Raw genomic sequence first — 57,671 nt, 5'->3', positions numbered from 1 at the left:
GTAGCAGGACACATCGGCGAAGAGGTGCTCGACGGGCACCTCCTGCTGATAGCCCGTGCCCAGCACGGAGGTCTCCTGGGTGCCGGTGATGGCGAGGACGGGGACATGGTCGAGCTTGGCGTCGTAGAGGCCGTTGAGGAGGTGGATCGCGCCGGGGCCCGAGGTGGCGAGGCAGACCCCGAGCTTCCCGGTCGCCTTGGCGTAGCCGGTGGCCATGAACGCCGCCGACTCCTCGTGACGGACCAGGACGAACCTGATCCGCTCGCGGTGCCGGCGCAGCGCCTCCATGACGCCGTTGATGCCGTCCCCCGGGAGACCGAACACGGTGTCGACACCCCAGTCGATGAGGCGTTCCACCAGGGCTTCCGATGCGATGCGGTGTGCCATGGGAACACCCGATCCCACATGGGGCACGGGGCGAAACCGCTCTTACGCCGACCGGCCCAAGTACCGCCCGGCGGGCGGCCGGGGACGGATTGTCAGTGGGGGATGTCACGCTGGGTGACATGGAGATCGAGGAGTGGCGGTCGTTCCTGACACGGTGGAGCGGCGAGTGGGCGGACGCGGTCGAGGCCGTGGACCGGGAGCGCGGCGGGCGGCCCGGCGACGCGGAGGCGCGCGAGCGGCGCTGGCTGGGCTTCCCCGCGGCGTCCGACGAGCGGACAGCGGCGCTGGAGGCGCGGCTCGGCGGGGTGCGGCTGCCACCGTCGTACCGGTCGTTCCTCGCGGTCACCGACGGCTGGCGGCACGCGGGCGGCTTCGTGCGGCTGCTCGGCGTGAGCGACCGGGTGGACTGGCACGGCGACCCCCATGGCCGCGGCGCCACATGGGGAGACGACGCGGGGTTCCCCGCCGACCTGTGGGCGCGGTCGCTCCAGCTGGCGATCGAGTCCGACCTGACCGATGTGCTGCTCGACCCGGCCGACGTGGGCGCGGACGGCGAGTGGGCCGCGTATGTGTACGCGGGCTGGGCGGCGAGCCCGCCGGAGCGGTTCGCGTCGTTCGCCGAGGCGATGCGCGACCTGTACCGGCGGTGGCACGCGCTGCGCGCGGACGAGCCCGGCTTCGTCAACGGGACGACGCGCGCTCTGGACGCGGCGGTCGACGAGGCGGCGCGGGCGAGCCTCGCGGGGGAGGTGGCGGAGCCGCTCTCGGTGCTGCGGACGGCGGCCGGGTTCGGGCGGCGGCGGGCCAGGGCGCTGCTCGGCGAGGCCGAGGCGCTGCTGTCGCGCGGCGGCGGCGGGTCGTGGCGGGGTCGGCGCCTCGGGCGGGGGCGTGGCGCGTCGTTCCGCGCCCCTGCGGTCCCCGAGGTCTATCGGCCGCCGGGCCCCTTCGGCGACGCGGTCGCGGCGGCGCGTGAGCTGGCGCGGTGGGGGGACACCGACGGCGCGTGGCGGGTGGTGGCCGAGGCGCTGCCCGCGTGGCGGCCGCGCGAGGGCGCGGAGTTGCTCGCGCCCGTGGGGCTGCTGGCCGATCCGGTGCTCGGGCCCGTCATCACCCCGGAGCGCGGGCGGTCGATCCTGGCCACGCCGCGCGGCGGGGCGGCCGCGCCCGTGCCGTCGACGCCGCCGCCCGCGGCGGAGCCCGACGGGCTGGCGTGGCTGGTGGACGGGGGACGGCGCGCGCCGTACCGGCTCGTGCTCGTCGAGGGCGTTCCGCCGGGGGAGTTGGCCGCGCGGGTCGGGGAGGGGCCGCTGCTCGACCCGGTCGACGAGCGGGAGCTGTTCCGGCTGCGGCACGGCGTGAGCGGCTGGAGCTCGGGGCCGCGGCCCGGGCTGGCCCGCGTCGGGACGTGCGGGGGCGGCTGGAGCTTCGCCTACGAGTCGCGTCCCGAGCCGTGTCACCCGGGACGGCGGGTGGCCGGGCCCGGGTCCTCGGCCTCCCGGGGGACGCGGGCGGTCATGGTCTGGTCCGACGCGCCCGGCCTCTTCCATGTCGCCCTCGCGGAGGATGGGCGCGAGACCGGCCGGTTCACGCTGGATGACTGGGACGCCGAGCCGTCGCGGGCCGGGACGATACCCGAGGGCCTGGATCCCGGCCCGTTCTTCCCGGCCGGTGGTCGGCGTCGCGAGGCGGATTATCTGGCGTCCCTGGCCGAGGAGTCGGGTGTCTCGCTGCCGCGCCTCGCCCTCACCGCAGGGCGCCTGCCCGCGGTGCGGGTGCCCACCTGGCTCGCGCCTCTGCCGCCGGACGCCCCGCGGATCTCGATCGGCTTCCTGGGCGCCGATCCGGCCCCGCGGCCGCGTTCTCGAGGGTGGCCGGGTGGGGGGTGAGGCGTATGGCTGACGCGGCCGAGCGGGGGGCCCTCTGCTTGGAGGGGGCGCCCCGTCCGCCGATGCTCCGCGGAGATGCGGAAGGTGGTGCGCGCCTCGGCGGGCGCGCCCAGCGGGCGGACGAACGGGACGGTCCCGGTGAGGTCGACATTCGGGAAGCAGTCCGATCCGGTGGTAGTGCCGCACGGTGCGGGTGGTGACTCGGGCCGGCGCGGCGAGTTCTCCGATACGCATACGGACAGTGAAGACGTTGACGCCGCGACAAGGTCAAGCGGCGCATGCGCCGGGCGACCCCGGATCCGGCGGGCGGCCCCGGGCGTCGAAGGGACATGAGGGCCTTGAAACGGGCGGCGAAACACGCGGCGAGACGGGCGGCGGCCCCGGTGAGCCTCGTGGCGCTGTGCCTCGCGCTGGCGGGCTGCGGGGACGACGGCGGCGACGAGGGCAGCGGCGGCGGGGAAGGCAGCGGCGGCGCGCAGGTCGGCGCCCCGGGCTGGACCGAGCCGGACGCCTACCGGTACACCCTGGAATCCATGTGCGGCGAGCGGAGCTTGATGGGCGTCTTCGACATCTCCGTCGAGGGCGGCGAGGTCGTCGAGGTCGCGGCGTTGGACGTCTCGGCCGAGGCGTACCTCGGCCACAGCGACGACGTGCCCACCATCGCCGGTCTGCTCGACCTCGCCGAACAGGCCAGGGACGACGGCGCTGACGAGGTCACCACCGACTACCCGAAGGGCGCGCCCGAGGGCGAGGGCCCGCCGTCCGGCATCACGATCGACCGCGACCGGGACGCGATCGACGACGAGGAGTGCTACACGATCAGCGACTACACCCCCGCCGCCTGAGGCGCTTTCGCGCGCGGCCGTTCGCCTCACGCGCCGCCTCCTGGGCGGTGTCCTCGGCCGGGGCGAAGTGCCCGAATCGGCGCACCAGGGCGCCGAGGACCTGCGGCGCGTGGCGGCGCGGCAGATCCTCGAGGCCGGGCCCATGCGTCATACGCCCGCGCCGGGGGCGTCGGGGATGGGCCGGATGACGACCGGCAGGGACGGTGACCCGGCGGGCTCCGGGCAGCGCGCGACGCGGGCGGCGATCTCGGTGACCCGCTCCAGGCTCTCGCACTCCAGCACCCAGTACCCGGCGAGCAGCTCCTTGGCCTCGCTGTACGGGCCGTCGGTGATCAACGGCTGGCCGCCGTCGGCGACGCTGACCCAGCGGGCCTGGGCGGGCTCGCTCAGGCCGTTGGCGTCGATCAACTCCCCGGACTCGGCGAGGTCGTTGTTGATCGCGGCCATGTGGTCGAGCATCGCCTGGATCTCCTCGGGGGCCCAGGCGGGGTTCCCCTCGGACGCCTTCCCGCGCAGCGCCTCGTAGCCAGCCTGCGAGCCGAGCACCATGAGCATGTACTTCACGACGATCCCTTTCCGTTGGGGCGCCGCCCCTGGCGGGGCGGCTCTCACAGGAGACACAGGAGACACAGGAGACATCGGAGCCGCCGATGGGTTGTCGACACCTCCGAGGGCATGCGTTCATGATGACTTTCCGTCACCGGCCGCCCGCGTCACATCCCCCCACCGGCTGAACGCGCCCGTGCGGGGAATGCTCCCAGGGAGGGGCCGCCCGCCCGGGCGGGCGTCGAGGGAAGGGGCGGGGATGGCGTACCGGGGGCTGATCCTGGACTTCGGGGGAGTGCTGACCGAGGGCGTGCGCGAGTCCGTCGCCGCGTGGGCCGCGGCGGAGGGGCTGCCCGCGGACGCGTGGGCCACGACGTTGGGCGAGCACCCCGAAGGGCGGGCGCTCTACCGGGAGTTGGAGCGCGGGGCGCTCTCGCAGCAGGAGTGGAACGCCGCGACCGCGCGCCTCATCGGCGTCGCCCCCGAGAACCTGATGGGCCGCGCCTGGGCGGGGGTCAGGCCCGCCGCGGGGATGGTCGCGCTCGCGCGGGAGGCGCGGGAGGCCGGGCTCACGGTGGCGATGCTGTCGAACAGCTTCGGCCTCGACCCGTATGACCCGTACGGGCATGTGGGCGTCTGGGACCTGTTCGACGTGGCGGTCATCTCCGAGCGCGAGGGCATCGCGAAGCCCGACCCCGTGATCTATCAACGCGTCCTCGAACGCATGGGGTTGACGGGCGCCGAATGCGTGTTCGTGGACGATGCCCCGGTCAATCTGCCGCCCGCGCGCGCGTGTGACATCACCACCGTGCATGCCGACCCGCACGGCGACCCGACCGCCACCGTGGCGCGGGTGGCGACGCTCCTCGGGCTCCCTGGGCGGGTGGCCGCCCAGCCGGGTTGAGCCCGGGCCCCAGTCCAGGTCTCAGTCCAGGTCTCAGCCCGGGCCTCAGTCCAGGCGGCGCCAGGTGGCGTGGATGCGGCGGGCCTCGTTCATGCGGCGCTCGTACGTCGCGCCCAGGCACAGCAGGAGCAGGCCCGCGCAGGCGGGAGGCGTCCAGCGGGGGAGGAGGCCGAGCGCCGTGGTGAGGTACGGGCCCCATTCATGCGCGGCGACGAGCGCCACCGTCGCACCGCCGAGCGCGAGCAGGGCGCGCAGGCGGTGCCGCGCGCCCACGATGGTCACGGCGAGCGCCCCGGCGCCGAGCAGCAGGGCGCGCGCCCCGTCGGGCCCCGAGAACACCACCACCAGGCTCGGCAGGAACAGCGCCACAAGACCCGCCCCATAGCCCCGCCACGACGAGACCGAGGCGTCCCCGCGCCGCCGCACCGCGCCCAACACCAGGGCGGCGACGGCCAGATGGAGGGTGTACGCCTCGGGCACCGCGACCTCGGACGCGGCCAGCCGCACCCACAGCGCCGCGCTCAGCAGCGCCGTCGCGGCCACCCCGGCGGGGATCCGGCGCTCGGGGCGCAGCGCCACCGCCGTCGCCACCGTGCCGCAGACGCCGAGCGCGAGCGACGCCGTCGCGGCACCGCCCGAGGCCAGCACGAGCGCCCACCCCGCGACCGCGTACCCCGCGCCCTCGAGGGTGGTCGAGCGGGCGCGCGCCGTTCCGACCCCGGCCGCCACCGCGGCCACCGCCACGCCGAGCACCGCGAACGCCGCCCACTCCGAGGGGACTTCGAACGCGGCGGGCACCGCGCGGGCCAGCCCCGCGAGGCACAGGACAGCCGCCGCCTCGGCCACGCGCCGGTGCGTGGCGTTCACCGCGCGCCCGCGCGCCACCACCAACGCCGCCGCGAGCGCCCCCAACACGGCGAAGGTGGCCGCCTGTTCGGCCAGCGCCCAGCCGGTCGCCGTCGCCGCGAGCGCGAGGCCGGTCGCGCCCGCCACCGCGTGCCGCGCCATCAGCAGACCCGCGGCCGCCGCCACGAGCGCGGCCAGCGTCGGCGCATAGCCGACTCCGGCCGCCAGCAGGGCCGTTGCCCCGGTGGCGGCGGCGAGCGGCAGCGCCACCCGCGCCGCCCACAGCCGCAACACGGCGTTCTCGCCCAGGCGTCGCACCGCCACCGCCAGGGCGGCCAGGACCCCGAGCGCCAGCGGCGTCACCGCGCCGCCCGACCAGGCGAGTTCGGGCCCGAGCGCATCGCGCGCGGGCCCGCCGGGCACCCCGTCCCATGCCGCGCCCGCCCACGCGAACGGCCCCCACGCCGCCTCCGCCACCGCGGGCAGCGCCCACAGCAGCGCCGCGCCCTGCGCGAACGCGGCCGCCAGGCCGAGCCCCGCGCCCATGGACGCCCGGCCCCGACCGCCGAGCCCGCGCCGTTCGAGCCACCACGCCACCGCCAACAGCCCGACGGACGGCAGCAGATACGCCGGAACGGCCCACCGCCCCAGGCCACCGGCCGCGCCGAGCAGCGCGAGACCCGCCCCCGCCGCGAGCAACGCCCGCTCCCCCGGCCGCCGGTGGGCCGCCCACAGCAGCGGCGGCGCGACGGCGGCCAGCAGCAACGCCCCGCTCACCGACGGGGCAGGGGAGCCCGCGGCCATGCCGCCGAGCGGCAGCGCCTCGGCCAGCAGGAGCGCGAGGCCCCCGGTGACCAGCGCGCCCACCCACGCCGTGGCCCGCGCCCCGGCCGAAGGACCGCGCCGCGCGACCGCGAGGGCGACATCGGCCCAGGCGGTGGCCAGGAGCGCCCATGCGACGTCCCCTGGCCCGCCGTTCAGAGCCAACGCGGCCAGCGGCAGGGCGAGTTGGGCGACCACCACGGCCGTGGGCAGCACAAGCCGCAGCCCCGGCTCGGGCAGCAGGCGGCCGTACCAGGCCCAGAGCGCGGCGATCGCCGCCGCGCACGCCGCGGCATAGCCGAGGCCGTCCGCCTCGGGGAACGCCGTGCGATGCAGCCCGAAGGCGTCGAGGAGCAGCAGGACGAGGCCGAGCGTGGCCACCACCTCGGCGGTGGCGTTCAGGCCCCGCCGCAGCAGCGTCACCGGGGCCGCGAGGGCGGCCGCGGTGAGCGTGAGCAGCACGAGTGTGCGGCCGCCGAGGCCAATGCCGCGCCAGCTCAGCAGCATGAACGTCAGCGCGGCCAGGGTCAGCAGCCCGCCGCCGAGGATCAGCAGGGTGTCGCGCGCCGTGCCGGGCGCGGCGTCGGCGGGCGTCGGCGCGGGTGGGGGTGCGGGCGCGCCTCCTGCTGGGGGAACGCCCGCCGGACCGTTCGCCCGAACGCCCGCCCGCAGCCCGCCGAGCAGCGCCTCCCGCCGCACGAGCAGCCCCGAACGCAGCGCGTCGAGGCGACGCAACTCGCCGTCGATCGCCCGCAGTTCGATGGGCCCCGGCCCCTGCAACGGCAGCCCGCACGCGGGGCAGGGCGCCTGAAGCGGCGTGGTCACGGTCACCGTCGCGAGGCAGGCGGGGCAGTATGTCACCGGCGCGCTGGTCTCCATGCGCGCCAGCGTCCCGCGTCCCGCGCCCTCGCCACATCCGCTCGACTACTCAGATCCGACCCCATGGTGAGCGGACCGTTCACCCCGCCGCGCCCGACTCGGGCCGTCTGCCGAGCAGTTCGGCCAGGCCGCGGCGCGTCGTCGCGAGCACCACCCGGTCCTCGGGCCTGAGCACATAGCCGCGGTGGAGATTCCACAGCAGATCGCCGGGCCTGGCGCGTTCCTCATCGGTGCGCGCCGCCGCCAGGTCGGGCCGCCGGTCGGCGGGCGCCGTCGTGTCGAGCGCCAGCACCCGCCACGCGCCCGGCCGCGACGCCTCGGCCACCGTCCGCCCCGCGAACGCCGGAACGGCCGCCACCTCCACCGCCACGAACAGCAGCACCTTGCGCTCCACCGGGATCGCCCCCAGGATCTGCCGCCCCATCATGGCGCTGGCGAACGCCGGCGCGGCCAGCGTCGTCACGCTCCTGCTGCGCGTCACCGCGCCGGGGTGCGCGGCGCGCAGCGACCGGTAGACGGCCGTCGCGAAGTCGTCGTCGTAGATCCGCAGCGCCACCCGCAGATCCGGCTTGACGCTCCTGCCGTACAGCGCCGCCTCGAGGTTGGTGGTGTCCGCGCTGGTCAGCGCGAGCAGGGCGTGTGCCCGGTGCACCTTCGCGGCCTCCAGCACCCCCTCCTCCGTCACATCGCCGAGCACCACCGGCACCCCGAGACGGCGCGCGAGCGGGATGCCGCGCGCCTCCGGATCCTCCTCGACGCACACGACCGGGATGCCCAGCTCCCGCAGCCGGGACAGCACGCGGCTGCCGATCTTGCCGAGCCCGAGCAGCACCACATGCCCGGACAGGCCGCGCGGCGGGCGGCGCAGCGCGGTGGCGCCGCGCACCGCCCCCAGCGCCTCGAGCGCGCCCGCCACCAGGACCGGGAGCAGCGCCAACCCGATGAGCCCCGCGAACAGTTGGAGCGCCTGCCGCACGGTGGGCTCGTCCACGGCCGGGTCGTTGATGGAGAAGAGGTCGAGCAGCACCAGGTGGATGGCGTGCACCGGGTCGTCGCCCGTGGTCAGCACCGCCGTCGCGGTGAGCGCGAGGACCGCGGCGAGCCCGCCCGCGAGCGAACGGCGCAGGCGGCGCGAGAAGATCTCCGACAACGGCGCGCCCCGGCGCGCGAGCCGGCGCGGGGAGAGCGGGGGGCCGGTGTGCCGAACGGTCTGGAGCACGACCGTGCCGCGTCCGGTCGCGGCGGCCACCGCCTCGTCGTCCGGGAGGAGTTGGGGCCCGCTCGCGCCGCTGCGGTCCGAGCCCTCCTCGCCCGCCGGGTCGCTCGCGGTCGAGGACAGCAGCGCCAACGTGCACAGGCCCGGGTCCGCGAGCCCGCCGTCGCGGGGCGGCGTGCGTTCGACGGCCTGGAGCAGCAGCCCGTCCGCCTGCACGACCTTGCGCGTGTCGGCCACGGCGGTGGCGGCGAGCGCGGGCGCGGCGGTGTCGGCGTCGGACAGCACGGTCGTGGACGCGGGCGGCGCCGAGCCGCCGGTGGCCAGGGCGGCGGCCTGGTCGAGGACATCGGTCAGATGGCGGCCGAGCGTCCGGTTGTAGGAGCGGATGACCACCCGCAGCCCGGGGTTGAGGCGCCGGGCGGCCAGGGCGGCGCGGATGTTGATCTCGTCGTCGTCATGGACGAGCGCCAACGCCGTGGCCCGCTCGACGCCCGCCTGCCGCAGCACGTCATCGGTCGGCTCCTCGGCCGCCAACTCCGTGACGCGCGGCACCGGTTCGCCGTCGGATCGGCCCATCGCCGCGGACAGCCGCCCGAGCAGCGCGGCCCGCCGCTCCCCGCGCCCCGTGCCACGGGTGGACGGCACGACGAGCGTGACGCGTTCGCGATACACCTCGTGCAGCTCACCGGCCAGCCGGGTGGCCAGCGCGTCGTCACCGCACACGATCATGTGGCCCGTCGGGGCGGGGGGAGGAGTGGACACGGCCCAAGCCTCCTATGCCATAGGGCAGTTCGGAACCCCGCGATCTTGGAGTCGGCCACCCCCGAACGCCACCGAGGGCAGTCGCGGGGTGCGACTGCCCTCGGGTGGCTGGGGACGGGGAGCGGGGGGTGATGACCGGTTCAGGCGGCCACCGCCACCGACTCGATGGCCGGGACGCGCAGCGCGCGCCGCGCGGTGACCAGGCTGGTCACCAGCGTCGCCGCCGCGGCGATGCCCACGATGCCGAGCCAGATCCCGAGCCCCTCGTCGGGCAGCGTCTGGTCCGTCCTGGCCACCGTGAAGGGCACGATCCCCGCGAGCCCGGCCAGCGTTCCGAAGAACACCCCCATGCCCGCGAGCACCAGGGCCTCGACCACGACCATCTTCTGCACCTGCGCCGGGGTCGCCCCGATCAGCCGCTGGCGGCCGAACTCCGCCCGGCGGTAGGAGACCGCCGCGTAGAGGGAGTTGATCAGCATGATGCAGGAGAAGATCACGATGATGCCGACCACGACCATGTTGACGGTCTCGACGTTCTTGTCGTCGACCGACCTGGTCAGGCCCGAGGCGTCGAGCGCCGAGCTCTCCACCGCCTGGATGTACAGCGTGGCGATGCCGATCCCGGTGAAGCAGATGAGCGGCATCAGTACACCGGCCAGCTGGTCGGCCCTGCGGCGGATGTTGGTGACCGCCAGGTAGCCGCCCGCGCCGCCGATCAGCGAGACCGGCCGCCCGAAGACGGTGAGCAGCATCCGCAGCAGCCCCGGCGAGAGGGCCGCGAAGCCGATCGACAGCAGGATCGCGCCATAGGCCGCGGGGGCCATCAGCGCCGGGTCGTCCGACGGCATCGCGAACGTCGTCGACGCGCCGCCCGCGCCCGCGACCAGCGCGAGCAGCCCACCGATGGTGCGCGCGCGGCCGCGCGGCGCGCGCCCCCCGTCCGCCGCCCTGGTCGCCCTGCGCACCGCGAGGAAGGCGGCGCCCATGGAGGCGATCAGCGTGATGCCGAACCCGGAGCCGAGCGCGATCGGGCCGAACGCGTAGTCCACGCCGCCCGCCACCTGGTCGGTGTCCTTGAACATCTCGAGCAGCAGCCGCCCGCCCAGCATCGCGGGGAGGACGGCGAGCAGGGCGCCGACCACCGCGACCGCGAGGGCCTCGACCATCACCATCCGCTTGATCTGTGCCGGGGTCGCCCCCGAGCAGCGCAGCAGGTGCAACTCCTCCTGCCGCTGGCGGACGTTGATCGTCAGCGTGGAGGCGATCGCGAAGAACACCAGCAGCGAGCCGTAGCCGCCGACCACGCCGCCGGTGAGCGTCAACGTCTCGGAGCTCGCGTCGTCCACGCCCACCGCCCCGGCCGTGTCGTGCAGCGAGTTGAACATCATGGTGATCGCCGCGCCGAGCGTCGCGGCCATCAGGGTGCCGACGAACCGTCCCGGCCGCTGCCGGACCGATCGCATCGCGAGTGACAGCATCATGGGTCAGTCCCCCGTCCGGACGTTGATGGTGTGGGCGTCGAGGTGGTGGGCGTCGGCGTGGTGCGTGTGGTGGCCGTTGGCGCCCTGGGCCACCGTGTCGCCGAGGTGCGCCAGGCGCTCGGCAACGGCGTCCACGGTCGGCGCGTACATGTCGCCGGCGAGTCGGCCGTCCGCCAGGAACAGCACCCAGTCGGCATACGAGGCCGCCACCGGGTCGTGGGTCACCATGACCACCGTCCTGCCGTGCTCCTGCACGCTCTCCCGCAGCAGTCGCAGCACGTCCCGCGCGCTGCGCATGTCGAGCGCGCCGGTCGGCTCGTCCGCGAAGATCACGCTGGGCTCGGTGACCAGCGCCCGCGCGATGGCGACGCGCTGCCGCTGACCGCCGGAGAGCTGGTCGGGCAGGTGGTCGAGGCGCTCCCCGAGGCCCACGTGCGTGAGCACCTCGCGGGTGCGCGCCCGGTTGATCCGGCGCCGGGCCAGCTTGAGCGGGAGCGTGGTGTTCTGCTCCACCGTGAGGGTGGGCATCAGGTTGTACTGCTGGAAGATGAATCCGATCCGGCGCCGGCGGAACTTCGCGAGCCCGGACTCCCCGTGCCCGGTCATCTTCGCTCCGTCGACCGTCACGGTCCCCGAGTCGGGGCGGTCGAGTCCGGCCGCGCACTGGAGGAGCGTCGACTTCCCCGAGCCCGAGGGGCCCATCACCGCGGTGAAGGTCCCGGCGGGCAGGCTCAGCGACACGTTGTCGAGCGCGGCCACGGCGTTGTCGGCGGAGCCGTAGACCTTGCTGACGCCATCGAGACGCAGGGCCTCCGCGCTCCTGGCAGGCCCGGCCCCGCGGTTCCGACGAAACATTGGTCATCCCTTTCCCGTCCGGCGCCCTGTGCGCCACGTCTACAAAGTTACGGACGGTCGCGGACGCGGACACTGGGTCCACGGCCCGAACGTGGGGTGGTGCTGAGTACACCCGAGAGGTGTACTCAGGGGCGGAACGCCGCTGCTGGGGGGACGGGTGGGGCTGCGGATCAGGGTGTGCGGGCCGGGACGGGGCCGGGGCTGTCCCGCGGGGTGACGCGGGGGGTCCCGCGGGGCCCTCGGCGATCGGGGGTGGTCGGCGTCCAGAGCGTCGCCAGGGTGCTGACCGACCCGTGCCACGAGTCGAGCGGCGCCGCGCCGCACGAGACGCTCGGCATCGGCAGGACGAACGTCGTGGCCCCGCAGGACGGCGTGGCGGACGTGGGCAACACCCCGACGTCGAAGGGTGTCGTGATCCGCCTGGAACGTCGAACCGTCCGAGTCCCCGCTTTCACTCGTTCCGGTGAACCCTCCGTCGCTTCGGCCCCTGCCTGCCCGCCCGCTTGGTTCCATCGTGCCGACGGTCAGGTGAAGTTGGGCGAAGGGGAGGCTTGATGAAGGCGGAAGCTGTCAGCCGGGTCAGTGTGGTGTTCGCGCTGTTCGACGCCAATGGGAACGGGGAGTTGGAGGCCGATGACTTCGACCTGATGGCGCACCGTGTCGTCCAGGCGGTGCCAGGGGCGGACGAGGCGGCCAAGGGGGCCGCGGTGGAGGCGTTCCGCGGGTACTGGACCGCGCTGGTCGGGGAGTTGGACACCGACCTCGACAACAAGGTGAGCTTCGAGGAGTTCAAGGCCATCGTGCTCGCCCCCGAGCGGTTCGACGCGGCGCTCGGCGCGTTCGCCGACGCGCTCGCCCACCTGGGCGACGTGGACGGCAGCGGCACCGTCGAACGGCCCGTGTTCGTCGCGCTGATGACCGCCATCGGCTTCGAACTCCCCAACATCCACAAGCTGTTCGACGCCTTCGGCCCCGACGATGACGACCGGGTCACGGTCGACACGTGGGCCGCGGGGATCCGCGAGTACTACGCCCCCGACGCCTCCGGCATCGCCGGCGACCACCTGGTCCCCGCCGCCGTGGCCTGACCCCCCTTCCGGAGCCCCGGCCGCCCGCCCGGCGCCCGGGGCTCCGCCGTGTCCGCCCACGCCGGGCGCACGGCGGAGTCGACCCCGGCATCGGCCTTTCGGCCCTCGGCCGCCGATGGGTAGCCTCGGAGCACCGAGGACATCGGGGGACAGCCGGGGGGAACATGCGTGTCGTCATCACCGTGCGCGGGGACGGGGATCAGGGCGGGGCCGAGGGGGCGTCCGCCGCGCGGGAGCTGCGCCAATGGCTCGTCGGCGAGCGGGAGTTGCGGGGGCGTGTCCACCCCGAGGGGCCCGCGGATCCCGAGGCCGGGACGATGGGCCCGGCGGCCGACGCCCTCGTCGCCCTGCTCGAACCCGGCGGCGTCGCGGCCGTCTTCGCGGGGGCGCTCATCGCCTGGGTCCAGACGCGCCGCGGCAGCTACACCGTCACCGTGACCAGGGCCGACGGCACCGAGGTCACCGTCTCGAGCCGCCATGTCCGAGGCCTGAGCCCGGATGAGATCGCCGCGCTTGCCGAGCGCCTGGCCAGGCCGTCGGGCGAGGGCGAGGGTGAGGGCGGGAACCCGGGCCGTGCGCGGTGACCTGGCCGTTCCGGGCGCCCGCGCGGTACTGATCGGCACGGGCCGCCACGACCCGGGCTCGGACCTGCCCGAGCTGCCCACCGTGGACGCCACGCTCGACGGCCTGGAGCACGCGCTCCACGACGTCTGCGGCATGGCGGCCGAGCGCGTCACCCGGGTGCCGGGCGCGGCGGGCCCCGACGAGGTGGTGGCCGCCGTCGAGGAGGCGGTCCTGGCCGCCACGGGACCCGTGCTGCTCTCCTACGTCGGCCATGGACTCCTGGGCCCGCGCGACGAGTTGTACCTCGCGACCCACGCGAGCCGATCCGCGGGGCACATCGCGGGCGCCGTCCCCTACCGCACCCTGCGCGACCTGCTCGGCGAGGCGTCGCACGGCAGCCTCGTCGTCCTCGACTGCTGCTTCTCCGGGCGCGCCAGGACCCCCGGAACGGGCGGCGGCGCGCGGCAGCCGTTCGCCTCCGCCCGCCCCAGGGGCAGCCTCCTGCTGGCCTCGGCCTCCCACTACCAGCTGTCGTTCGCGCCCCCTGGCGAGCCGCACACCCTCTTCGGCGGTCGCCTGCTGCGGCTCCTCACCGAGGGTGACCCGACGGGCCCGCCCTGGCTGACGGCGGACCGCGTGTTCGCCGTGCTGGACCGGGAGTTCGCCGACGGTCGCGTGCGCCCGTCCCGGCAGAGCGAGGGAACGCTGGGGGAGTTGGTCATCGCCCGCAACCGCGCCGCCCCCGAGCCGGGCCCCGACGAAGAAGGGGCGCGCGCCGAGCCGCCCGCCGATGTGCCGTGCCCCTACCCGGGGTTGGAGCCGTTCAGGGCCGAGGAGAGCCGTCACTTCTTCGGCCGTGACGAGCTCAACGAGCGGCTCCTCGACGCCGTCACGGGCCCCGGCGATGGGCCCGTGGTCCTGGTCGGCGCGTCGGGCGCGGGCAAGTCCTCACTGCTGCGCGCCGGGCTGCTCGCCGGGCTCGAACGCCGCCACCTCGAACGCCGCCATGCCGAGGGCGATCCCGAAGTCCCGTGGCCCGCCGTGCTGTTGCCCGCCCCCGGCGAACGCCCGCTGGACGCGCTCGCCGAGGTGTGGGCCGGGGCCACAGGCCGTGCGCGCGACGACGTGCGGGACGCGCTCGACGAAGGCCGCCTCCCCCCGGCGCTCCCGGGCCGCCCGGCGTGCGGGCTGCTGGTCGTCGACCAGTTCGAGGAGGTGTTCGCCCACCGTGTGGACCCGCATGAACGGGGCTCGTTCATCGCCGCGCTCGCGGGCGGCGGCGGCACCGGGGCGCGCCCTCGCGTGGTGCTAGGGCTGCGCGCCGACCACTACGGCAGCTGCCTGGCCCACCCCGACCTCGAACGCGCCCTCGAACGCGGCCAGTTGACCGTTGCCCCGATGCGGGAACGCGAGCTGCGCACCGCCGTCGACGGCCCCGCGGCCGTGGCCGGTCTGCGCCTGGAGCGCGGGCTCACCGAACGGCTGCTGCACGACCTGCGCGAGGGCCGCCCAGGCGACGACACGGCGGGCGCGCTGCCGTTCCTCGCCCATGTGCTGCGCGAGACCTGGCAGCGGCGCAGCGGCACCAGGCTCACCCTCGCCGGATATGAGGCGGTCGGCGGCATTTGGCGCTCGGTCGCCACCACGACCGAGGACCTGTACGAGGAGCTCGACGACGAACAGCGCGCCACACTACGGAAGTTGCTGCCCCGCATGGTGCACCTGGCCCCGGATGGCACCGGCATCCGCTCGGCGGTCCGCGACCGCGTGCCGCTCGCCACCCTGCTCGACGGCCTCCCGCCGAACGCGAGGGACCTGTGCGACCGGCTGGCCGAGCGGCGGCTGATCACCGTGGACCGGGACTCGGCGCAGATCGCACACGAGGCGCTGCTGCGGGAGTGGCCGCAGCTGCGCCGCTGGATCGAGCAGGACGCCGCCACCCTGCTGCTGCGCCAGGAGCTGCGCGCGGTCGCCGACGTGTGGCACGCGGCCGAGCGTGACCCGGCGTACCTCTACCGGGGCAGCAGGCTCCAGGAGGTGCTGGAGCTCGGCGAACTCCCCGAGCGCGAACGGGTGTTCGTGGCCGCGAGCGAGGAGACCGAGGAGCGTGAACGCCACCGCGAGGCCCGCGGGGTCACCGCGCTGCGCCGCTCGCTCGGCGCGGTGGCCGTGGCGCTGTGCCTGGCCCTGATCGCCACCGCGGTCGCGTGGGTCCAGCTGGGGAACGCGAACGAGCAGCGGCGCAACGCCGAGCAGCAGGGCGAACTCGCCACCCACCGTGCCCTGTTGGCCCAGGCCGAGAGCGCCCGCGCGACCGACCCGCGCGAGTCGCTGCGCCTGGCCATGGCCGCCCACGCGCTGCGCCCCACGGCCGAGGCGCGCGAGGCGCTGTACACCACGCTGGCCACCCAACCGTTCCGCGGCGCGGACCAGTTGGAGACGGCGGACGACGCGTCCGCCTTCCCCGGCGTCACCGTGCTCGGCGCCGACGGGCGGACGCTGGCCGGTCTTTCGGACGAGGAGGACCTGGCGTTGTGGGACGTGGGCCCCGGCTCCGACCGGCGTGCCCCGCTGGCGCACCTGCCCTGCCGGACCGACTCCTACTCCGGCGAACCCCTCGCGCTCGGCGGCCCCGACAGCGCGACGCTGGCCACGCTGTGCGGCGACGGCGCGGTCTCGCTGTGGGACATCGCGGGGTTCGCCGAGGGCGCCGAGCCCGAACGCCTCGCGTCGTTGGGGATCGAGGGGGCGTCGGGGGAGCCGACGGCGGTCGGACTGAGCCCGGACGGCGGGACGTTGGCCGCCATCGGATGGGAGCACGAGAGCGGCGAGACGCTTGTCCTGTGGGACATCTCCGACCCCCGAAGCCCTCGGCGGCTCTCGGTCACCGAGGAGGAGGACCACGCGTCGGCCGTGACGTTCGGGCCCGACGGCCGGACCCTCGCCGTCCAGGGGTTCGAGGGCGTGCGCGTGTGGGATGTGAGTGACCCCGCGCGACCCCGCGCGGGCGGCTGGGTGGACGAGGCCTTCCGCGCGGCGGTCGTGTTCAGCGCCGATGGCGGCCTGCTGGCCGTGGGGGAGGATCGCGCGATTCGGCTCTTCGACGTCAACTCACCCGGTGATCCGGAGGAGTTGGCCGAGTGGACGGCCCACACCGAGACGATCGGGACGCTCGCCTTCTCACCCGACGGGCGCCGACTCGCCAGCGCCGGATTCGACCCGAACATCGCGCTGTGGGACGTGCGCGACCCGAGGGAGCCGGTCGAGGAGACCCGCCTGATGGGGCATGGCTACATCGTCGAGGCGTTGGCGTTCGACCCCGAGGGCCGCTCGCTGCTCTCGGTGGACGGCATCGCGTTCGAGACCATCCGCTGGGACCTGGCGGACCTCCGGGGGATCGACATCGTTCCCGAGCCGATCCTGGGCACGGCGCGCGCTTGGCCGACGGGGGGCGGTGGCACCACGCTGGCCGTCGGCCAAGGGCCCGAGGTCCGGCTGCTCGACATGACCGACCCGGCCGCGCCCGGCGTTGTCGCCACTCTGCGGGGACGCCCCGAGAGCGGCGTCATCGACGTCGCGTTCAGCGCGGACGGCGGGCTGCTGGCCGCGCTGCACGGCGACGGCGAGCTGGCGCTGTGGAACGTCACCGACCCGGCCGAGCCGCGTCAGCTGGGCCAACTCGACGTCGAGGAAGGGGTGGTGGACTCCCTCGCCCTCTCCCCCGACGGCTCGCTGCTGGCGCACAGGGGCGACAACGTCCTGGTCTGGGATGTCAGCGATCCCGCGCGCCCTTCCGAGGTCGCGTCGTTCGAGTCGACCGCCTCGGTGGGTGACCTCGCGTTCCTCCCCGACAACCGTCGCCTCCTCATACCCGAGAGCACCGGCGTCAGCCTGTGGGACGTCTCGACCGGGGACGCCGTCGAGCTCGACCGGGCGCAGCGGCCCGGCGATCCCGCCGTCCTCGCCCCCGATGGCGCGACCGTGGTGACCGAGGGGTGGCTCGGAAGCATCGAGAGCAACAACCTGTTGCTGTGGGACGTCGAAGGGCCGGGCGCCCCCGAGGTGGTGGGCAGCACCGAGCCGGGAGGCGATGTGATGTCGCACCTGGCGTTCCACCCGGGCGGCGATCTGGTGCTGGGGGCCGCCAACGACGGAACGGTCCGCGTGTGGGCCGTGGGCGAACGCGCCGAGCCGCACGTGGCGTTCAGGCTCCCGACGCATGAGGACGCCGTGCTGGACGCGGTGTTCTCCCCCGATGGGCGGTATCTGGTGACGGCGAGCGGCGGTGGCTCGTTCGTGTACGACCTGGGCGATCACCCGGCCATCGCGGCGGACACGGTCGGCATGGCCTGCCGCGTCGCGGGCGGCGGCCTCCACGCGTGGGAGTGGGCCGAGCTCGCCCCCGACATCCCGTTCCGCGAGAGCTGCCCCGCGGGCTGAGCCGTTCCGCCGGAGATGTCCCGCAGGGGGTGGCGGCGTTCGCCACGACGTACTACGGCGGCGCGTTCATCCGCTCGGTGAACGGATCGGCTCGGTGAACGGATCGGGCGAGCCGGGACCCTGGCTGACCCCGTCGAGCGTGACGAGCCCGGTGAGGGCGATCCTCAGCGCGGGGCCGCGCCCTCGGCGAGCGCGGCCAGCTGGCCGACGACCGAGCCCACGCCGTCCGCGAAGCCGAGCCGCTCGTGCTGGGCGCGGGCCTCGGGGTCGCCGTGCCGGACGACCATCCGGTAGTCCGTGCCGTCGGGGTGATCGTCGAGCGTGACCGTGGTGGTCATCGCGACGGGGTCGGGGTGCGCGGGGCGCCATTCGCTGTCGATCGCGTTCGTGAACACGATCCGTCTGAGCTCGTCGACGGCGAGGAAGCAGGCGTCCAGGTGCGGGACGAACTCGGCCCCTTCGTCGCTCAGCCACGTCACGAACGCCCCGCCAGGGCGCAGCTCCAGGCGGTCCACCCGGCAGCGGGTCGGGGCGGGGACCCACCATCGCGCGAGCCGGGTCGGGTCGGTCCACGCGCGCCACACGGTCGCGACCGGGGCGCGGATGATCCGCCGCAAGGCGAGGTCGAGGTCGGGATTCACTGTCTGTTCTCCTCGGGGTCGGTGACGAACCGCTCCAGGCGGTCGGTGCGCTCCTCCCAGACGCGGCGCTGCTCCGCGAGCCAGTCGTCGACGAGGGCGAGCCGCTCGCGGTTGAGCACGCAGGTGCGCACCCGGCCCGACTTGACCGTGCGGATGAGCCCGTTCGACTCGAGCGTCCGCACGTGCTTCATGAACGAGGGCAGGGTCATCGGGAACGCGCGGGCGAGGTCGCCGACGCTCGTGGGCCCGTGGCCGAGGCGCCGGACCACGGCGCGCCGGGTCGGGTCGGCGAGGGCGACGAACACACCGTCCAGGTGCGCCGAATACTGTGCCATGGAGCTAAGTGTTGCGGATGAAAATGGTTTACGCAAGGGCTAAGTGTTGGGGGTCGCGCGGCGCGCGACCCCCCGCGCCGCGCCGCGGCCAAACCATTGGCCAGTGCATCTCACCCTTTTCGGTGAACAATTCCCGGCTCCTCGCCCCCACCCGCCCCCTCGAACGGATAGTGGAGGGCGTTCCGAGCCATCGGGGATGTCGTCGGGAAGCCGTCGGGAAGCCGTCGGGGAGAGATGGGGTTCAGCATGGGTGGAGCACCGTGAAGTCGGCCGTCGGGCTCGCCGTCGGGCGGGGGACGGGGCCGGAGTTGGCGGCGGTCTTCGAGCGGGTCGTGGGGGAGGTCGCCAGGGCGTACGGGCGCGAGGTCGACCTCGTGCGCTCGCCGAGGGCGTACCACTCCTATGTGTCGCTCAAGGCCGAGGGCGGGATCGAGCGCGTCCGCGAGCTGACCCGCGCGGACGCCGAGCACTACGAGCGCTTCTGCCGCTCCCTGGCCGCCGCCGGGGTCACGGCCGTCTTCCGCACGGCGATCAACGCCCAGTCGCTCTACCTCGTGCGGCAGCGCCTGCGGGCGGTGAAGGTGGACCCCATCGGCTCGGGCGACGCGTCGATGCTGCTCGTCCGCGACCAGGCCCAGGGCTTCTACACCGGCGAGAACGAGCACGCGCCCGGCACCGTCACCCGCACCCAGACGTTCAGCCACGCGGTCACCGACGAGGTCGTCGCGCTCGCGCTGCGGCGGGCGCGGCGGCAGTGGCCCGGCCGGGAGGTGGGGCGCGTGGTCATGGCGTACAAGTTCCACCTGCTCGACGGCGCCCTGGACGCCTGGGTGACCGAGATCGCCCACCGGCGGGGCGTGCGCATCGAGTTGTGCCAGCCCGACACGGTGAACCGCGACCTGGTCGAGCAAGGGCCCGCGCCGCGCACCGTGATCGTCGCCGGTAACGAATGGGGCGACATCATGCATGTCATCCTGCTCGACCGCTTCGGCTCCGAGCGCCAGGAGAGCCGCTGCACGGAGAACGTCCACCTCGACCCCGACGTGGCCGGGCTCGTCGAGTACCAGACCGTGCACGGCTCCGCCGACGACCTGGCGGGCCGCGACACGGTCAACCCCCTGGCCACCGTGCGCGCCGCGGCGGCCATCGCCGAGCGGCACGTCGGCTGCCCGGGCGCGGTGGACGCGGCGGAGCGCGCCCTGCTGGCCATGCGCGAGCGGGGCGTGGGGACCCCGGACGCCGGGGGGCGGCACACGACGACGGCGGTGGTGGACGCGTTCCTCGACGCGTTCGCCGACGTGTTCGCCGACGTTGTCGCGACCGCGGGGCCGACGCCGGTGGCCGGGTCATGACCGCCGGGGGCGGCACGGCGCTGATCGCCGTCGACCTCCAGAGCGACTTCAGCGCCGGATTCCCCGGCGATCCCACGGCGTTGGACCGGGTGACCACGAACGCCGCCCGCGCCGTCGACGCCGCGCGGCACGGCGGCACCGAGGTCGTCTTCGTCCGCTTCGTCGGCGACGTCGAGCACCAACGGCCCAGCTGGCGGCGCAGGGACGAGCTGCTGGGCAAGCGGCCCAAGTGCCGCGAGGGCTCGAGCGGGGCGGAGTTCCACAAGGTGGCCCCGGCCCCCGGTGAGCGGGTCTTCACGAAACGGGCGTGCTTCGACGCGTTCCTCAGCGACGGGTTCGAGCGGCACCTGAGCGAGCGCGGCGTGGGGCACCTGGTGTTTGTCGGCCTGTTCACGGACGTCTGCGTGGACTCGACGGCGCGGACGGCGTTCCAGAAGGGGTTCCATGTGACGGTCCTGACGGACTGCACCGCGAGCCTGCACCTGCCGGACGCGGAGATCCTGCGCTTCATGCGCCTGGTCTACGGCGCCCGCACCACCACACTCACCCCCGAGGAGGCGGCCGCGTGGGCGACGTCGACAGCGATACCGTTCCCGGCAGCGTCCCCGGCAGCGCCCCCGACCCCGGCGCGGGGGTCGGCGCGGGCATCGAGGGCGGCGTCGGCCTGACCGCGCTGATGGTCGCCGCCGCGCGGGCGATCGAGACGCACCGCGTCGACGCCCTGGCCAGGGACGCGCACGCCGAGCACTTCGTGCGCGCCGCGCGGGCCTCCGCGGGCTGGCCGACGCGCCCGCGGCAGGTCCCGGACGGCGACGCGAACCCCCTGTGGGGGCGCCTGGGCCGCTACTTCGGCCTGCGCACCAGGGTCATCGACGACTTCGCGCTGCGCTCGGCCCACGCGGGAGCCCGTCAAGTCGTCATCCTGGGCGCGGGGTTGGACGCGCGGGCGTTCCGCCTCGACTGGCCGCCGGGCTGCGCGGTCTTCGAGATCGACAGGGCGGAGGTGCTGGCGTTCAAGCGCGGGGTGCTCGACGGGCGCCGCGCCACGCCCCGCGCGGCGCGCGTCCCCGTCGCCGCCGACCTGCGCGACGACTGGGCGGGCGCGCTGACCGCCGCGGGCTTCGAGCGGGACGTCCCCACCACCTGGCTGGCCGAGGGCCTGCTGCTCTACCTCCCCCACGCCGCCGAGCGCCACCTCGTCGCCACCGTGGACCGGCTGAGCGCGCCGGGCAGCGCGTTCGGCTACGAGGCCAAGCTCGACATCGGGGCGCCGATGGCCAGGGACAGCCCCGTCTACCGCGCGACAAGGCGGCAGATCGGCGTGGACCTGCTCGCGCTCTTCGACGGCGACCCGCGCCCCGACTCGGCCGCCGACCTGCGGACCCGGGGCTGGTCCACGGCCGTTCACACGCCGTTCGACTTCACCCGCCACCACGGCCGGGGCCCCCTCCCCGAGCCGAACGACCCCCTGGCCCCCAACCGCTGGATCTTCGCCCGCCGTCCCTGACCGGGCGTCCCTGATCGGGCGCCCCGGGGTGACGCGCCCGGCTCAGACCTTCGGCTGGCTGAAGCGGATGTGGTTGCCGAACGGGTCGCGCAGGCCGCAGTCGATGCCGTAGGGCTGTTCGACCGGGCCCTGGGTGAACTCGACGCCGCGCGCCAGCAGCGTCTCGTATGTCTTCCGGCAGTCGTCCGTGCGGAAGAAGAGGTGGCCGCCGAGCGCGCCCTTGGCCATCAGTTCGCGGACCCGCGCCGCCGTCTCCTCGGACATCGCGGGCGGGCCAGGGCGTTCCAGCAGGATCTCGCGGTCGGGCTGCCCAGGGACGTTCACGGTCAGCCAGCGCATGAAGCCCAGGTCGGTGTCGGTGGTGACCTCGAGGCCGAGCGTGCCCACGTAGAAGTCGAGGGCCTGGTCCTGGTCGAGGACATAGAGCTGTGAGTGGGTAAGGGCGTTGAACATGCGCGTTACGTTAGCGGGCAGAACCGGACAAGAACTTATCCAGAACTGCTCAATCTCCATGGGCCGACGGTCGCGTCCACGCCATCGTGAAGCACGTCGGAACGCCCGTGGCCACCGCCTCGCGCCGGTACGCCCTCGGCGAGCGCCCGACGATGGCGTGGAACGTCCGGCTGAACGTGCCCGGGCTGCCGAAGCCCACCTCGAAGCAGATGTCCGTCACCGCGCGGTCCGTCGCCCGCAGCAGGAACATCGCCCGCTCGACGCGGCGGCGTTGCAGATAGCGGTGCGGCGTCTCGCCGAACGTGGCCCTGAACGTCCGCGCGAAGTGCGCGGGGGACACCTGCGCGATCCGCGCGAGCGCCGCGACGTCGAGCGGCTGCGCGTAGGCGCGATCCATCGCGTCCCGCGCCCGCAGCATGCGGCGATTGCTGTCCTCGACACCCTGCCCCACGCGCCCATCACACCACGGCCCGAGTCCCCCGGCGAGCCACCGGGCGACGGCTCGGCGGACGATGGGCGGCCGGGCGGCGAACTCTTCGGATTCCGGGCGGACTTCGCGGGCTCCTGCTCTAGCATCTGCCCTCGTGAACCCCCTCGGACCCTCCCGCCGCGCCGTCGTCACGACCGCCGCCGTCGCCGCCGCCCTGCCGCTCGCCGTCGCGGGCGAGGCCGGTGCGGGCGAGGCCGGTGCCGGGGAAGCCGGTGCCGGGGACGCGCCCGGGTTCCTCCATGGCGTCGCCTCGGGCGACCCGCTGCCCGACGGCGTGCTGCTGTGGACGCGGGTCACGCCCGTGCCGGGCGCGGTGCCGGGGTCGGGGGCCGGGCCCGAGGTCGAGGTGGAGTGGGAGATCGCCACCGACGCGGACTTCGCCGCCGTCGTGGCGCGCGGCCGGGTCGTCGCGAGCGCCGCGGCCGACCACACCGTCAAGGCCGATGTGCGCGGCCTGCTGCCCGACACCGCGTACCACTTCAGGTTCGCGGCGGGCGGCGTCCGTTCGCCCGCGGGCCGCACCCGCACCGCGCCCGCGGACGGCGCGGATCCCGCGAGCCTGCGGTTCGGCGTCGTCTCCTGCTCCAACTACGAGGCGGGCCACTTCGCCGCCTACCGCCACCTCGCCGCCCGGGCCGACCTGCACGCGGTGCTGCACCTGGGCGACTACGTCTACGAGTACGGCACGGGCGAGTACCCGGCCGAGCCCGTGCGGCGCCATGAGCCGGCGCACGAGGTGCTGACGCTGGCCGACTACCGCGTCCGGCACGGCCATCAGCGCACCGACCCCGACCTCGCCGCGCTGCACGCCGCCCACCCCGTGATCGCGATCTGGGACGACCACGAGACCGCGAACAACAGCTGGCGGGACGGCGCCGAGAACCACACCGAGGGCGCGGAGGGCGCGTGGTCGGCGCGCCGGGAGGCCGCCGTCCAGGCGTACTTCGAGTGGATGCCGGTGCGGCCCGCGATCGAGGGGACGACCTACCGGCGGCTGCGGTTCGGCGGCCTGGCCGATCTGCACCTCCTCGACCTGCGCTCGTTCCGCGACCAGCAGGTCGGCATCGGCGAAGGGGCGGTCGACTCCCCCGACCGCACGATCGCCGGGCGCGCCCAACTGGAGTGGCTCACCTCGGGGTTGTCCGCCTCCGACGCCCGCTGGCACCTGGTCGGCAACTCCGTGATGATCTCGCCCGTGGCGTTCGGCTCGGTCCCCGCCCACCTCCTCGGGCCGATCGCCGAGTGCCTCGGCATCCCCGCGGGCGGCCTTGCCGTCGGCACCGACCAGTGGGACGGCTACACGCACGACCGCGAGCGGCTGCTCGGCCACCTGCACGGCCAGGGCATCGCCAACACCGTGTTCCTGACCGGCGACATCCACATGCACTGGGCGAACGACGTGCCGTTGAACGCCGCGCTGTATCCGCTGTCGCCGTCCGTGGCCACGGAGTTCGTGGTCACGTCCGTCACCTCGGACAACCTCGACGACATCCTGGGCGTGCCGCCCCACACCCTCTCGGGCGTCGCCGAGGCGGCCGTCCGCGCGGCCAACCGGCATGTCCGCTGGGTGGACATGGACTCGCACGGCTACGCGGTCCTCGACATCACCGCCGAGCGGGCGCGGATGGACTACTTCGCGCTCTCCGACCGCGCGGACCCGGCGGCCACGAGCGCGTTGGCGCGTTCGTACCTCACCCGCTCGGGGACGCAGCGGGTGACGCGCGCCGACGAGCCGATCGCCTGAGGGGCGCGGGCCGGCGGTTACGCGCGTAGTTTCCGCCAGGCGTATGGCAGGTACATAACAGGAGACCCCGGCACACACCGAAAGGCCCCCCACATGTACCGGACCCTGCTCACCGGCGCCCTGGCGGCGGCGCTCTCCGCGCCGCTGCCGCTCGCCGTGGCCGCCGAAGCCGACACCGGCGCCGACGCGGGCACCAGCGCCGAAGCCGACCTCGGAGCCGCCGACCACACCTACTACGCCGACGCCGAGGGCGAGACGGGCGAGGCGTTGAAGACGGCGTTGCACGAGATCATCAGCGCCGATGTCACCCGGCTCAGCTACTCCCAGGTCTGGGACGCGCTGAAGGAGACCGACCAGGACCCGTCCGACCCCGGCAGCGTCATCCTGCTCTACAGCGGCGAGTCGCGCGGCGCCGACCAGAACGGCGGCAACGTCGGCGACTGGAACCGCGAGCACGTCTGGGCCCAGTCGCACGGCGACTTCGGCACCTCGGCGGGCCCCGGCACCGACATCCACCACCTCAGGCCCACCGACGTGCAGGTCAACAGCACGCGAGGCAACAAGGACTTCGACAACGGCGGCTCCCCCGTCGCGAGCGCCCCCGGCAACTTCACGGACGCCGACTCCTGGGAGGCGCGCGACGAGGACAAGGGCGACATAGCCCGGATGCTCTTCTACATGGCCGTCCGCTACGAGGGCGACGACGGCTTCGCCGACCTGGAGCTCGACGACGACACGAGCAACGGCGGCACGCCGTTCCACGGCAGGCTCTCGACGTTGCTCGAGTGGCACGCGCAGGACCCGCCGAGCGCCTCGGAGGAGCGCCGCAACGAGATCATCTTCACCGACTACCAGGGCAACAGGAACCCGTTCATCGACCACCCCGAGTGGGCCGAGTCCATCTGGGGCTGAGCCGCCCCGGGGCGGCCCCCGAGTCGGCCTCCACAGCCGAGGCCCCGACCGTGGTCAGGGGTCGGGGCCTCGTGGCGTGGTCGTCGGCGCCGCGGCCGAGAGGCGGGCTCGCCGCCCTGGACATCCCCCGTGGATCCAGGACGGTGTCCGCCTGACGCACATGTCCCGAAGTCACCCCGGGAGTCGTCCGCGCCTTGACTGTGGACACACACGACGCTACTAACGAAAGCCACCGGTCGGCTACTCGCCGAACGCGGCTCTCGGCCGGAAAGCGCGGAGGCCGGAAAGCGCGGAAGGGGGAGAACGTCCTGCTGAGCATGCTGCCGACACTCGTGGACAGCGGCGACCTCGAGGAGACCCGCGAGATCATCAGCAACGCGTACAGCCCGTACCAGCTCGACTGCCTGGGCGATCCGCGGGAGTTCTCGGCGTGGTACGCCGAGGACGGCTTCCCCGGGATCACGCTCTCCGGGCTGCGTTACGGGTCCCCGCACCTCGCGGCCGAGACCCTGATCAAGCCCGCGCCGCTGGGCACCTATCTGCTGGTGTGCGAGGTCACCCACGGCCGGGTGACGGTCAGCTCGCCGGGGCGGGAGGAGTACGGCGTCGGCCCGGGCGGAACGTATGTCCTCGACCCGTACCGCGGCTTCCAGGTGCACTGGTCGCCCGGCGCGCGGATGGCGACCGTGCGCCTGGCGCGCGAGGACGTGGAGCGCGCCGCGGCCGACGCGCTCGGCGTGGAAGGGCCGGTGCGCGCCCGTTTCGCGCTGGGCGGCGCGGTCTCGCCGCAGGCCGCGAGGAGCTGGGCAGGCATCTCGGAGGCCGTGCGCCGCGAGGTCGTCGGCGGCGGCGTCGCCCGCACCAACCCCCTTGTCGCCACGCACCTGACACAGACGGCGGCGGCGCTGCTCGTCGGGACGCAGCGGCTGATCACCACGGGCGTGGACGCGCGGCGCACCGGGGCCGTCTCGCACGCGGCGGTGCGCCGCGCGATGGCCCTGGTCGAGGAGCGGCCCGAGCGCCCTTACACCCTCGCCGACCTGGCGGCGGCGGCCCGGGTCAGCCCGCGCGCCCTCCAGGAGGCGTTCCGCAGGCACCTGGACACCACGCCGCTCGGCCACCTCCGCGACATCCGCCTCGAACGCGCCCGCGATGACCTGCTGATCGCGGGCCGCGACGGCTCGGCCACCGTCTCCGACATCGCCTACCGCTGGGGCTTCGGCAACCTCGGCCGCTTCGCCGCCGCCTACCGCGCGCGGTACGGCGAGCCGCCATCGACGACCCTGAACTCGGCGGGGAGTTGACCCCGGGATCGGCCGGGAGCCCAGGTCCCGAACGCCACGGCCTGCCCCCACCCGAGCGACGCTCCCTTCAACGCCGCTCAAGGCCCCTTCACCCCCACCGCACGGAGGGTCGGTTGGACACCGCAGACACCCCACGCTCGTCCGGCTCCGCGATCTCCAGGCGGCGGTTTCTCGGGACCACGACCGCGGTCGCCACGACCGCGGTCGGGGCCGCCGCCCTCGCCGCCGCCGAGCTGCCCGCCGCGGCGGCCCCCCGCTCCGCGGGTCGCACGTCCCTGTCCCTGACCGCCGCCACCAACGGCTCCGCGACCCTCGCCCCCTCGGGCGACGCGCTGGTCGCCGAGATCCAGAACGTCCTGTGGTCCATCCCCCGCGAGGGCGGCGAGGCGACCGCGCTCACGCCGCCCGACCTGGAGCCCAACCGGCCGCAGTTCTCGCCCGACGGAAGCCTCCTGGTCGTGTGCGCCTACCGCGGCGGAGGGTTCCACCTGTGGACGCTGCGCCCCGACGGCTCGGGGCTGCGGCAGCTCACGGACGGGCCGTGGGACGACCGCGGGCCCGCGTGGTCGCCGGACGGCCGACGGATCGCGTTCGCGTCGGAACGCGGCGGCGACCCCGTCACCGGCGGCCCCTACCGCATCTGGACCCTGGACGTCGAGACGGGCGAGCTGGCGCGCGTCACCGGGCTGCCGGGTCAGGAGGGGCCCGCGGCGGACGGCGCGTTCGAGGACTTCGACCCGGCGTGGTCGCCGGACGGGCGGCGCCTGTTCTTCGTGCGCGCCTCCGTGGGCGCCGAGGGCGCGCTTGAGGCGCGCACCATCGCCTCCGCTCCCGCCGATGGCTCGGGGCCGGTCCGCGAGGAACTCACCGAGACCGGCGAGGCGTTCCAGCTCATGACGCCCGCGCTCTCCCCCGAAGGGCGCCTCGCGCACCTGCGCACGACGCCCGCGCCCGCCGCGTCCTGCGCGCTGGTCGTGGACGGCGCGACCGTGGACGTGGAAGGTGACGTGCTGCCCGTCCCGGTGCGGTGGGTCGCGCGCGACGCGCTGCTGTTGACCGTGGACGGGCAGTTCCGGGTGGTGCGCCCCGCGGCGCCCGGCGAGGCGGAGGAGATCCGTTTTCACGCCACGCTCCCCGTGGACAGGCCGCGCCACCGCCGCAGGTCGTTCGCCGCGGGCGGGGCGGTGACGCGGCAGGTCAGGGGCGTTCACCTGCCCGCACTCTCGCCCGGGGGGCGCGAGGTGGCGTTCGCGGCCCTCAACGCCCTGTGGATCGCGCCGGTCGAGGGCGGAGGCCGCCCGCGCAAGGTGCTCCAGGCCGAGCCGACGCGTTACCCGCTCGCCCCCACCTGGACGCCGGACGGGCGCGGCCTCGTGTACGCGGACGACCGCGACGGGCTGTTCGCGGTGCGCCGCAGGGACCTGGACTCGGGCGACGAGACCGTGCTCGCCACCGGAGGCCGGGTCTTTCCCGCGCTGTCGCCCGACGGGCGGCGCCTGGCCTGCCTCGACATGGCGGGCAGCCTCGTGGTGCGCGACCTGGACACCGGGGCCGAGCGCACCCTCGCCGAGCCCCTGGGCGGCGGGGGCCTGCCGGGCAGGCCCAGCTGGTCGCCCGACGGGCGGCGCGTCGCGCTGTGCGACCGTAACCGCGTCAACCAGCGCTTCCGCGAGGGCTACAACCTCATCAGGGTCGTCGACGCCGACACCGGCGCCTCGGCGCTGCACGCCGTCGCCCCGCACACCTCGATCTCCGACCGCTACGACTCGGGGCCCGTGTGGTCACCCGACGGCCGGTGGATGGCGGTGATCGTCGAATCCGCCCTGTGGCTGCTGCCGGTGCGGCCCGACGGGGCGCCCGAAGGGGAGCCGCGCCTCCTGACCTCCGAGGCCGCCGACCACCCCTCCTGGTCCGGCGACTCCCGCACGCTGCTGTACCTGTCGGCGGGCGCGCTGCGGCTGATCGGCGCGGACGGCGGCGGGGCCAGGACCGTTGACGTGCCGCTCACCCGCCGAAGGGCCGCCCCCGCGGACGTCGTCGTGCGCGCGGGGCGGCTCTGGGACGGCACGGGCGAGACCGTGCGCGAGGACATGGACGTGATCGTCCGCGAAGGGCGCGTCGACGCCGTTCGGCCGCACCGCGCGGGGCGGCGCGCCGACCGGTACGTCGACGCGTCCGAACGCACCGTCATCCCCGGGCTCTGGGACTCCCACACCCACCCGTGGCAGAGCACGTACGGCGGGCGGCAGGCCGCGCTGCAACTCGCCTACGGCATCACCACGGCCGTCTCGCTCGGCGGCTTCGCCTACGAACAGGCCCGCGTCCGCGAGGCCGTCGACGCGGGCGACATGGCGGGCCCGCGCCTGCTGGCCACCGGCGAGCTGCTCGACGGCGCCCGCGTCGCCTACAGCATGGGCAGGGCACACGCGACGAGGGAGGGCCTGCGCCGCACGCTGGCGCGGGCCGCGGGCCTCGAGTGGGACTTCGTCAAGACCTATGTGCGCGCCCCGGGTTGGGTGATGCGCGAGGCCGCGGCGTTCGCGCACGACCGGCTCGGCGTGCCGGTGGGCAGCCATCTGTGCTCGCCCGGCGTGCAGTTGGGGCACGACCTGACGACGCACCTCCAGGCCACGCAACGCCTCGAGTACGGCCACGCCACCTCCGCCACGGGCCGCGCGTACCAGGACGTCGAGGAGATCTACACGGCAACGGACTTCCGGCTGATCGCCACCCCGTTCACGGCCCTGCCCCTGCTCGGCGCCGACCCCGGCCTCGCCGACGACCCGCGGGTCACGGCGTTGATGCCGCCGTGGGACAGCGTCCTGATCCGCGAGCAGGCCCAGGTGCCGCCCACCGACGAGCAGTTGGCGACGCTCGACACGGAAACGGCCGTCTACCGCCGCCTGTTGGCCAACGGCGGCCTGGTCGCCCTGGGCACGGACCAGCCCCTGGTCCCCGTGGGCCTCCACCTCCACCTGGCCCTGCGCGCCCTGCACCGCGCGGGCCTCTCACCGACCGAGACCCTGCGCACGGCGACGACGCTCCCGGCGCGCGCCTTCGGCGCGGAGGACGACCTGGGCACGGTGACGGAGGGCAAGCTCGCCGACCTGACGATCGTGGCGGGCGACCCGTTCACGGACTTCACGACCCTGGTCCATACGGTGGGCGCCCTCCGCGGCGGAGTCCCCTACGAACAGTCGGACCTGGTCGCGGCGTTCGCGGACACGGAGGTGACCGGCGAGGACTGGCAGGAGATCGGCCGCATCATGCGCCGGGACGGGTGCTGCGACGGGGGGTGAGGGGGGCGGGGCGCGACAGGTTGCGCTCGGTCTTCCCGAGCTGACGTAGCGTGGGTACCATCGGCGCCCTGACTCGATCCTTGGGGGGCGTATGTCAGGGGGGTTGGACGGCTGGCTTCTCGATGCCGTCGGGGAGTTCGGACGCGTCTGCAAGGTGAAGCTCGCGGGCGGCGGCAGTCCGGAGGCCGCCATTCGCGCTCCGCTGGAGACCCTGCTCCGGACGGTGGGCGAGCACCATCAACAGCACGAGGTCTCCTGGCATGACGAGTTCCGGGTCGCCGACCTCGGTGTCCGTCCCGACTACGCCATCCGCGCCAGTGGTGAGCTGACGGGCTACATCGAGCTCAAGAAGCCAGGTCTTTCGGTCGATCCGGAGACCTTCGGCAAGAGCAATCGCGAGCAGTGGGAGAAGCTGCGGAACCTGCCGAATCTGCTGTACACCAACGGCACCGAGTGGCGCCTCTTCCGGGACGGACGGCAGTTCGGCGAGACGGTGTACCTCACCGGCTCCCTGCGCACCGCGGGCGACAGGCTGGCGCCCGCGGATCCGGCGGCACTGGACGCCTTGCTCAGGGCGTTCCTGGTGTGGAAGCCGCCCGCGATCAAGCGCGTCGCCCGGCTTGTGCAGCATGTCGCCCCGCTGTGTCGACTGCTGCGCGCCGCGGTGCAGGAACAACTCGCCGCCGAGGCCCGCTCGTCGAGCCGTGAAGACGATGTCCGCTCCCGACCGTTCACCGGTTTGAGGAACGACTGGCGCCGCATGTTGTTCCCGTCTGCCGACGACGCGACCTTTGCCGACGGCTACGCCCAAGCGGTCACGTTCGCCCTGCTGCTCGCCCGCTCCGAAGACGTCCTCCAGGACGGGATCGGCCTGCACGACATCGGTCGCCGCCTCGATGCCGACCACGCGCTCATGGGGAAGGCGCTTCAGCTTCTCACCGACAACGTCAACGAACGCTTCACCGTGACACTGGAGTTGTTGCGTCGCACCATCACTCAGGTGGACTGGCCCGCGATCCGTGCGGGTAACCACGACGCCTACCTTCACCTCTACGAGCACTTTCTCACGGCGTACGACCCGGGGCTCCGGCAGAGGAGCGGCTCCTACTACACCCCGCACGAGGTGGTGAGGGAGATGGTGCGCCTCACCGATGATGTGTTGCGGACCCGCTTGGGGCAGACCGACGGCTTCGGCGGCGACGGAGTGCGGATCGTCGATCCCGCCATGGGGACCGGGACCTTTCTCCACACGATCATCGAGCGTGTGGCCGAGCAGGCCGCCGATCGCTCCGGGCCCGCGATGTCCCGGGACGCGATCGCTCGTCTCGCGCCGCGCCTGTACGGGTTCGAGATGCAGATGGGGCCGTTCGCCGTCGCGGAGTTACGCGCCTCCGACCTCCTCAAGCGATACGGGACCCCGCTGCCCGAAGGGGGACTCAACCTCTTCGTGACCGACACGCTCGACAACCCGTCCGTCGAGGACGAGTACCTCGCCTCCACCTACGAGGCCCTGTCCGAGTCGCGGCGGCGCGCGAACAATGTGAAGGCCAACATCCCGATCACTGTCGTCATCGCCAACCCGCCCTACGACGACAAGGCGGAGGACCGCGGTGGCTGGGTGGAGAAGCGTGCCGATCGCCACGAGGTGCCTCTGCTTGACGCTTTCCGATACCCGGACAACGGCCGCTACGAGCACGTCCTGAAGAACATGTACGTGTACTTCTGGCGCTGGGCCACCTGGAAGGTTTTCGACGCGCACGACGACGAGCGCCACGGCGTCGTCTGCTTCATCACGCCTTCAGGCTGGGCCACGGGCCCCGGTGGACGCGGTATGAGGGAGTATCTGCGGCGCACCTGCGACGAGGGCTGGATCATCAACCTGTCGCCCGAGGGACACCGCTCCGACGTCTCCACCCGCCCCTTCCCCGGCGTCGCCCAGCCGCTGGCCATCTCGATCTTTGTCCGCAGGGCCGGGCTCGAACGGGGCAAGGGCCACCGGGCACGTGTCCACTACCGTGCCCTCGCCGGCCGCCGCGCGGAGAAGTTCAGGCAACTGCGCGAGGTGGGTCTCGACGACGGGGGCTGGCGCGACGCGCACACCAGGAGTCCACGGCCGTTCACGCCGCGGACCGACTCCGGGTGGGAGGACTTCCCGGCTCTGGGAGATCTCTTCCCCTGGGGCAGCCCTGGTATGAAGTCCAATCGCTCCTGGGTCAGCGACCCGTCCGCCGAGGTGCTCCGCCGACGCTGGGCCACGTTGATACGGAGCGGCGACCCACGGACGAAGGCGGAGCAGTTCAAGGAGACACGCGACCGCGATCTCCACACCGCGAGGCCGCCGTTGCCCGGCCGGACCGCCCGCTCCCGCCCGATCGGCGAGGAGACCGATGCCCAGCCCGACCTTGTCCGCACGGCCCTCCGCAGCTTCGACCGGCAGTGGCTGATCGCCGACAGCCGGGTTCTCGACTTTCCGCGGCCCGATCTGTGGGCCTCACTCCAGGACGGCCAGATCTTCCTCAACCAGCAGTCGTCCCACGCGATCGAGTCGGGGCCCGCCGTCGTCGCCACGCATCTGCTCCCGGACACCCACCACTTCAACGGCCGCGGCGGCCGAGTCCTGCCGCTTCTGCACCCGGACGGGTCACCGAACCTGCCGCTGGGCCTTCTCCCTCATGTGGCACGCTCGGTGAGGCAGGACGGGGTCACGGCCACCGACCTGGCCGCCTATGTCCTGGCCGTGGCCGGACACGAAGCCTTCACCCGGAGGTTCGCCGAGGAGTTGCTGACCCCGGGCGTGCGGTTACCCCTGAGCCGGGACGCAAGGCTGTGGGCCCGAGCCGTCGCGCTCGGCCGGGAGATGCTGTGGGCCTCGACCTACGGTGGGCGGTGCGCCGATCCGGACGGTGGGCGGCGCGCCGGGCAGGTGCAGTTCCCTTTGGGAGACGCGCGGCAGGTGCGTTACCTGACACCGATCGGCAGCCGCATCCCGGGGCAGCTGGAGTACGACCCCGCTACGCGGACACTCCATGTCGGGGACGGGTCGTTCGCTCCCGTCCCCGAGGTCGTCTGGGCCTACGACGTCGGTGGGATGAGGATCGTCAGCAAGTGGTTCGGCTACCGCAAATCCTCGCCCACCAGCAAGCGGACGAGCCCTCTGGACGACCTGCGCGCCGAGCACTGGCCCCACGAGTGGACCTCGGAACTGATCGACCTGCTGTCCGTACTCCGTCGCCTCACGGACCTCGCACCGGCACAGGAGGACCTGCTGGCGGAGATCCTTGCCGGACCGGTGATCACGGAGGCCGAGCTGACAGCGGCCGGGGTGCTGCCGATTCCCGCGGTGGCGAGGAAGGCACGGCAGCCCGTGGAGGGCACGCTGTTCAGCCGGTGAACGGGGGGCCCTTGTCCAGGTCGGCCAGTGCTTCCGGCAACGAGTAGGTCCCGTCCGCCACCCTGCGGACGGCCCGTGCGAACCGCGGGGCCACCGCCTCACGAGCGTCTGCCAGCAGTGCGACCTCACCCAATCTCTCCTGCGCTGCCTCGAACAACGCCCGGAAATGGACCGCGGCACCCAGGTCGGTGAGCACCAGCCCGCCCTCGGCCAGGTCGACCAGCTTCATCCACCGCAGGGTCGGCAGATCGGCCCGCGCCCGGTCCACATCGAGGCCGTCCACGGCCAGGTCACGGGCGAACGCCGCCCGGTCGCTGGGGTCGCCGACCGGCCCCTCGGCCAGGCGTGCGAGGAGTCGCCACTGCGCCTCCGTGAGATCCACATGAGGCAGGGGAGCCGCAGAGTGCATGAGCTATGCCTAGCACGCGCCGAGGACAACGGCGGCGCCCTGTCGTCGACGGACCGGCAGTCGAGCTGACGCTTCGGCGTGAAGACTGAGGAGAAACCGGAGGCGTTGCCCTGACGGTGTCCGCGCTCTCACTATCCACGAACCTTCCAGTTGCGGATCGCTGTGTCGAGCTGGGAGCACAGCCGGTCGGCGGCGGGGCTGCCCGGCAGAAGCTCGCCGTACGTCTCGCTCAACCGGCTCGCGGTGAGCCGCGCGAGAGTGTCGGAGCTGCGCGACGGAAACACCAGCGAGCACTTCCTCTCAGTCATTTCTTGGGCGAGACCGAGAAATCCGCGACCCACCCCCAATCCGGGAGAGGCGGGGTAGTACTTGGCCTCGATCGCGGCGATGAGCTTGCTGTTACGGGGGTGTAGGGCCGCCAGTCGACTGCGTTCCGCCTCTTGATGGTCGATGATCGCGATGTCACACTCGTGCGCCACCTTCGAGCGGCCGACCACATAAACACCGAGGTGGATCTCGAGCCGCTTGGGAGATCCCCGGAAGTCAACCAGTGCGTATGTGAAGTTCCCCGACCAGAGATTGCCCGGAGACCTGCGGAAACGAAGAGACCGGGCCCTCGAATGGCCATCCTCTGTCAGGAGTACCTGTCCTCCGGCCTTCTTTGCGGCATCGAGGCTCACGGCCAGCAGCGACGCTTCGTAAAGGTCGGACTCCTCAGCGTGGCGGCGATAGACAGGTTGCAGTACGCCAATCGCCTGCTCGATGGCGCGTGTCAAATCTCCCCTGCTCATAGATCATCCCCCTCGAACAGGAATCTCACCCTCCCCAGGGCGGCCTCGGCCTCGTCCGTCTCCGCCCTCAGGTCCACGTGCCACAGGGACTCCAGCTCGGGATCGCCGAACCACGCCTCGGGCTCCATCCCGTTCTCGTATGCCGTGTCGAGCACTGCCTTGCGTGTGGCGTACATCGCCTCGGCCAGCGTCAGGAGGGCCTCACGAACGATCTCGAGGCGCTGCTCCCCACTGTACGGAACAGCGGTTGCGTCGCCCTTCCCGAGAGGAGAGAACCTGCTTGTCGCGAGCCGAAAGGTCCGTTCCTGATGGACTGCCTCTTGCCTGAGTTCCGCCTCGGAGACCGGGCGGCCGCGTCTGACCTGCTCGTCCAGCTGATCGGCAAGCTGTGGCATCGCCTCCCGGAACAGCGTCATGACGCGATCGTATGCGTCGTCGCTGAGCCGCACCCTTTCCCCTTCCTGTGCTTATCTCGACCAACTGTATGCGGACCAGGTGACAACGCTCTTGACCGTGATGACGGTCAAGAGCGTTGTCGTGACGGGTAGCCGGTTCAGGGCCCGATGAATGAGTGGCCTGCGGAAGGGAAATGTTCCATCCCGCGGAGGCGCGACCACTTTTGTTGCCGCATCTCCGAGGGCCAGGGTCGGCGCGCCGTCCGCTGCTCTCGACTTTGCGGCGGGATCGCGCGATCCCACGCCCGGCCCCGCGCCACGCGCTACGTCGGCATGACTTCGTTGATCCGGGAGAGGGTGAAGACGCGTTCGGCGTCGCGCAGGTGGCACCAGGCTTCAAGGAACGGTGGGTCCAGGGCGAGTTCGCTGAGGGTGCGCACGGTGCGGCTGCCGGAGGCGGCGGTGTAGTGGATGGTGACCGACCCGTTCTCGTCGATCGCGTGGGCCAGTTGACGGATGTCGGCCGCGGAGAGCGAACGCGCGTGCCTGGCGACGACATCCTCGGTGTCGGTCCCGGCAGCGGGGTCGGGGTCAGGAGCGTGCGACGAGGAGGACCGCAGCCTGGCCGCCACCGCGCCCATGTCGACGGGCACCGAAGCCCGCGCCGAGCGGGCGCCGCCGCCCCGGGAACGCGCCCCCGAGCCAGTGGCGCGGCGGGGGCGGTCGCGTTCCACGCGCACCGTTCCGTCGGCGCTCTCGGCGACGGGGGCGTAGCCCGCGGCCCGCAGCGCGGCGAGGGTCTTGGCGGGCGGGACCCGGCCGACCAGCACGGTCGGCGCGAGCGGCCGCAGGCCGAGGGCGGCGAGCGCGCGGTGGGCGGCGAGCTCGGCGATGAGGGCGGGGTCATCGCCGTGGATGACACAGGCCGCGGAGGCGACGCGCACCCGGCCGTGGCCGCGCGCGGTGTCCTTGATCAGGTACGACAACGGCTGCGGCAGCGCCCCGACGGCGACGGCGGCCAGGTCGGCCGCGATCGCGTCGGCCGTGCGGCCCGCGTCCAGGGCGCGGCGGATGGTGCCGGACCCGAACCGCCACACCGTCGCCGTGCCGCCCGCCTCCCTGTCCGCGACGCCGTCGAGCAGCGCGGCCAGACGGGCGGTCGGCGTGCCGGTGACGACGGCGGTGAGGTCGGCGCCGAAGTGGGCCGTTCGCGTGGCGGGCGGCAGCAGCCGCCGACAGGCCGCGGCCAGCGCTTCGCCCTCGGCGGCGCCGATGCGGGACAGGGCGCCGCGGGCGATGACGCCGAGCAGCTCCGCCTCGCGGATCACGGTGGCGAAGGGAGTGGTGTCCTGGGCGAGTTGATGGGCGAGCGGACGGAACCAGACGACCGAAGAGCCCAACTCCGCGGTGTTCGCCGCACCTTGGCCCGCCGGGAGGCGCCCCGCCACGGTGAGGAGCCCGTCCCGCGCCCCCACACAGCCGCCGCAGGGCGGGGCCATGGCGAGCGCGGGCAGCGCCTTCCCGTCCTCGCCGCGCGCCTCGGACGGGGTCAACGGCAGCGTCCGCCAGGCCAGGAGCAGCGGGGCGAGGCGTTCGGCGGGCTCGCGTTCCGCCCAGGCGTCGTAGTCGTCCGTCGGCGCGACCTGGCCGTCGTCCCAGGCCAGGAGACCGGCCGCGTACGCCGTTTCCAGGGCGAGGCGGACGACGACGACGTCGCACAGCGCCGCCCTGCCGACCCGGGACAGCTCGCGCGCGCCCACGCCACCCGACTTCAACAGGGTCGGCGGGGCGGCGGAGCACACCGCCAGGACCGACGCGGCGTCGGCGGCGAACGCCATGGCCGAGGCCGCGGCCTCCCGGTCCACCTCCGCCTCGGTGACGGCCACCGTCCGCACGGCGGGCGGCGTCGGCGCGAACGGGGCGCGCCAGTCGGCCCCGCGCAGCGCGAGCGCCACCTCGGCGGGCATCCGCGCGGGCCCGTACCCGTGCGGGGCCCGGACGAGCAGCCCCCGCTCCAGGGCCCAGCGCGCGCCGGAGCCCGCTGTGGCCTCCGGGTCCACGAGCCGTTCAGCCGGGTGACGCGCTTGCCGCAGCAGCAGCTCGCGCGCGGCCTCCGGCGCCGCGGCGACCGCCGCGGCGACCCGTTCCGGATCGCCGTGGTGCGCGAGCAGGGCGGTCAGCCGCTGCTTCTTGGCGGTCCCGGGCGACGGGACGCCCAGGGCCGCCAGCACGCGGCGCAGCTCGTCGGACGTCGTGTCCGCCAGCAGCCGCGCGAGCGGCGCGTCCAGGCCCAACGGCCGCTCCCACGCCTGCCGCAACGGCGTCGCCATGCGCAACAGCCCCGCGCGATCCGGCCAGATCAACGCCCGATCGGACAACGACGTGAGCGCCGCGTCCAGTCCACGAGCGCGCTCGGCCCCCGTCGCGTCCAGCAGCTCGGCCAGGGCGGCACGGGACACGGGCCCGAGCGCCGCCAACGCCTCGGCCACCTGCGCCTGCGGCAGCGCGAGCCCGGCCAGCGCCGGAGCCACCGACCCCGGCCGCTGAAGACGGTCCGCCAGCTCGCCGAACGACCGCGGCTCGGGCGGGCGCACCGCATCCGGGCGAGCCGCCAGGACCCGCTCGAGCCGGTCGTTGTCCAGGCCGCTCAGCCATGCGGCGAGCGTTGATCCGCTCGGCTTGCCGATGATGACACCTCCCGGGGAGAGCAACGTTGTCCAACGGAACCCAGCTTGGCGCATCGAGGCCTGAGCCGTGTCAGTCCCCCGTGCCATCATCCTCATGTGCTGACGATCCACGGATACGAGGGCGGCCCCCTGGTCGACGGCGGCGCCCACCTCGACGATCCGTTGTTCTGGCCGGTGCACCTCGGGTCGTGCCTGCGCGGCGACGACGCGCAACGAGCCGCGTTCGGCGCCGACCTGGACGCGGCCATGGAGCTCTACGGCGCGCTCTCCGCCGAGAGCGCGTGGCCGACGTTCACCGTTCCGCTGCGCTCCGGCCACACCGTCCACGTCGTCTACCGCAACGTCGACGCCGACCGGGGGGTGGACTACCTGATGCACCACCCGGATTGGCCGAGGGCTGAGGTCATCGCCCGGGACGACGGCCACTTCATGGGCCCCGGCATGGCCTGGCCGGAGCTGCTGTCCGTCGCCAGGCAGTCGGCGTCGGACGGCGACGCCCGTCTCCTGCTGCTGTTCCCGGCCCTCGGCGACGCGCGGCTCCCCGACGACGCACCCGCCACCCTGACCACGGCGCTCGCCGCCCGCACCGCGATCGCAGAACCGGCCGCCGTGGCGCGCACGCTCCTGGAGAACCAGGGCCAATGGACGGCCCCGCACTGGCAGTCGGTGGACGGCACGCTGACCAACGACGGCGGCCACTCCTACCGAAACCCCCGCAACTCCTTCGCCCTGCCCGCCGAGCGCCTGAGGGAGATCAGCGAGGCACTGAACGCGGAATAGCCCACGGGCCACCGGACCACGCGTTGCGAGGATCGCCAGAAACCGCCGGATGGCGGCGGGCCTTTGTACGGCCCGGTCCGAACGCCCGCGAACGGCGCCGAATGAGACGGAAACTGAGACGGACGGCCGGGCCGGACCGGCTGGCATCGCTCGCTAGCGAGGGGGACCCCATGGCATTGGCTCGCAAGGGAGCGCGGCGCATCGTTGTCGACGGCACGGCCTACCGCTGGCGGCTGCGACACAAGCCAAGTTACTGCCAGGCCCTGTCCTGGACGCCATGCACGTTCGCGGTAGAGCACGCGGACGCTCCCGGGACAACGCTCGTGGTGACCACGAACCAGCCACACCCGAGCAACTGGGTCGGGCGCGAGGCTGAGCCGGTGCTGCCGTCCGACGTAGCCCGAGCCATCCGGATCGCCCTTCGAGAGGGCTGGGCTCCAACGACTCCAGGCCCGCCGCTCTGCCTCGACTGGTCCGCAGGCTTCACGCCCTCGCCCTGACCGAGGCAGCTCTCGAGGTATCTCCACGTGCCGGACGCCATGCTCGGGGACGTCGCCCGGAGGATCGTCGACGCTTTCTGGGGAGCCCCGGGGCACCCCTGTGGACAGAAACCAGGACAACGAGGGGCGAGCGCAACGAAGGCCCCCGGCCGTGGATGGCGGCGGGGGCCTTCGTACAGCCCGGTGAGAGCTGGGCGGAGGATACGAGATTCGAACTCGTGAGGGTGTGAACCCAACACGCTTTCCAAGCGTGCGCCCTAGGCCTCTAGGCGAATCCTCCGCCGGACACGATACAAGAGATCGCCGAGTGGTCGCGAACCACTTGGGTGGGGGCGGGTGGGGGGTGGGGATCCGGTAGGGTTGGCGTCAGCCCCTCACGCGGCGCTATCTCGCTGAACTCCCCCAGGGCCGGAAGGCAGCAAGGGTAGGTGAGCTCTGGCGGGTGCGTGAGGGGCCCTCGTCTGTCAGCGGTGGCCGTTATCGTCGGTGGTGTGTCCTCCCTCGCGCTGTATCGCCGCTACCGACCCGAGACCTTCGCCGAGGTCATCGGGCAGGAGCATGTCACCGACCCGTTGCAGCAGGCCCTGCGGAACAACCGGGTCAATCACGCCTATCTCTTCAGCGGGCCGCGGGGCTGTGGCAAGACGACCAGCGCGCGCATCCTGGCCCGCTGCCTCAACTGCGAGAAGGGGCCGACCCCCTCGCCCTGCGGCGAGTGCCGGTCCTGTGTCGATCTCGCGCGGAACGGCCCTGGCTCGATCGATGTGATCGAGATCGACGCCGCCTCGCACGGTGGCGTGGACGACGCCAGGGAGCTGCGGGAGAAGGCGTTCTTCGGGCCCGCCGCGAGCCGGTACAAGATCTACATCATCGACGAGGCCCACATGGTCACCCCGGCGGGGTTCAACGCCCTGCTCAAGGTGGTCGAGGAGCCGCCCGAGCACCTCAAGTTCATCTTCGCGACGACCGAGCCCGAGAAGGTCATCGGCACCATCAGGTCGCGCACGCACCACTATCCGTTCCGGCTGGTCCCGCCTGGCACGCTGCGGGACTACCTCGGGGAGGTCTGCGAGCGCGAGGCGATCCCCGTGGACGGCGCCGTGTTGCCGCTGGTCGTGCGGGCCGGTGCGGGCTCGGTGCGGGACTCGATGTCCGTCATGGACCAACTGCTCGCCGGCGCGGGCGCGGACGGCGTCACCTACGAGATGGCGACGGCCCTCCTCGGGTACACCGACGGGGCGTTGCTCGACTCGGTGGTCGACGCCTTCGCCGCGGGGGACGGCGCCGCGGCCTTCGGCGTGGTGGACCGGGTGATCGAGGGCGGTCACGATCCGCGGCGGTTCGTCACGGATCTGCTGGAGCGGCTGCGGGACCTGTTGATCCTCGCCGCGGTGCCGGACGCCGCGGACAAGGGCCTCATCGACGTGCCCGTGGACGTGCTGGAGCGGATGCGGGCGCAGGCGGGGGCGTTGGGTCCCGCGGAGCTGAGCAGGGCGGCCGATCTTGTCAACACCGGGTTGACCGAGATGCGGGGCGCCACCTCGCCGCGGCTCCAGCTGGAGCTGATCTGTGCCCGGGTGCTGCTGCCCGCGGCCTACGGGGACGAGGCGGCGCTCCTCAGTCGCCTGGACCGGCTGGAGCGGGGCATCGCCGCGGGGCCGGGTGTGAACGCGCCCGCCGCGGCCGCAGCCCCCGCCGCGGCCCCCGCGCCCGTGCCCCCGCCCGTCGCCGCGTCACCGCCGTCACCCCCGCCCGCGCCACAGGCGTCCCAAGCGCCGCCGCCACAAGCCCCGGCGCCGACCCCCGCGCCGCAGGCCCCACCGCCCGCACAGGCCCCACCTCCCGCACCGGCCCCGCAGCCCGCGGCCCCGCCCCCCACCACCCGCCAGCCCGGCGCGTGGCCCATGGGCGCCCGCCCCGCGGCGCCCGCGCGCGCCGAGGCCGCCCGGGCGCCCGCTCCGGCGGCGACGAGCGGCCCCGACTCCTCCGTCGTGCGGCACGCCTGGCCCCAGGTGCTCGACACGGTCAAGGGCAAGCGCCGGTTCACCTGGATCCTGCTCAGCCAGAACGCCCAGGTCATCGGCGCCGACGGCGGGGTGCTCCGGCTCGGCTTCGCCACCCCGGGCGCCAGGGACAGCTTCGCGAACGGCGGCAGCGAGGACGTCCTCCGCGCGGCACTGGCCGAGACCGTGGGCGGTCAGTGGCGGATCGAGACCATCGTGGACCCCGGCGGGGGCGCGGCCCAGGCCATGGCCGCCCCGCCCCCGCGCATGGCGCCCGCGCCCGCCCCCGCGCGACAGGCCCCGGCGTCCGCCCCGGCGCCGACCCCCGCGCCACAAGCCCCCGCGCGACAGGCTACGGCCCCCGAGCCCGCGCCCGAGCCCGCCCCACCCCCCGCGCCACGAGCCCCCGCCCCGCCGCCCGTCGCGGTCGAGGACGACATGCCGGAGGAGGACGATCCGGACCTCGACGACACGGCGCTCAGCGGCCACGAGCTGATCGTTCGCGAGCTGGGGGCGACCGTTATCGAGGAGTTTCACCACGAGTGAGCCCCATGGGTGAGACCGCGGCGCCCCGAGCCCGTAGGCTCAAGAGGGCAAGCGCAGAGGAAACGACGTCGACGAGCCAGGAGTGAGGCCGTGTTCCCCGGTGGTGGGGTCGATATGCAGCAGCTGTTGCAGCAGGCCCAGAAGATGCAGCAAGACCTTGCCGCGGCGCAGCAGGAGCTGGCCGAGACGCCCGTCGAGGGCTCAGCGGGCGGCGGGCTGGTCAAGGCGACGGTCACGGGCTCGGGCGAGTTGACCGGTCTGGTGATCGATCCCCGCGCGGTGGACCCCGAGGACACCGAGACCCTGGCGGACCTCGTGATCGCGGCCGTTCGGGACGCGAACAACTCCGCTCAGGAGCTGGCCAAGACCAAGCTCGGACCCCTCGCCCAGGGGCTCGGCGGAGGTGGCATTCCCGGGCTGCCGTTCTGATGTACGAAGGCGTGGTCCAGGACCTCATCGACGAGCTGGGCCGGCTGCCCGGCGTGGGACCCAAGAGCGCCCAGCGGATAGCGTTCCACATCCTCCAGGCCGAGCCCGCCGACGTCAGGCGCCTGGCGCACGCGCTGACGGAGGTCAAGGAGAGGGTCAGGTTCTGCGCGGAGTGCGGCAACGTCGCGCAGGAGGAGCGGTGCCGCGTCTGCCTCGACCCGCGCCGCGACCAGGCGGTCATCTGCGTGGTCGAGGAGCCCAAGGACGTCGTCGCCATCGAACGCACGCGCGAGTTCAGGGGGCGGTACCACGTGCTGGGCGGGGCGATCAGCCCGATCGACGGCGTCGGCCCCGGTGACCTGCGGATCAGGGAGCTGCTCGCCCGGCTCGCCGACGGCTCGGTCACGGAGCTGATCCTGGCCACCGACCCGAATCTGGAGGGCGAGGCGACCGCCACATACCTCGCGCGGATGGTCGGCTCCCTGGGCCTTCGGGTCACTCGGCTAGCCAGCGGGCTGCCGGTCGGGGGAGACTTGGAGTATGCCGACGAGGTCACCTTGGGGCGTGCGTTCGAGGGTAGGCGCCTGCTCGATGTGTAATGCAGACGCAGACATAGGGACCGTTGGGGAGGCGATCACATGATCTCCGAGACGCCGATGCCGAAGTCGCCGCCGCGGGATGGTGCGGCGGGGGGAGGCCCTGACAGTTTCGCGGTGCAGATCGCCGACCAGGTGGAGAGCTTCATCGTCGCCGTCTCGGAGGTCGCCAAGGGCGACGACCCGGACGCCGCGGTGCCCCACCTGCTGCTCCAGGTGTCCCAAGTGCTGCTGGCGGGCGGCAGGTTGGGGGCGCACGAGGACATCGTTCCCGAGGAGCGCTACGAGCCGGACACCGGTCCCGAGCCCGACATGGACGAGCTGCGCGAGCGCCTGGCCTCGCTCCTCGCGCCCATCGACGTCTACTCCGAGGTCTTCGACCCCTATGTGCCGCGCAGCACGCCGGTCGCCGCCCGGATCTCCGACGACCTGGCCGACATCATCTCCGACCTGCGGCACGGCATGGCGCACTACACCGAGGGCCGGGTGAGCGAGGCCCTGTGGTGGTGGCAGTTCTCCTACCTGTCGAACTGGGGCCCCACCGCGAGCGCCGCCCTGCGCGCCCTCCAGTCCCTCGTCGCCCACGTCCGCCTCGACACTCCGCTGGCCGAGCTCGACGGCCTCGACACGGACAGTGACGCGGAGGACGGCGACCTGGAGCGGCAGGCGGGCCGCGTGATGGAGGCGGAGATCGCCGCCCCGCTCGGCCTGGGGCGGTCGGCGGGAGCCTGATCCCGACGCAGGACCCGCGCCGAGCCCTCCCGCCGGGCCCCGTGTCATGGCGCGGGCGGCGGCCTCATGTCGGGCTGAGCAGCAGCAGCGCGATGTCGTCGGTGAAGCGCTTCGAGCGCCGCGCCCGGCTCAGCAGGTCGTCGGCCAGCCGGTCCATGCCGCCCTCGGGGCGCGCCCGCGCGACGTGGCCCGCCAGGTCGCGCACGCAGTCGTCCAGGTCGCGGTCGTGGCGTTCGACCAGCCCGTCGGTGTAGAGGACGAGCACGGCCCCCGGCAGCAGCGGGATCTCCATCGTGGGGTACTCCGCGTGCCGCTCGATGCCGAGCAACGGCCCCGGCATCACGGGCAACGTGGTGACCCGCCCGTCGGGGCGGCGCAGCAGCGGCGGCAGATGGCCCGCGGTGGCGAGCCTGGCCCGGTGCGTGCGCAGGTCGAGATGGACGTACAGGCAGCTGGTGAACAGGCCGGGGTCGAGGTCGGTCAGCAGCCGGTTGGCGCGGGCGAGCACCTCGCCGGGCGGCGCGCCCGCCGTGGCGTGGACGGCGGTGCGGACCTGGCCCATCAACGCGGCGGCCTTGACGTTGTGCCCCTGCACGTCCCCGATGGCCGCCGCCGCGGCGGGGAAGGGCGCCGTGTCGCCGCCGAGCCGGATCAGGTCGTAGAAGTCGCCGCCGATCTCCATGCCCTCGGTCGCGGGCAGGTAGCGGGCGGCCACGTCGAGCCCGGGCACATCGGGCAGCACGCGCGGCAGCAGCCCGGCCTGGAGGCGGCGCGCGAGGTGGTGCTTGGCGTCGTAGAGCCGGGCGCGTTCCAGGGCCTGCGCGATCAGCCCGCCGAGCGAGGTCATCACCGCGCGCTCCTCCGCGCTGAACGGGTGCGGCCTGTCGTACGCGATGACGCAGCAGCCGACGGTGCGGCCCGAGGCGATCAGCGGCAGGACGGCCCAGGCGGCCTTGCCGGTGACGGCGGGCAGCGCGGCATAGCGGGGCTCCAGATCCTCGGGCGAGGCGTAGAAGACCGGCTCGCCCTCCGAGAGCACACGGGCCGCGGGGGAGGCGGGGGAGTCGAGCGGGGTGCCGTCGAAGCGTTCCCGCGCCTCGGGGCCGTAGCCGCGGAAGCCCGCCAGGCGCAGCCTGCCGCCCTCGGCGACGAAGATCAGCAGGCCCTGGGCGTCGAGCGAGGGCATGATCTGGCTGGCCACCAGGTCGACCACGTCCCGCACGCCGACCGCCTCGGTGAGCACGGTGGCCAGCTGCATCAGGTGGTAGAGCGCGCCGGGGCGGGTGGGCGCGGCGCGCGCGTCGTGGCCCGGTGTGGTCGGGCTCAGGGCGTGGGCCGCGGCGGGGGCGCGTTCATGGGGCGTGCCCGCGAGGCCCGGCCCGTCGGCGGCGCGTTCGGCCGTGGCCCCGAGCGTGGGCGCGATGCGGACGCTGACGCCGTGGACATCGGGGTACTGCTGGAAGCGCAGCCACCGCTCAGGGGGGCGCAGCGCGGTGAACGCGGTGGGGGTGCGGCTCAGCAGCGCCCCCCTGAACCGGTCCTCGAACACCGGGTCGCTCAGCCACGGCAGCGACTCCCAGAGCCGGAGGCCGCGCAGCTCGCCCACCGGGACGCCGATCAACGCGGCGGCCGCGTCGTTCACAAAGGTGATCCGGCCGTCCAGGTCAAGGGCGCAGTGGCCCTCGGGGAGGCGCTCGGTGAGGGCGACCGCGGCCCGCGCCTCCTCGAGCGGGGACCGCCGCGGTGGCTCCTGCGGGATGACGCGCGGCTCGGCCGGGGCTGGCACCGCGGGTCCTGGCTCGCCTGCGTCGAGGAGCGAATCGAGGAGCAGCGCGCCGACGCGGCGCGCTCCGGCGGTGAGCGCGTCCCGCTCGTGCGCCCCGAGGTCGGCCGGGTGGCCCCCCGACCAGAGCAGCGCGAGCGCGCCCCCGTCGGCGTCGGCCACGCTGATGGGCTCGAACGCCGAGGCGAAGGGATAGGGCAGCACCATCCCCACCTGTGGATACTGAACGGCCATCTCGCCGACGCCGATCCAGACGGTGCGGCGTTCCCTGACCGCGTCGGCCGGGGGGAAGGGCGCCTTCAGGCCGACCCTGAGCCAGGGCCGCAGGATGTCCACGGGCAGGCCCGTCAGCACCGCGAGCCGCAGGACGCGCCGGTCGTGGTCGAGGAGGTAGATCGCCCCGCCGTAGGCCCCGGTCTCCCGCACCGCCCTGAGGAGCGGCGGGTCGAGCAGATCGGGACCAGGTGGCGGCGTATCACCCATGCCTGCACGGTACGTCCGGTTGATGTCGCCAGCACACCGGCGGTCGCCCTGTCCGGCGGTCGGCCGAGGCGGGTCTGTGACATCTCTTACGTTTGTGGCATCTTCCGGTGTGCAGGTGACGTGTCCGGGGCAGGGGTGGTCGCTGGGCGGGCGAGCGGAGCGGCCTGCTCGGTAGACTTCATCCGGCTGTGGCCGATTTTCGGCCATGGGAGCAAGAGAACGAGGAGCGAGCACACGTGGGCCTTGTCGTGCAGAAGTACGGCGGCTCCTCCGTAGCCGATGCCGAGGGCATCAAGCGCGTCGCCAGGCGAGTCATCGAGGCCAAGAAGGACGGCCACCAGGTGGTCGTCGTGGTCTCCGCGATGGGCGACACGACGGACGAGCTGATCGATCTCGCGGGCCAGGTGTCCCCCGTCGCGACGGGGCGCGAGCTGGACATGCTGCTGACCGCGGGCGAGCGCATCTCGATGGCGCTGCTCGCGATGGCGATCACCTCACTCGGGCACGAAGCGCAGTCCTTCACCGGCAGCCAGGCCGGTGTCATCACCGACTCCGTCCACAACAGGGCCCGCATCATCGACGTCACCCCCGGCCGCATCCAGAGCTCCGTCGACGCCGGGAACATCGCGATCGTCGCGGGCTTCCAGGGCGTCTCCCAGACCGGCAAGAACATCACGACGCTCGGCCGCGGCGGCTCGGACACCACGGCGGTCGCGCTGGCCGCCGCGCTCAACGCCGAGGTGTGCGAGATCTACACGGACGTCGACGGCGTCTTCAGCGCCGACCCCCGGGTCGTGCGGAAGGCGCGCAAGATCGACTGGATCTCGTTCGAAGACATGCTGGAGCTGGCCAGTTCCGGCTCGAAAGTGCTGCTGCACCGCTGTGTGGAGTACGCGCGGCGTTACAACATTCCGATTCATGTACGGTCCTCGTTCTCGGGGCTCAAGGGCACATGGGTCAGCAATCAGCCCCCAGGAGGTCAGCCGATGGAGCAGGCAATCATCTCGGGGGTCGCGCATGACACCTCCGAGGCCAAGATCACGGTCGTCGCGGTGCCCGACAAGCCGGGCGAGGCGGCGAAGATCTTCCGCGCGATCGCCGACGCCGAGATCAATATGGACATGGTCGTGCAGAATTTTTCGGCGGCCTCGACCGGTCTCACCGACATCTCGTTCACGCTTCCGAAGGACGAGGGACAGAAGGCGATCGACGCGCTCGAGAAGCGGCGGGAGTTGATCGGTTTCGAAGCACTTCGCTATGACGACCGGATCGCGAAGATCTCCCTCGTCGGCGCGGGCATGAAGACCAACCCCGGCGTCACCGCGACGTTCTGCGAGGCGCTGTCCAACGCGGGCGTCAACATCGAGCTGATCTCCACCTCCGAGATCCGCATCTCCGTGGTGACCCGCGAGGAGGACGTCAACGAGGCGGTGCGCGCCGTGCACACCGCGTTCGGCCTGGACAGCGACACCGACGAGGCCGTTGTCTACGGCGGAACGGGCCGCTGAAGTCCGCCCGGACAGGGCCTGGTTGGGCGGATCACGAGGTCACTCCGGGGGAAAGCGCCTGAAGGTGGCCGACAACGGCCAGATGTGAAGCTCTCGTGACCAAGTCGTAGGCCCGGATGGCTTGCTCCCGGCCGAGGGGCCGGGGGACCATTTCAAGTCCCCGCACCGCTTTGCCAGCCAACCGCGGTGCGGGGTGTGTCTTTGGTGCGCCGGAACGGGCGGAACGGCCAGGGGCGCGGACGGAACGGGACCTTCACGGCGGGCGGTGGGTTATGAGACCGGATACCTCTGATACCGACAGCTCGCCCACGCCGTACAACCTTCGCGGGGGAGAGTGTGTCCAACTGGCGTGGCAGAGGTTGCAGAGGTTCTCGGCTTTCCAGCAGCGCACCCGCGACGCCTGGCCGGGAGCGCGCCCGTGACCGCTCCCCTGCCGGCCTCCCGGCCGACCCGTATCCCCGCCCAGGGCGAGGACGCCGCGGACGACGCGATGAGTGAGGTCGCGGCCGGGACCACGATCGACTTCCTCACCGAGACCTATCGCGCCCACTACCGTTCGCTCCTCGGCCTGGCCGCCCTGCTCCTCGACGACACCGCATCCTGCGAGGATGTGGTGCAGGAGGCGTTCATCCGTGTGCACTCCGCGCGCAACCGTGTGCGCGACCCGGAGAAGACCCTCGCCTATCTGCGTCAGACGGTGGTCAACCTCAGCCGTTCCACCCTGCGCCGCCGCATCCTCGGCCTCAAGCTGCTCTCCAAGCCGCTGCCCAACATGGCGAGCGCGGAGGAGGGCGCGTACGAGCAGCTCGAGCGCGCCGACCTGATCAAGGCGATGCGCGGGCTCCAGCGCCGCCAGCGCGAGGTCCTGGTGCTGCGGTACTTCGCCGACATGACCGAGGCCGAGGTCGCCAAGACCCTGGGGATCTCCGCGGGTTCCGTCAAGGCGTACGGCTCGCGCGGCATCGCCGCGCTGCGCGTCGCGATGGAGGCTGCCCGATGAGCGGAGGCGACGACCGGGACGAGCTCCGGCGTCGGCGGGAGGGGCCGGGCCGGGACGAGGAGCCGCGCGAGACCTCCGAGCCGCTCGACGGCGCGGGGAAGCCGGGCACTCCCGGTACGCCGAGCGCGTCGGGCACGCCAGGGCCGGTCGGCGACGAGGAGGAGCTGCGCCGCCTGCTGCGCGCGGCCGTCGAGGACATCGAGCCGACCACCGACGCGCTCGACCAGCTGCACGAGGCCATCCCCGCGCGCCGTCGGCGCAGACGCCATCTGCTGCTGGGCACCGCGGCGTCCGTGGCGCTGCTCGGCATCGGCGCGCCGCTGGTGATGTCCGCGGCGGCCAACGTCGGCCGCGGCGGCGACGATTCGCTCGAGGCAGGCGCCGAGCACGCCGTGGACGGCGGCCAGCGCTCCCCGGGCGACGGCGGCTCCCTCGGCCTCAACCCCTCCGACGGAGGCCGCCCGACGTCGGGCGGTCCCGGGAGCTTCCCCGAGGACGGCTCCACGCGCGGGACGCCGCCTTCGGGCGCGTTCGACGGGCACTTCCAGGGCCCCTCGCCCGACTCCGACGAGACCATGGGCGTCTCGTCGCCGACGTGCCGCCGCGACCAGCTCGGCGAGATCACCACGGCCCTGGAGCCGCCGGACGCCCAGGGCCGGATCTACGGACTGATCCGGCTGGCCAACGTGTCGGACGACCCCTGCCTGGTGACGGGGAACGGCGAGCTCGCCGCGCTGCCGTTCGGCGCCGACGGCATGGCGGACATCCAGATCGTGGACCGCACGGAGGGCGACCGCGCGACCGGCCTGCCCACGCCCGACGAGACCCACGACGAGCTGGTGCTGCCCGCGGGCGAGGCGTACGAGGTGCGGTTCGCCTGGGTGCCGACCGGCGCGGCGGCGGGCAGCTGCGCGGTCGACGGGCCGGGCGAGACCGAGCCGCCCACCGACCCGCCGCCCAGCGAGTCGGCCGACCCGATGTCCTCGCGGTCGGCCGCGAACGCCCCGTCGTCGGCACCGTCCGAGGGCGGCGGCGCCGGGGGCGTCGGCGAGGGCGGCCCGTCGAGCAGCCCGGGCAGCGGCGGGGAGCAGTCGCCCGGCACCACCGCGGGCACCAACCCCCCCGACGCGAGCGGCCCCGACGACCAGCCGAGCCCGAGCGACCCCAGCGGCGGGACCGGCGGCGACAACGGCAACGGCAACGGCGGCGGGACCGGCAACGGCGGTGGCACCGGCGGCGACAACGGGAACGGCAACGGTGGCGGCACCGGTGGCGGCAACGGCAACGGCGGCGGCGGGGGTGGGGAGGACGACGGCGTGGTCCTGCGTTACACCCCGGCGGCGGGCGAGCCCGCCGCGGCCCAGATCCGGCTCACCGGCGACTGCTCCGGCACCGTCTACCGCACGGGCGTTCTGGAAGCCCCGACGCTCTGACGGCCCCGCGCGGGACGTACCGTGGGGGCGTGTACCGGTTCCTGCTGACCCCCCGCTGGTGGGCGATCAACGTCTTCGTGGTGCTGTCGATCCCCGTGTGCCTCATCGCGGGGACCTGGCAGCTCGGCCGCTTCGAGGACCAGGTGGACTCGCACCGCGAGCAGCGGGAGCTGGCCGAGAACACCGGTGAGGCGCGGCCTTTCGACGAGCTGATGCCGCTGACGACCGAGACCGTGGGGCGGCAGGCGGAGATCACCGGGACGTTCGACGCCGAGCACCAACTCCTCGTCCCGGGGCGGACGATCGAGGGCGACATCGGCTTCTACGCGCTGACCCCGCTGCACCCGGCCGACGGCGGCCCCGCGGTGCCCGTGGTCCGCGGCTGGCTGCCTGGCCCCGCCGACGCGTCCGCGGTGCCCGCGCCGCCCGGGGGCGAGGCGACGGTCAGCGGCGCGTTGCAGGCCGCCGAGTCGCCGAGCGAGATCACCGCGCCGACCACCGCCCTGCCCGAGGGGCAGCTCGGCGTGATCTCGGCCGCCTCGCTGATCAACGTCCTGCCGTACCCGGTCGCCGACGTCTGGATCACCGTGCGGGACGCCGAGGCGCCGCTGACCCCCGTGCCCGCCGAGGCCCCCACCGGCACGGGCCTCGACATGGACGCCTTCCAGAACCTCGGCTACACCGCCGAGTGGTTCGTCTTCGCGGCGTTCGCGGTCTTCATGTGGTTCCGCCTGTTCAGGAGGGAGGTGGAGACCCAGCGCGACGCCGAGCTCGGCCTCCACCCCGGCGGACACGACGACCGCGCCGGACGCGGCGGGTCCGGCGCACCCGAGGCGCCGCCGAGCGGCCTCAGCGGGCCACCGGCTCGGGCGCCGGTGCCGGACCGGGAAGGTGCTCCCGCGCGAAGCGGATCTCCTGCGCCACCTGCTTGATCCGCTCCTCCACCACCAGCGAGCCGTGCCCGGCCTCGTACCGGTACACCTCGTGGGTGACGCCGCGCTCGGCCAGCCGCGCCACATAGTTCTCGATCTGGCGGATCGGGCACCGCGGGTCGTTCAGCCCGGCCGAGATGTAGACGGGGGCGCGCACCTGATCGACATACGTGATCGGCGACGACGCCTCGAACCGCTCAGGCACCTCGTCGGGCGAGCCGCCGAGCAGCGTGCGGTCGAGCGCCTTGAGCGCCTCCATCTCGTCCTCGTACGCCGCCACATAGTCGGCCACGGGCACCGCCGCGACCCCGACCGTCCAGGCGTCCGGCTGCGTCCCGATCCCGAGCAGCGTCAGATAGCCGCCCCACGAGCCACCGGTCAGCACCAGGCGCTCGGGATCCGCGAGCCCCGAGGCGACGGCCCACTCGCGCACCGCCGCGATGTCCTCGAGCTCGATCAGCCCGACCCGGTGCTTGAGCGCGTCCGTCCAGGCGCGGCCGTACCCGGTGGAGCCCCGGTAGTTGACCCGGACGACGGCGAAGCCGTGGTCGAGCCACGCCGCGGGCCCGGCCGTGAACGCGTCGCTGTCGTGCGCCGTCGGCCCGCCGTGGATGTCGAACACCGTGGGGAAGGGCCCCTCGCCGACCTCGGGCCGCTGCACCAGCGCGTGCACCCGGCCGCCCGGCCCTTCGACCCACACGTCCGTGACGGGCAGCGAACGCGGCGCCCGGAGCCCCGGCGGATCCAGCACCGTCCCGCCCGCCGTCGAGACCACCCGCGGCGGCTCGGCGGCCGACGACCACAGGTACTCGACCGTGCCGTCGGGGCGCCCCGTGGCCCCCGAGATCGTGCCGGGCGGCGTCTCGACCAGGGCCGACTCCCCGGCCGCCAGGTCGTGGCGCCACAGCTCGTCGCGCGCGTGACGGCTGTGCTCGAGCAACAGGCCCGAGGCGTCGGGCAGCCAGCTCGCGTGGACGTCGCCCGGCAGCTCCGTCGGCAGCTCGGTCTGCTCACCGGTCAGCGGATCCCAGATCATCGGCTCCCAACGGCCGCGCCGCTGATGGCCGATCAGCAGCCGCGGGTCCCCGGCCACCGGCGCGAACCCCAGCACCGAAAGGCCCAGCTCCTCGGTGCCGCCACGCGTGTCGTCCAACTCGGCGACCGTCGTGCCGTCCAGGCGCGTCACCCGCACCGCGGAGTGCATCGCGTCGCCGTGCTCCGTGTGCTCGATCGCCAACAGCGAGCCGTCGTGCGACAGATCGCCCACCCCGGCCGACTGCCGGTGGCGGTAGACCTCGACCGGCTCGGCCCCCGGCCTCGCCACATGGAGCGTCGTGCCGTCCTCCTCGGTCATCCGCCCGACGACCACCGTGCCGTCCCGGCCGAGCGCGAGACCCGCGGGGAACGACGCCGCGAGCCCCGGCACCGCCGTCTCGTCCTCGCCCCCGGCGAACGGCTGCCGCATCCACACGCCGAACTCGTCCCCGTCGTGGTCGGCGAACCACCACAGCCACGCGCCGTCGGGCGAGAGCGTGCCGTCCACCGTCCCGTTCGGCCGGTCGGTGGCCTGCCGCTGCCGCCCGGTGGCCCGGTCCCACGCGTACAGCTCGAACGTGCCGGTGGCGTTGGAGATGAACAGCGAACGCTCGGGGGCGTCCCGCGCCCAGCCGGGCAGCGAGACCCGCGGCGCCCTGAAGCGCCGCTCCCAGTCGGGCATGGCGACCCCGGCCTCGCCCGACCTCTCGGCCTCCCGCTCCGGCGGCTCAGCCATCGGAGAGCTCCACCTGCATCTCGACCTCGACCGGCGCGTCAAGCGGCAGCACGGCGACGCCCACCGCGCTGCGCGCGTGCCGCCCCCGCTCGCCGAAGACGTGGCCGAGCAGCTCACTCGCGCCGTTGATCACCTGGGGCTGGCCCGTGAACCCGGGCGCGGACGCCACGAAGCCCACCACCTTGACCACCCGGGCCACCCGATCCAGGCCCCCCGCCACGGACTTGACGGCGGCCAGGGCGTTCAACGCGCAGATCCGCGCCAGCTCCTTCGCCTCCTCGGGCCCGACCTCGGCCCCCACCTTCCCCACCCCCCGCAACTCGCCGCCGACCAGCGGCACCTGGCCCGAGGTGTACACATAGGGCCCGGTCACCACCGCGGGCACATAGGCCGCCACCGGCGGCGCCACGTCGGGCAGCTCGAGCCCCAGCTCGGCCAGCCGCGCCTCGACGGACCCCTGGTCGCCCCCGTCGCCCCCGCCACTCACGGCTGCTGCTTCTCACGCTTGAAGTACGCCACCAGCTGCTCGGGATTCGGACCGGGGATGACCTGGACCAACTCCCAGCCGTCCGCACCCCAGTTGTCCAGAATCTGCTTGGTGGCGTGCACCAGGAGCGGCACGGTCACGTATTCCCACTTCTTCATGCCCTTCACTTTAGTCGTCCCCTCTGACACCGCGGCGGCCTTCGCCTAGGCTCGCCACCGTGAGCGCTTCCGGCAATCCGGGGATCGGGCCCGCCACCCGGCTCCATGTGGTCAGCGGCAAGGGCGGCACGGGCAAGACGACCGTCGCCGCCGCCCTCGCGCTCGCGCTCGCCGACGAGGGCAGGCGCACCCTGCTCGTCGAGGTCGAGGGCCGCCAGGGCATCGCCCAGCTCTTCGAGACCGAGGCGCTCCCCTACGCCGAGCGCCGCATCGCCATCGGCCCCGGGGGCGGCGAGGTCTTCGCGCTCGCGATCGACGCCGAACAGGCGCTGCTCGACTACCTCCAGATGTTCTACAAGCTCGGCGGCGCGGGCCGCGCCCTGCGCCGGATCGGCGCGATCGACTTCGCCACCACGGTCGCCCCAGGGCTGCGCGACGTCCTGCTGACCGGCAAGGTCTGCGAGGCGGTCAGGCGCCGCGGCAAGGACGGCGCGGACTGGGCGTACGACGCGGTGGTCCTCGACGCCCCGCCGACCGGCCGCGTCGCGCGCTTCCTCGGCGTCAACCACGAGGTCGCGGGCCTGGCCAGGGTCGGCCCCATCCACCACCAGGCGCAGGCCGTGATGCGCGTGCTGACCTCGCCCGAGACCGCGGTGCACCTGGTCACGCTGCTCGAGGAGATGCCCGTGCAGGAGACGGCCGACGGGGTCGCCGAGCTGCGCGCCGCCGAGCTGCCCGTGGGCGCCGTGGTCGTGAACATGGTGCGCGCCGCCGAGCGCCTCGACATCCCGCTGCCCGAGCGTGACCCGGGGCTCGCCGCCGCGCTCGGCCGCGCCGGGCTCAGGGGCGCCACGCGGCTGGCCGGGCCTCTGCTGGCCCAGGGCCGCGAGTACGCGCAGCGGCTCGCGCTCGAACGGGCCCAGCGCGCCGAGCTGGCCGGGCTCGGCCGACCGGTGCGCGAGCTGCCGCTGCTCGGCGAGGGCGCGGACCTGGCGGGCCTGTACCGACTGGCGCGCCGCCTGCGGGAGTTCGACTGGGCGGGGGGCGCGTGATGGACGACGCGATGAACGAGGGGGCGCGCGAGACGGGTCAGGCGCCGGTGCCCGCGCTCGCGGTCGACCCGCTGCTCGACGACCCCTCGGTCCGCATCGTCGTGTGCTGCGGCTCGGGCGGCGTCGGCAAGACGACCACGGCCGCCGCGCTCGGCCTGCGCGCGGCCGAACGCGGGCGGCGCGCGGTGGTGTTGACGATCGACCCGGCGCGGCGGCTGGCCCAGTCGATGGGCCTGACCGAGCTGGACAACGTCCCGCGCCCCGTGCCGGGCGCCGACCGGTCCGCGGGTGGCGAGCTGTTCGCCATGATGCTTGACATGAAGCGCACGTTCGACGAGATCGTCGAGGCGCACAGCGACCCGGCGCGCGCCCGCGCGATCCTGGACAACCCCTTCTACCAGTCGCTCTCCGCCGGGTTCGCCGGCACCCAGGAGTACATGGCGATGGAGAAGCTGGGCCAGCTCGCCGCCCGCGACACGTGGGACCTCATCGTGGTGGACACCCCGCCGAGCCGCTCCGCGCTCGACTTCCTCGACGCCCCGCAGCGGCTCGGCTCGTTCCTCGACGGGCGCTTCATCCGGGTCCTGATGGGCCCGGCCAAGGCGGGCGGGCGCGCGGGGCGCAAGGTGATGAGCCTGGGGATGGCCGGGCTCTCGCTGTTCACCGGCACGCTCGGCAAGGTGCTCGGCACGGCGCTGCTGCGCGATGTGCAGACGTTCGTGGCCGCGATGGACACGATGTTCGGCGGCTTCAGGGCGCGGGCCGACGCGACCTACCGGCTGCTCCAGGCGGGCGGCACGGCGTTCCTCGTGGTGGCCGCGCCCGAGCGCGACGCGCTGCGCGAGGCCGCGTACTTCGTCGACCGGCTCAAGGCCGACCGCATGCCGCTCGCCGGGCTCGTGCTCAACCGCGTGGGCACGTCGGCCGCTTCCCGGCTCAGCGCGGAACGCGCCCTGGCGGCGGCCGAGGTGCTCGACGCAAAGAATCTTGCGTCAAACGGAATTGTGGATCATCCGGCTGGGGATGATGCCTCTCGAAGCGGCCGTCGCTCTCCCGAAGACCACTCCCCGGCGGCCCCAGGGGGCAGCGACGCCCCGGCCAAGACCGGCGACGACGCGTCCGACCGCCTCGCGGCGGCGTTGTTGCGCGTGCACGCGGAGCGCATGCGCCAGCTCGCGCGCGAGGAGCGCACGCGGGCGCGCTTCACCGCACTCCACCCCGAGGTGCCCGTGGTGGAGGTGCCCGCCCTGCCCGGCGACGTGCATGACCTGGCAGGGCTGCGCGCCATCGGCGAACGGCTCGCCGGCCGGGGGGATCAGCCGACGTTCGCGTAGCCGGGGAAGTCCCCGAAGCCCTCGTACCGCTCGTAGTCGCGCTCGTACTCCTGCTCGTACTCCCGCTCATAGCCGTCGTACGTCTCGTAACGCTCGCCACCCTCGTGGTCCCGGTGGTCCTCCCGCTCACCGGAGCGCGCGGCGAGCGGGCGTGCGCCCTGCTCGTACTCCGTGCGCGCGGTCTCGAGCAGGCGGCGCCAGGAGGTGACGGTCGGGCGCCGACGCAGCAACGCACGCCGCTCACGCTCCGTCATGCCTCCCCAGACGCCGAACTCCACGCGGTTGTCCAGGGCGTCGGCGAGGCACTCCGTGCGCACCGGACAGCCGGTGCAGACGGCTTTGGCCCTGTTCTGAGCAGCCCCTTGTACGAACAGTTCATCCGGATCCGTCGTGCGACAGGCGGCCTGCGCACTCCAGTCGGTAACCCAGCTCATGCCGGTGCCGTCCTCTCCCGAATCGAGGCTCCCCCACGGCGGCAAGTGGCATATTCACCCTTGCCAGTTGAGGACGTTACGGAAGGCTGGCACCGCACAACACCCCCAGGGGGTCTAATCTTGAATGGCCCGATCGGACTATGGGGAGCGCGAAGTCACCCTCACGAGTGAAGCGCGGTCGACGCAGGTAAACGTTCCGCTGGTCGGTGGCACACCGCCTCCGCCAACTCACCCCTATGGGTGATGGCTCGCTTGACGCGGGGGTCATTGTGTGAACCGTGAGTAGCTTAGGCGAACAGATGGACCCCTGTCCGGCTTTTGAGAACGTAGGCTTGCGCCATGAGTAGGAAGCGTCCCGGTGGCGGTCTGACCACCTTCCAGCAGGCGGCCAAGTTCCTCGGGGTCAGCGTGCTCTCCGGCGCGGTGCTCGCGGGGATCGCCCTACCGGCGGTCGGCGCCCTCGGCCTCGCGGCCCGCGGCACCATGGACGGGTTCGACGAGATCCCCGCCATGATGGAGCGCCCCCCGCTCAGCCAGCGGACCACCATCCTGGACGCGAACGGCGAGAAGATCGCCGACGTCTACAACCGCAACCGCACGGTCGTGCCGCTCGACGACATGGCCGACACGTTGACGCAGGCGATCGTCGCCATCGAGGACGCCCGCTTCTACGAGCACGGCGCCGTCGACCTCCGCGGCATCCTGCGCGCCCTGACGCAGAACGTCGAGTCGGGCAGCGTCGAGCAGGGCGCCTCCACGCTCACCCAGCAGTATGTGAAGAACGTGTTCGTCGAGGCCGCGGGCGACGACGCCGAGGCGATCGCCGAGGCCATCACGCAGACCGGCGCCGCGGGCCTCGGCCGCAAGATCCAGGAGATCAAGTACGCGATACAGCTGGAGCAGGAGCTCACCAAGGACGAGATCCTGGAGAACTACCTGAACATCACGTACTTCGGCCAGCAGGCGTACGGCGTGGAGGCCGCCTCCCAGCGGTACTTCTCGAAGTCCGCCGCCGAGCTCGACCTGCACGAGTCCGCGATGCTCGCCGGCCTGGTGCAGTCCCCCAGCCAGTACGACCCGACCGTGGACGACCAGGCCGCCGTCCAGCGCCGGAACACCGTGCTCCAGGCCATGGTCGACACCGGCGACATCACCCGGGCCGAGGCCGACGAGGCCATGGAGCGCGACCTCGGCCTGAACGTCAGCGAGCCGAGGAACGGCTGCATCACCGCCGTCAACGACGCCCAGTTCTTCTGCGACTACGTCGAGCGCGAGTTCCTGAGCAGCCCCGTCTTCGGCGAGACGAGGGAGGACCGCCAGGCCCTGTGGGCGCTCGGCGGCCTCACCATCACCACCACGCTCGACCCCCAGGCCCAGCAGGCCGCCGCGGCGGCGGCCAGGGACGGCGCGCGCCCCGAGGACTCGGTGTCCGCCACCGTCGTCCAGGTCGAGCCCGGCACGGGCCACATCCTGTCGATGGCGCAGAGCCGCCCCTACGGCAACGACCCCGAGCAGCACCAGACCACGATCAACCTCAATGTCTCGCAGGAGATGGGCGGCTCCAACTACGGCTTCCAGCCCGGCTCGACGTTCAAGCCGATCACCGCGGCCGCGGCCCTCGAGGCGGGGATCTCCCCGGCCCAGGAGTACACCACCGACAACGAGCTGACCGTTCCGCTCGCCGACTTCCGCGACTGCGAGAACCGCCCCCTGAGCGACGGCTCGGGCGAGACGGAGTACGAGCTGGCGAACGAGCGGGAGGAGCTGCGGGGCACCTGGGACATGACCGAGGGCCTCGCCGACTCGGTCAACACGTACTTCGTCGAGCTCGAGCGCCAGGTCGGCCTGTGCGAGACGCTGGAGATGGCCGCCGCCATGGGGCTCGAGCGCGGCGACAACGAGCCGCTCGACGCCGTCGCCTCCCTGACCCTGGGCAGCGAGACGGTCGCCCCGCTCCAGGTCGCGAACGCCTACGCCACGTTCGCCAACCGCGGCACCTACTGCGAGCCCGTCGCCATCTCGGCGGTCACGGACTCGAAGGGCGAGGAGCTGGCCGTTCCCGAGAGCGACTGCCGCCAGGTGATGTCGGAGCACACCGCCGACACGGTCAACCAGATGCTCGTCAACGTCGTCGAGAACGGCACGGGCCAGCCGGCCCGGCTCATCAGGGAGAGCGCGGGCAAGACCGGCACGACCAACGACCGGCAGGACGTGTGGTTCGCCGGGTACACCCCCGAGATCGCCACGGCCGTCCACGTGGGCAACGAGAACGAACGCCAGCAGATGGTGGACATCACCATCGCCGGACGGTTCTACGAGACCGCCGGCGGCGGCAGCGTCGCGGGCCCCATCTGGAATCAGGCGATGACCGGAGCCCTCCAGGGGGTCCAGGCCTCGACGTTCAACGACGTGGACGTCCCCCGCGGCGACGACCGCCCGAGCCGCCCCGATGACCGCGACGACGACGACCGGGACGACC

46 protein-coding genes, 1 tRNA gene, 1 other RNA gene and 1 pseudogene (2 of these 49 only partly in view) are annotated in these 57,671 nt (G+C 73.6%); 28 read left to right on the top strand and 21 right to left on the bottom strand.

Translation table 11 applies throughout. From position 1 onward, the window contains the following. Nucleotides 1-387, bottom strand: partial view of a thiamine pyrophosphate-binding protein gene (locus tag D7318_RS12005; RefSeq protein ID WP_120696901.1) — the beginning only. 1,386 nt of this gene lie to the left of the window's left edge; 387 of the gene's 1,773 nt are visible here — the first part of the coding sequence; its start codon is at nt 385-387; the stop codon falls past the left edge of the window. Nucleotides 388-506: 119 nt separating this feature from the next. Between D7318_RS12005 and D7318_RS12000 the strand changes: the two genes are divergently transcribed. Next, a complete protein-coding gene (locus D7318_RS12000; protein WP_183091373.1) occupies nt 507-2,273 on the top strand; it encodes an SMI1/KNR4 family protein in 1,767 nt (588 codons plus the stop codon). A gap of 156 nt (nt 2,274-2,429) precedes the next feature. On the opposite strand, the pseudogene D7318_RS34935 reads toward D7318_RS12000, so the two are convergent. After that, nucleotides 2,430-2,507, bottom strand: a pseudogene (locus D7318_RS34935) (MerR family DNA-binding transcriptional regulator); the annotation flags it as partial. A gap of 149 nt (nt 2,508-2,656) precedes the next feature. Between D7318_RS34935 and D7318_RS11990 the strand changes: the two are divergent. Then, nucleotides 2,657-3,118 carry a DUF6174 domain-containing protein gene (locus D7318_RS11990; RefSeq protein ID WP_230423655.1) on the top strand — a complete coding sequence of 154 codons (462 nt, stop codon included), beginning with the start codon at nt 2,657-2,659 and terminating at the stop codon, nt 3,116-3,118. Nucleotides 3,119-3,265: 147 nt separating this feature from the next. Here the strand turns inward: D7318_RS11990 and D7318_RS11985 are convergent, their stop codons facing one another. Then, nucleotides 3,266-3,682, bottom strand: a complete 417-nt coding sequence (locus D7318_RS11985) for a YciI family protein (protein ID WP_120696900.1) — start codon at nt 3,680-3,682, stop codon at nt 3,266-3,268. 241 nt (nt 3,683-3,923) lie between these two features. Between D7318_RS11985 and D7318_RS11980 the strand changes: the two genes are divergently transcribed. Beyond that, a complete protein-coding gene (locus D7318_RS11980; protein ID WP_120696899.1) occupies nt 3,924-4,568 on the top strand; it encodes an HAD family hydrolase in 645 nt (214 codons plus the stop codon). Nucleotides 4,569-4,613: 45 nt separating this feature from the next. Here D7318_RS11980 and D7318_RS11975 read toward each other — a convergent pair whose 3' ends face one another. The 4 genes from D7318_RS11975 to D7318_RS11960 form a co-directional block, all read right to left on the bottom strand. Further along, the gene (locus D7318_RS11975; RefSeq protein ID WP_230423654.1) at nt 4,614-7,115 is read right to left on the bottom strand and encodes an SCO7613 C-terminal domain-containing membrane protein; all 2,502 of its coding nucleotides are present in this window, start codon (nt 7,113-7,115) and stop codon (nt 4,614-4,616) included. Between the two features lie 79 nt (nt 7,116-7,194). Beyond that, nucleotides 7,195-9,060, bottom strand: a complete 1,866-nt coding sequence (locus tag D7318_RS11970; protein WP_120696898.1) for an NAD-binding protein — start codon at nt 9,058-9,060, stop codon at nt 7,195-7,197. Between the two features lie 173 nt (nt 9,061-9,233). Further along, entirely contained in the window at nt 9,234-10,571 is a 1,338-nt protein-coding gene (locus tag D7318_RS11965; RefSeq protein WP_120696937.1) for an ABC transporter permease, read from the bottom strand. A gap of 6 nt (nt 10,572-10,577) precedes the next feature. Continuing rightward, the gene (locus D7318_RS11960; protein ID WP_120696897.1) at nt 10,578-11,429 is read right to left on the bottom strand and encodes an ABC transporter ATP-binding protein; all 852 of its coding nucleotides are present in this window, start codon (nt 11,427-11,429) and stop codon (nt 10,578-10,580) included. Between the two features lie 279 nt (nt 11,430-11,708). Between D7318_RS11960 and D7318_RS11955 the strand changes: the two genes are divergently transcribed. The 4 genes from D7318_RS11955 to D7318_RS11940 all read left to right on the top strand — a co-directional run bounded on the left by D7318_RS11955 (nt 11,709) and on the right by D7318_RS11940 (nt 17,521). Beyond that, complete coding sequence (locus D7318_RS11955; RefSeq protein WP_147437668.1) at nt 11,709-11,984, top strand: hypothetical protein; 276 nt, start codon at nt 11,709-11,711, stop codon at nt 11,982-11,984. Next, nucleotides 11,984-12,517: an EF-hand domain-containing protein gene (locus tag D7318_RS11950; protein WP_120696895.1), complete on the top strand. Its 534-nt coding sequence runs from the start codon at nt 11,984-11,986 to the stop codon at nt 12,515-12,517. Before D7318_RS11955 ends, D7318_RS11950 begins: the two co-directional genes overlap by 1 nt. Before the next feature lie 164 nt (nt 12,518-12,681). Further along, nucleotides 12,682-13,101, top strand: coding sequence for an effector-associated constant component EACC1 (locus tag D7318_RS11945; protein WP_120696894.1), 420 nt, complete (start codon nt 12,682-12,684; stop codon nt 13,099-13,101). Continuing rightward, complete coding sequence (locus D7318_RS11940) at nt 13,091-17,521, top strand: WD40 repeat domain-containing protein (protein WP_147437667.1); 4,431 nt, start codon at nt 13,091-13,093, stop codon at nt 17,519-17,521. The genes D7318_RS11945 and D7318_RS11940 overlap by 11 nt, the downstream gene beginning before the upstream one ends. Before the next feature lie 164 nt (nt 17,522-17,685). On the opposite strand, the gene D7318_RS11935 is transcribed toward D7318_RS11940, so the two are convergent. Both D7318_RS11935 and D7318_RS11930 read right to left on the bottom strand, forming a co-directional pair. Beyond that, complete coding sequence (locus tag D7318_RS11935) at nt 17,686-18,162, bottom strand: SRPBCC domain-containing protein (RefSeq protein WP_120696892.1); 477 nt, start codon at nt 18,160-18,162, stop codon at nt 17,686-17,688. Continuing rightward, nucleotides 18,159-18,497 (bottom strand): ArsR/SmtB family transcription factor, encoded by a 339-nt coding sequence (locus tag D7318_RS11930; protein ID WP_120696891.1) that lies wholly within the window; start codon nt 18,495-18,497, stop codon nt 18,159-18,161. The genes D7318_RS11935 and D7318_RS11930 overlap by 4 nt, the downstream gene beginning before the upstream one ends. Nucleotides 18,498-18,757: 260 nt before the next feature. Here D7318_RS11930 and D7318_RS11925 point away from each other — a divergent pair, with 260 nt between their 5' ends. From D7318_RS11925 to D7318_RS11915, 3 genes are read left to right on the top strand one after another with little or no spacing between them, the layout of a single operon-like run. Continuing rightward, nucleotides 18,758-19,849 carry an isocitrate/isopropylmalate family dehydrogenase gene (locus tag D7318_RS11925; RefSeq protein ID WP_183091372.1) on the top strand — a complete coding sequence of 364 codons (1,092 nt, stop codon included), beginning with the start codon at nt 18,758-18,760 and terminating at the stop codon, nt 19,847-19,849. After that, nucleotides 19,846-20,517 carry a cysteine hydrolase family protein gene (locus D7318_RS11920; protein ID WP_120696889.1) on the top strand — a complete coding sequence of 224 codons (672 nt, stop codon included), beginning with the start codon at nt 19,846-19,848 and terminating at the stop codon, nt 20,515-20,517. Before D7318_RS11925 ends, D7318_RS11920 begins: the two co-directional genes overlap by 4 nt. Before the next feature lie 8 nt (nt 20,518-20,525). Next, nucleotides 20,526-21,356, top strand: a complete 831-nt coding sequence (locus D7318_RS11915) for an SAM-dependent methyltransferase (protein ID WP_120696936.1) — start codon at nt 20,526-20,528, stop codon at nt 21,354-21,356. Nucleotides 21,357-21,398: 42 nt separating this feature from the next. Here D7318_RS11915 and D7318_RS11910 read toward each other — a convergent pair whose 3' ends face one another. Together D7318_RS11910 and D7318_RS11905 are read right to left on the bottom strand one after the other, a co-directional pair. Then, complete coding sequence (locus D7318_RS11910; protein ID WP_120696888.1) at nt 21,399-21,809, bottom strand: VOC family protein; 411 nt, start codon at nt 21,807-21,809, stop codon at nt 21,399-21,401. Nucleotides 21,810-21,858: 49 nt separating this feature from the next. After that, complete coding sequence (locus D7318_RS11905; protein WP_120696887.1) at nt 21,859-22,227, bottom strand: helix-turn-helix domain-containing protein; 369 nt, start codon at nt 22,225-22,227, stop codon at nt 21,859-21,861. A gap of 94 nt (nt 22,228-22,321) precedes the next feature. Here D7318_RS11905 and D7318_RS11900 point away from each other — a divergent pair, with 94 nt between their 5' ends. From D7318_RS11900 to D7318_RS11880, 5 genes are all read left to right on the top strand, one after another. Next, on the top strand, nt 22,322-24,043 hold the full coding sequence (locus D7318_RS11900) for an alkaline phosphatase D family protein (RefSeq protein ID WP_120696886.1): 1,722 nt from the start codon (nt 22,322-22,324) through the stop codon (nt 24,041-24,043). 93 nt (nt 24,044-24,136) lie between these two features. After that, nucleotides 24,137-24,955, top strand: coding sequence for an endonuclease I family protein (locus D7318_RS11895; protein ID WP_120696885.1), 819 nt, complete (start codon nt 24,137-24,139; stop codon nt 24,953-24,955). Nucleotides 24,956-25,272: 317 nt separating this feature from the next. After that, nucleotides 25,273-26,259 (top strand): AraC family transcriptional regulator, encoded by a 987-nt coding sequence (locus D7318_RS11890; RefSeq protein ID WP_120696884.1) that lies wholly within the window; start codon nt 25,273-25,275, stop codon nt 26,257-26,259. 113 nt (nt 26,260-26,372) lie between these two features. Further along, the gene (locus D7318_RS11885) at nt 26,373-29,558 is read left to right on the top strand and encodes an amidohydrolase family protein (RefSeq protein ID WP_120696883.1); all 3,186 of its coding nucleotides are present in this window, start codon (nt 26,373-26,375) and stop codon (nt 29,556-29,558) included. Nucleotides 29,559-29,649: 91 nt separating this feature from the next. Beyond that, nucleotides 29,650-32,949, top strand: a complete 3,300-nt coding sequence (locus tag D7318_RS11880; protein WP_120696882.1) for a type ISP restriction/modification enzyme — start codon at nt 29,650-29,652, stop codon at nt 32,947-32,949. Here D7318_RS11880 and D7318_RS11875 read toward each other — a convergent pair. From D7318_RS11875 to D7318_RS11860, 4 genes are all read right to left on the bottom strand, one after another. Continuing rightward, complete coding sequence (locus D7318_RS11875; RefSeq protein ID WP_230423653.1) at nt 32,939-33,331, bottom strand: hypothetical protein; 393 nt, start codon at nt 33,329-33,331, stop codon at nt 32,939-32,941. The two genes, D7318_RS11880 and D7318_RS11875, sit on opposite strands and share 11 nt — an antisense overlap. A gap of 158 nt (nt 33,332-33,489) precedes the next feature. Further along, nucleotides 33,490-34,149: a hypothetical protein gene (locus tag D7318_RS11870; RefSeq protein WP_120696881.1), complete on the bottom strand. Its 660-nt coding sequence runs from the start codon at nt 34,147-34,149 to the stop codon at nt 33,490-33,492. Then, nucleotides 34,146-34,565, bottom strand: coding sequence for a hypothetical protein (locus tag D7318_RS11865; protein WP_147437666.1), 420 nt, complete (start codon nt 34,563-34,565; stop codon nt 34,146-34,148). Before D7318_RS11865 ends, D7318_RS11870 begins: the two co-directional genes overlap by 4 nt. Nucleotides 34,566-34,867: 302 nt before the next feature. Next, nucleotides 34,868-37,255: a helicase-associated domain-containing protein gene (locus tag D7318_RS11860; protein WP_230423652.1), complete on the bottom strand. Its 2,388-nt coding sequence runs from the start codon at nt 37,253-37,255 to the stop codon at nt 34,868-34,870. 72 nt (nt 37,256-37,327) lie between these two features. Here D7318_RS11860 and D7318_RS11855 point away from each other — a divergent pair, with 72 nt between their 5' ends. After that, complete coding sequence (locus D7318_RS11855) at nt 37,328-38,011, top strand: hypothetical protein (protein ID WP_120696878.1); 684 nt, start codon at nt 37,328-37,330, stop codon at nt 38,009-38,011. A gap of 695 nt (nt 38,012-38,706) precedes the next feature. Here D7318_RS11855 and D7318_RS11845 read toward each other — a convergent pair. After that, a tRNA-Ser gene (locus tag D7318_RS11845) sits at nt 38,707-38,791 on the bottom strand. 85 nt (nt 38,792-38,876) lie between these two features. Here D7318_RS11845 and ffs point away from each other — a divergent pair. From ffs to D7318_RS11820, 5 genes are all read left to right on the top strand, one after another. Next, nucleotides 38,877-38,973: signal recognition particle sRNA small type (ffs, locus tag D7318_RS11840), an RNA gene on the top strand. Nucleotides 38,974-39,002: 29 nt separating this feature from the next. After that, nucleotides 39,003-41,060, top strand: a complete 2,058-nt coding sequence (locus D7318_RS11835; protein WP_120696876.1) for a DNA polymerase III subunit gamma and tau — start codon at nt 39,003-39,005, stop codon at nt 41,058-41,060. Nucleotides 41,061-41,150: 90 nt separating this feature from the next. Next, on the top strand, nt 41,151-41,489 hold the full coding sequence (locus tag D7318_RS11830; protein ID WP_120696875.1) for a YbaB/EbfC family nucleoid-associated protein: 339 nt from the start codon (nt 41,151-41,153) through the stop codon (nt 41,487-41,489). Further along, nucleotides 41,489-42,088, top strand: coding sequence for a recombination mediator RecR (gene recR / locus D7318_RS11825; protein ID WP_120696874.1), 600 nt, complete (start codon nt 41,489-41,491; stop codon nt 42,086-42,088). The genes D7318_RS11830 and recR overlap by 1 nt, the downstream gene beginning before the upstream one ends. Before the next feature lie 57 nt (nt 42,089-42,145). Then, entirely contained in the window at nt 42,146-42,817 is a 672-nt protein-coding gene (locus D7318_RS11820; RefSeq protein WP_120696934.1) for a DUF5063 domain-containing protein, read from the top strand. 64 nt (nt 42,818-42,881) lie between these two features. Here the strand turns inward: D7318_RS11820 and D7318_RS11815 are convergent, their stop codons facing one another. Further along, nucleotides 42,882-45,083 carry a SpoIIE family protein phosphatase gene (locus D7318_RS11815; protein ID WP_120696873.1) on the bottom strand — a complete coding sequence of 734 codons (2,202 nt, stop codon included), beginning with the start codon at nt 45,081-45,083 and terminating at the stop codon, nt 42,882-42,884. 236 nt (nt 45,084-45,319) lie between these two features. Between D7318_RS11815 and D7318_RS11810 the strand changes: the two genes are divergently transcribed. From D7318_RS11810 to D7318_RS11795, 4 genes are all read left to right on the top strand, one after another. After that, on the top strand, nt 45,320-46,591 hold the full coding sequence (locus D7318_RS11810) for an aspartate kinase (RefSeq protein WP_120696872.1): 1,272 nt from the start codon (nt 45,320-45,322) through the stop codon (nt 46,589-46,591). 400 nt (nt 46,592-46,991) lie between these two features. Then, a complete protein-coding gene (locus D7318_RS11805; RefSeq protein WP_120696933.1) occupies nt 46,992-47,591 on the top strand; it encodes a SigE family RNA polymerase sigma factor in 600 nt (199 codons plus the stop codon). Next, the gene (locus tag D7318_RS11800; RefSeq protein ID WP_120696871.1) at nt 47,588-49,024 is read left to right on the top strand and encodes a hypothetical protein; all 1,437 of its coding nucleotides are present in this window, start codon (nt 47,588-47,590) and stop codon (nt 49,022-49,024) included. The genes D7318_RS11805 and D7318_RS11800 overlap by 4 nt, the downstream gene beginning before the upstream one ends. Before the next feature lie 29 nt (nt 49,025-49,053). Next, entirely contained in the window at nt 49,054-49,956 is a 903-nt protein-coding gene (locus D7318_RS11795) for an SURF1 family protein (RefSeq protein ID WP_120696870.1), read from the top strand. Here D7318_RS11795 and D7318_RS11790 read toward each other — a convergent pair. The 3 genes from D7318_RS11790 to D7318_RS11780 are packed head-to-tail and all read right to left on the bottom strand — an operon-like array spanning nt 49,874 to nt 52,372. Beyond that, complete coding sequence (locus D7318_RS11790) at nt 49,874-51,727, bottom strand: S9 family peptidase (protein WP_408055476.1); 1,854 nt, start codon at nt 51,725-51,727, stop codon at nt 49,874-49,876. The two genes, D7318_RS11795 and D7318_RS11790, sit on opposite strands and share 83 nt — an antisense overlap. Further along, complete coding sequence (locus D7318_RS11785) at nt 51,720-52,214, bottom strand: RidA family protein (protein WP_120696869.1); 495 nt, start codon at nt 52,212-52,214, stop codon at nt 51,720-51,722. The genes D7318_RS11790 and D7318_RS11785 overlap by 8 nt, the downstream gene beginning before the upstream one ends. After that, a complete protein-coding gene (locus D7318_RS11780; protein ID WP_120696868.1) occupies nt 52,211-52,372 on the bottom strand; it encodes a DUF4177 domain-containing protein in 162 nt (53 codons plus the stop codon). Before D7318_RS11780 ends, D7318_RS11785 begins: the two co-directional genes overlap by 4 nt. Before the next feature lie 59 nt (nt 52,373-52,431). Here D7318_RS11780 and D7318_RS11775 point away from each other — a divergent pair, with 59 nt between their 5' ends. Next, nucleotides 52,432-53,424, top strand: a complete 993-nt coding sequence (locus D7318_RS11775; RefSeq protein ID WP_329604570.1) for an ArsA family ATPase — start codon at nt 52,432-52,434, stop codon at nt 53,422-53,424. Further along, the gene (locus tag D7318_RS11770) at nt 53,424-54,758 is read left to right on the top strand and encodes an ArsA family ATPase (protein ID WP_408055475.1); all 1,335 of its coding nucleotides are present in this window, start codon (nt 53,424-53,426) and stop codon (nt 54,756-54,758) included. Before D7318_RS11775 ends, D7318_RS11770 begins: the two co-directional genes overlap by 1 nt. Here the strand turns inward: D7318_RS11770 and D7318_RS34930 are convergent. Then, nucleotides 54,740-55,192 (bottom strand): WhiB family transcriptional regulator, encoded by a 453-nt coding sequence (locus D7318_RS34930; RefSeq protein WP_408055474.1) that lies wholly within the window; start codon nt 55,190-55,192, stop codon nt 54,740-54,742. The two genes, D7318_RS11770 and D7318_RS34930, sit on opposite strands and share 19 nt — an antisense overlap. 339 nt (nt 55,193-55,531) lie before the next feature. Here D7318_RS34930 and D7318_RS11755 point away from each other — a divergent pair, with 339 nt between their 5' ends. Further along, nucleotides 55,532-57,671: the 5' portion of a transglycosylase domain-containing protein gene (locus D7318_RS11755; protein WP_120696866.1), read on the top strand. It continues 155 nt past the right edge of the window; 2,140 of the gene's 2,295 nt are visible here — the first part of the coding sequence; the start codon lies at nt 55,532-55,534; its stop codon lies off the right edge, out of view.

Source organism: Streptomyces radicis (assembly GCF_003626575.1).
Taxonomy (GTDB): Bacteria; Actinomycetota; Actinomycetes; order Streptomycetales; family Streptomycetaceae; genus Streptomyces; species Streptomyces radicis.
Note: the sequence above shows the minus strand (reverse complement) of the source record. Positions and strands in the feature narration are given on the sequence as shown.

Excerpts from the sequence above, each read along its gene's own strand:
- D7318_RS12000 (WP_183091373.1), top strand. The coding sequence starts at position 507 with ATGGAGATCGAGGAGTGGCGGTCGTTCCTGACACGGTGGAGCGGCGAG.
- D7318_RS11980 (WP_120696899.1), top strand. The coding sequence starts at position 3,924 with ATGGCGTACCGGGGGCTGATCCTGGACTTCGGGGGAGTGCTGACCGAG.
- D7318_RS11975 (WP_230423654.1), bottom strand. The coding sequence starts at position 7,115 with ATGGAGACCAGCGCGCCGGTGACATACTGCCCCGCCTGCCTCGCGACG.
- D7318_RS11970 (WP_120696898.1), bottom strand. The coding sequence starts at position 9,060 with ATGATCGTGTGCGGTGACGACGCGCTGGCCACCCGGCTGGCCGGTGAG.
- D7318_RS11965 (WP_120696937.1), bottom strand. The coding sequence starts at position 10,571 with ATGCTGTCACTCGCGATGCGATCGGTCCGGCAGCGGCCGGGACGGTTC.
- D7318_RS11960 (WP_120696897.1), bottom strand. The coding sequence starts at position 11,429 with ATGTTTCGTCGGAACCGCGGGGCCGGGCCTGCCAGGAGCGCGGAGGCC.
- D7318_RS11950 (WP_120696895.1), top strand. The coding sequence starts at position 11,984 with ATGAAGGCGGAAGCTGTCAGCCGGGTCAGTGTGGTGTTCGCGCTGTTC.
- D7318_RS11945 (WP_120696894.1), top strand. The coding sequence starts at position 12,682 with ATGCGTGTCGTCATCACCGTGCGCGGGGACGGGGATCAGGGCGGGGCC.
- D7318_RS11930 (WP_120696891.1), bottom strand. The coding sequence starts at position 18,497 with ATGGCACAGTATTCGGCGCACCTGGACGGTGTGTTCGTCGCCCTCGCC.
- D7318_RS11920 (WP_120696889.1), top strand. The coding sequence starts at position 19,846 with ATGACCGCCGGGGGCGGCACGGCGCTGATCGCCGTCGACCTCCAGAGC.
- D7318_RS11915 (WP_120696936.1), top strand. The coding sequence starts at position 20,526 with ATGGTCGCCGCCGCGCGGGCGATCGAGACGCACCGCGTCGACGCCCTG.
- D7318_RS11910 (WP_120696888.1), bottom strand. The coding sequence starts at position 21,809 with ATGTTCAACGCCCTTACCCACTCACAGCTCTATGTCCTCGACCAGGAC.
- D7318_RS11905 (WP_120696887.1), bottom strand. The coding sequence starts at position 22,227 with ATGCTGCGGGCGCGGGACGCGATGGATCGCGCCTACGCGCAGCCGCTC.
- D7318_RS11900 (WP_120696886.1), top strand. The coding sequence starts at position 22,322 with ATGGGCGGCCGGGCGGCGAACTCTTCGGATTCCGGGCGGACTTCGCGG.
- D7318_RS11895 (WP_120696885.1), top strand. The coding sequence starts at position 24,137 with ATGTACCGGACCCTGCTCACCGGCGCCCTGGCGGCGGCGCTCTCCGCG.
- D7318_RS11890 (WP_120696884.1), top strand. The coding sequence starts at position 25,273 with ATGCTGCCGACACTCGTGGACAGCGGCGACCTCGAGGAGACCCGCGAG.
- D7318_RS11880 (WP_120696882.1), top strand. The coding sequence starts at position 29,650 with ATGTCAGGGGGGTTGGACGGCTGGCTTCTCGATGCCGTCGGGGAGTTC.
- D7318_RS11870 (WP_120696881.1), bottom strand. The coding sequence starts at position 34,149 with ATGAGCAGGGGAGATTTGACACGCGCCATCGAGCAGGCGATTGGCGTA.
- D7318_RS11865 (WP_147437666.1), bottom strand. The coding sequence starts at position 34,565 with ATGACGCTGTTCCGGGAGGCGATGCCACAGCTTGCCGATCAGCTGGAC.
- recR (WP_120696874.1), top strand. The coding sequence starts at position 41,489 with ATGTACGAAGGCGTGGTCCAGGACCTCATCGACGAGCTGGGCCGGCTG.
- D7318_RS11820 (WP_120696934.1), top strand. The coding sequence starts at position 42,146 with ATGCCGAAGTCGCCGCCGCGGGATGGTGCGGCGGGGGGAGGCCCTGAC.
- D7318_RS11815 (WP_120696873.1), bottom strand. The coding sequence starts at position 45,083 with ATGGGTGATACGCCGCCACCTGGTCCCGATCTGCTCGACCCGCCGCTC.
- D7318_RS11800 (WP_120696871.1), top strand. The coding sequence starts at position 47,588 with ATGAGCGGAGGCGACGACCGGGACGAGCTCCGGCGTCGGCGGGAGGGG.
- D7318_RS11790 (WP_408055476.1), bottom strand. The coding sequence starts at position 51,727 with ATGGCTGAGCCGCCGGAGCGGGAGGCCGAGAGGTCGGGCGAGGCCGGG.
- D7318_RS11780 (WP_120696868.1), bottom strand. The coding sequence starts at position 52,372 with ATGAAGAAGTGGGAATACGTGACCGTGCCGCTCCTGGTGCACGCCACC.
- D7318_RS11770 (WP_408055475.1), top strand. The coding sequence starts at position 53,424 with ATGGACGACGCGATGAACGAGGGGGCGCGCGAGACGGGTCAGGCGCCG.
- D7318_RS34930 (WP_408055474.1), bottom strand. The coding sequence starts at position 55,192 with ATGAGCTGGGTTACCGACTGGAGTGCGCAGGCCGCCTGTCGCACGACG.